Here is a 47,371-nt window from a genome sequence, read left to right as displayed (position 1 = left end):
GTTGTTCTGCAACTTCTGCCACTTTTACGAAACAGGCCACCTATGCAACTCCTCCGACTCCAACGGCACGAGTGATAGCCCCTGCAACCTGTACATCGGATTCGAAACATATTATTAACTTTTACAATCCTAATTATACTTATTCTTCAGTCCCTTCAGGTTTAACGTTTTCGGCAACAGGGGCAATTGAAAATGCGGTAAGTGGAACTTCTTATATTATCACTGCTACCTCAAGTATGGGATGTGCCTCTTTAGGTAATAATTTTATGCAGACACCTCAATTTAAAGGTACAGCAGGTACCACCACGCTTTCAACTAGCGGTTGCGTTCTACCGGGAGAATCTGTGCCTCTTACGACATCAGGAAACAGCACTGGATCAGATTTTGTGACAAAGTATGTGCTAGCTGATAATAATGACCAGATTATATCAGTATGGGATACTCCGAACGTGACAGCTCCTGCGAGTGTTGGTAATTATAATATTTACGCTGTTAATTATAATTCGGGATCAGGTCGCCCTTCACCTAATCTTACCATTGGGAATGATATAAGCACTATTGAGGATTCCGATGGCTCTTGCTCGATATTAGGTGCACCCACTGATTTATGTGTCGTCTCAACCTTGCCTGTAACTTTAAAAAGTTTTACAGTAACGACCGAAGCCAATTCGACCAATCTTGATTGGACTACTACTGAAGAAACGAATACAGATAGGTTCGAGATTCAGCGTAGTTTGGATGCTAAAGAGTGGAACAAAATAGCTACTCTTAAGGCGGGTGGCGAAAGCAAAGAATTGCTTCGTTATTCCTTTAAGGATGTGGCTCCCCTGAATGGCCAAAATTATTATAGGCTAAAAATGGTTGATTTGGATGAGACCTTTGCATACAGCCTCATTAGATCAATTAGGTTCGAAGGAGCCTTTGACAATAAAGTTGTAGTTTATCCAAATCCAGTGTCGGATGTAGTTTTTCTTAATAACGTTCAAGGAATCAATATTTCCCCTGAGAATGTGAAAGAAATATATATATTGAATAGTGGTGGAAGCCCTGTTTATAAGTCAGGTTCATTCCCTAAGGATGGACTCAATGTTCGTCACTTAAAAAATGGAAAGTATATTCTGAAAGTAATTTTGAAAAACGGAATATCAAGTTCACAACATCTTGTTATTGTCCATTAATCTTTATTAATTTTTAGTTCTAAACTGGCCGTCTCAATTTTTTGAGACGGCCTTTGCTTTTCCAACCTTAGGAGGTTTATTTAATACCTACACTAAAATCTTGTGGATAATCAGGAGACTTAAAAAAGAGCCAATTTAACCTGGATATTAGATTGTATTTAACGATTCGAAAAGAAGGCTGGTAAACAATGGATGCACCGCTGAAAGGTAAATATCTATAATCTCTTCCTACTAGAAACCTATACGCATCATGTCTCTGATTATATCTCCACGGGTAAAGTAGCTGGATTCGAATTAGTTGATCTGGAGAGGAGAGTGGGTATCCACAGATTTATTGGAATTTTATTTAAAAAAATGAGACTCACATTTATGGGTTAGGTTGTTAGTAAATAAGTAATTCTTTGTTCCAACCTTTTCTTTAAATTTAAGATCTATTATGCTTCGGTTAGATATCTTGGGGAAGTGATTTTATATTATGGGCTCCAAAAAGTTCTCTTTTGAGGCTTTTTTTGTGTCAAAATATATGATCCAATAGTCTGATTATAAGCTTTCTATCAGCAGGTTGAACAGAAAGACTTACTTTGGTTTTGCATAATGGGAGATTTCGGTGTCTTAATTAATCGGCCGCTATTGACATTCAAATAAATGTTGAATACCAAATCCAAACATCCATGATACAACATGATTTTGCAAATAAGGCTAAACAACAATTACTTCATGACCCAGGTATCCTCGGACTGGCGGCTGCGGGGTCTTGGTTGACTAACCAAATCGATGAATATTCTGATTTGGATTTGATTTTAGTAACCAAAGAAAAAATCTCAGATGATAAATCCAAGATGGTAGACTTGGCAAATCGGTTTGGTACACTTCTATCCTGCTTTACAGGGGAACATGTAGGTGAACCCAGACTTTTGATTTGTTTGTATGACGATCCATTGCTTCATGTTGATATAAAGTTTCTTACGCTCTCGGAGTTGAATCCGAGAATTGAGACCCCTTATATTCTACTCGATCGTGAAGGTCTATTGCAATTGGCTTTTGAGCACTCTGATCATCAATTTCCTTTACCCGACTTTCAGTGGATCGAAGATCGATTTTGGACCTGGATACATTACACCCTACTTAAAATTGGACGGGGAGAATATTTTGAAGCGTTTGATTTTTTTGGATTTATAAGAATGGTCGTTCTTGGGCCACTCTTACATATAAAGAATGGAAAGTTGCCCCGGGGTGTTCGGAAAGTAGAGAGGGAACTAAATGAAAATGACTTGATGATTTTGAAAACCACCCTAGCCAACTACGAACGACAATCACTTCTGGAAAGCTTGAAAAATACTGTACATCTTTATCGGAGCTTAAGGGAGTCACTTTTTGATGATAAGGTAATACTTCATGCCAGAACTGAATTAAGAGTAATGGAGTATTTGACAAAGATTGAACAAATGAAAAGTTAGGTGCTAACCAGTGCAAGTAGAAATGGCTGACGATAAAGGGGCCGTAGGAATTTTAAAATATAAATAAATGGGTTGCGACAGGGGCTAAATTATCTTTCATGAATACTGTGTATGGGGGAGGGATTTCATGGATATTAATCTAACCATAGGTTGTCAATTTACTATGGTATAGCTGGTGGCCACAAAAAAATAATTATGTTTTTCGTTAAATATTTGTGCAGTTAAATGATTGCATATATATTTGCAGTTAAATAACTGCATTATGAAATTAAGAAGAGATGTCTTTCAGGCCATTGCCGATCCGACTCGTAGGGCCATCATATCATTGCTTGCGATTCAAGCGCTGACACCCACAGCTATTGCCGATAATTTTGAATCTTCAAGGCAAACTATTTCGAAGCATATTCAGATTCTTGCTGAATGCGAAATATTATTTCAAGAGCAGAAGGGGAGGGAAATTTACTACCATCTCAATCCGAATGGAATGAAAGATATAGCAGAATTCATTGATCCTTTCAGGAAGTTTTGGGATGAACGATTTAATGAACTCGAAACCGTCATGAAAAATTACCAATCGAAAAGATAATTGTATGGAACCTAAAACGAGCATAGTAGCAGTAGATGGTAAGCAAGAAATCGTGATTACGCGCAATTTTGACCTGCCAGTCGACCTTCTTTTTAAAGCTTATTCGGAATCTGAACTCATCGAACAGTGGATGGGTACGAAAGTCCTAAAATACGATTTTCGTGTTCATGGTAGTTTTCGGCTCCAAACAACGGATCAAAAAGGTAAGCAGTATGGGTTCCACGGTGTCATACACGATTTTATTCCGAATCAGAAAATCATAAGAACTTTTGAAATGGAAGGCATGCCCTTCGGCGTTCAACTAGAAATTTATGAATTTAAGAAGCTGACAGAGTCAACTAGCCATCTCAGGCAGCTGATTATTTATCAGTCAGTAAGCCACAGAGACGAAAATCTTAAATTACCTTTTAGGCAAGGTATTACTTGGGCCCATAACAGAATAGAAGAAGTTTTATCCGTTTAAAATGATTGTAAAATGAATAAATCTAAAACGATTATCTATTGGATTACCACTATTTTTCTTTCAGTGGGAATGCTGGCTGGCGGGGTTCAACAGATGTTACAAATAGGAGGGTATAACGAAATTGTTTCAAAATTAGGTTATCCCCTTTATATGCTATCCATTCTGGGAACCTGGAAGATATTAGGTGTAATTACGATTCTTCTACCACGACTTACACTTCTGAAGGAATGGGCCTATGCAGGTTTCTGCTTTGCCATGTCGGGAGCGGCTATTTCCCATTTTGCTGCAGGGCAAGCATTAACGGATGCTTTGCCGTCACTCATATTATTATTCACCACCATATTATCCTGGTATTTAAGGCCAGAAGCCAGAAAAATCTATACCGGATATAATCCAATCTGAATATGGGAAAAGTTGATATTTACTTAAACAGAATTACAAACTGGAAGGAAGAATCCGTTATTTTAAGAAATATTTGTTTGGAAACGGAGCTTGTTGAAGATTTTAAATGGATGCATCCATGCTACACATATATGGGCAAGAACATAGTTCTGATTCACGGTTTCAGGGACTATTGTGCGCTACTTTTTCATAAAGGAGCTCTGTTGAAGGACAGCGAGAATATTTTGATACGGCAAACAGAAAATGTGCAAATGGCTCGACAGATAAGATTTACAAGCGCCGAGGAAATTTTGGGACTAAAATCAGTTATCAAAACCTATCTTTTAGAAGCTATTGAATTAGAAAAGGCCGGGACGAAAGTAGAATTGAAACCAACTTCAGAATATCATATGCCTGAAGAACTAAGCCAGGCATTTGAAAATAATAAAGCTTTGGAAATCGCATTTAACAATTTGACTCCTGGTAGGCAAAGGGGATATTTACTATATTTTTCCCAGGCCCAACAGTCTAAAACGCGTAGAGCCAGAATTGAAAAATCACAATCCAAAATTCTCGAAGGCAAGGGCCTAAATGATTGACCAATGCAGTTGCAGACAATATGAAACTTCACGAACATCAGCTTAATGGTTTAAAAATTGCAGAAATTGCTTCCGATGAGATATTAATTCATAATACGGAAGATGCGATACAGTTACTCGGGGTAAAATAATTAACCCGTTGTGCGGTTTAAACGAATAATACACTTATGTTAGGGATGTTTGGCATAAAGGCTTTCCTGCTACTGCTATTGCCCATAGGCTGGCTGATCATTTCGAAGTAAACCGGAATTTTCTGGTGGGCAATACGGTAGTTGAAATTGACACGACAATCCTGAATCACCTTAATAAAGTGAATTAATGCCCTCCGAAGAAAATAACAGTGCGCGGACATTTTTGTTACTTACTTGCATATTACAACTTTTTATCAACCTTCAGCAGCTTACTAAATTCAATTAAAAAGAAATTATGATTAGTATCCATTTATAAAGAATCCGCCGGCTTAGTTTCTATCTCCGTTTTCCAAATACTGGCCAGCAGAGCTCTCTGAAATTTCTTTGTAATTCTAAAACAAGATCGAGGGTCATGCAGTGTATTCTGGATAGCCCGCCGCCCTCTAATAAACTGATCTTTCGATTCAAGGTCACAGGCTCCATCGTCCAGGTAAGTATCTATCATGCTGATAAGGTTCAAAGCAATGGCCACGTTAAATAAGGACTTCGATTTTCTTAATCGAATAGGTTCCGGTAAGGTTCCTTTCATTGCTTCTCTGAAATAGTATCTATTCATTCCCTCTGGTCCCAGCCTCATTGTTTCGGGTAAGGCCAGACTTAATTCAATAAAATCTTTATCCAGGAATGGGTGGGCATATTCAATCCCAAATGCGGCGCCGGATAGGTTGAGAATTTCATTTATTTCTATCATACCACCAGAGTAAATGCGACTAAAATGATCTTGCACCGACTCTTCCAGGTTGTGCGGTATATATCGTTTATTTATCCTATTGATACGATTTGTATTTCTTCTGAAAAGTTTATTCTTTAAAGGGCCTTTTACATAAGAAAGGCCCAGAGTAATTAGCTCCTGGAAGGAAATGAATTGCTGAGAAGCAGCAGCAGTGAGCAATTTCAAAAAAGAAAATAAACCTTCCTGATTGTATTTTTTTTTCAATGCCAGTTTTAATAATACTGTTTTAATCGTTTGTAATGCTTCTGTGTTTTTACTGAAATATTCGTTGAACTTTCTGAATTTTGACTCAGTAATTAGTTTTATTAAATAGGATCCACCAGTATCTATTACGGTATCACCATCGTGTCCTGTCAGTATGACCGACACTCCTTTTCTTTTGAAATATTTTAATTCGGGTAGGACTTTTGTAGCAGTGGGTATAGTACTTGGGTCGGGCCTTTCTATATAACTTTGAACGTCCACAAAATCGCTAATCGGGGCCGTATTTCGTCTAATTTCATAATGGTTTTCCGGATTTTTCGGAACTGCATGCTCAGCGAATTCCCTTTCATCCGAATCTGGGTGGTCGGGAAAAAAATGAACTGTAAAAAGCTGTCTGTGCCTGGCCAATTTTTCCGCTACTTTATATACGGAACTTGAGTCCAAGCCTCCACTTACATGAACACCATTCAGGTTTTGAAGTCTTCTGTTAACTGCTTGCTCAAAAAGCTTCTGACATGCTTCGATAATCAGCGATGTATTTGTCAAATAAGCGAACCGGTTGGGGTCAATTCTCCAGTAAAAAATTTCTTCGCAGGTTGACAAATCGAGATCGAATGATAAGATTGTAGCGGGGATAACGGCACAAATGCCCTCATAATAGGTTTCCTTTCCATATGCTCTAAAGTCGGTGGGCCAGTGGAGGTACTCTTCTAGCTTGGCCCTATTTATGCCTTTTGATGCGATGCTAAGTGTCAGCAACGCTTTGGCCTCAGAAGCAAAGACTAGGAATTTGCCTTCCTCAAAAAAGTAATAAAGGGGGCGTACCCCCATATGATCCCGAATAAGAAAGACCTTTTTGATTCGCTCATCTACTATTGCTATGGTAAAGTCTCCAATCAGATGTTCAGCAAAAGCAATACCTAACTTTGAATAAGCAGTAAAGATGAGCTCATTGGCACTAATCTCTGTATATGGTGTGTTAATTCCCGCCATTTTACAGAGCTGGGATTTATTATCAATTCGGCTATCGGAAATGACAGTTATGTCTAATTTATGGAATGGGGATACTGTATGGCATGTGTCTAGCTGTCCAAGACTGTAATTTTCACAAGCTTGTATGCGTGGGCTTCCTCTATGTGCCAGACTTATGCCCATCTTCTGGAGCTCCGATACTTCAACAGCGCCAATGGTTCCTATTATACCTTTCATCAGTACAAATCAAAATTTCTTAATGAGCCTTCTGTAGGCGTAAAACCTTGCAGGTTATGCACAACAGAGAATAACCTGCCGGAGGCAAACCTTGCGTCCATATCCCTCATGCCGGGTACAATGGCTTTAACAACGGGCAATAGCACGTCCTTTCTACTTAAGTCTTTATAGAAGATAGTTAGCCCTTGCTTTTTGATTTCCGATTCTACCGTTTTTAATTCATCTTCCAGAGCCATATGCAGTGGGTCGATGTTCCAGGCGGGGGCCTTCGGTTGATGGTTTCTGAAAATATTAACGGTCTCTTGTATCTGATATTTGTTTAATTTACTTTTCTTATTCAATTGGTTCAAATACAGCTGATTGAGTTCATTGAAAGCTTTGATGCAAGCCTTATCGAAGTTGATATTGGAGCCACAGGCTAATATAAATTTACCCTCCAGATAATCAGAAATGACAGCAATTGTCGGAATTCGGATATCTTGGGTAATATCGAAAACGTACAGATTTTTACCCGCTTTTTGGTGTTCTTCTAAAGCGAGTCCGACGATGGGCAGGTGGCAGATGTAATTGATGTCTACAGCCTTTTTATCCAGTCTGTTATACCACCAAATGGCATAAGCATCCCTTTCAATGAGTTCGTACAGACCGTGAAGACGGGCCATATGCATGGTTGCACCGGCCGCAGTACCGTTGGTGATCCATTTAAAAAAAAATGCTGAAAGGGAATCATCCAGAGGCCCGCCCATGAATAGCATGGAGGTAGGGATCCATTTGGAAGAGTTATTTAGCGAATTTTCAATCCTAGACCAGGCAATAGGTGCTTTTTCATCGAAAGGTTGCAGTTTTTCTCCAATCTGATTCCTGGCACTTCCTTGAGAATATTGCTTGGAACTATACAGCAGAATTTCGTTAGGATGAATAGCTTCCTTGCGCAAATTCTCATAAGAATCAATCACATACTGATCTTCATGCTCTCGGAATATCTGAGAATATCTTTCCAATGTTTCGCAGAAGGCCTTTGCCTCGGACTCTTCCTGGATAAGTCCATTCCCAGATGCTGTCGTCTTTAAAAAATATACATCTGAACTTATCAGATTTGAACGAAAAATTGGTCCTCCTGACGTTACCCATCCACCAAATGGTGTAACATAGGAACTGAACGTATTTATTAATCCCGTTAATCCATGCACATGAAAGGATAACTGCCTATATACAGTATAAATATCAGCAGGCTTACCTTGTTTATCCAGAATATCTGAAACAGAAAAGGATGAAGAATTAACTAGTGGGAGGGGTAGCTCAATACGCTGAACTTCTAATTTTTTTCTGTTGAAAATAACCAGCGTATGCTTGGACTCACCAGATTGAATAAAATGTGGCAAATAATCGGCTACAAGTTTGACGGACTCCGTAATTTCAGAATGACGAATAGATTTTGAGTTACTCTTAAATATCAGTAAATCCTTGTAGTAGATGCGTTGTAACCGTTGAAGAAAGCTAAAAAAGGAAACTGTATCAGAAGTCTCAAATATAGGGAGTAGTTTAATTTCGTTACGGCAAGTCCATATAATAGCGAACAGTTTGGTTCGAACCTCCAATAATTTGTCTATGTTAATACTCAGTAAATCTGCTATGATAATAACGGTCAGGTCTGCCTGTTTAGGATCCACAGTAATATTGACAAAATCAACTAAATTGGTTTTGTCAATATTACATGATGTAGGGTCGGTACAAATCAAAGAGATTTTTAAAGGGGAGTCTGGTAATATTATCTCGTCCCTTATTAAACCATAGACCGCCTCAATGATTTCCTGTACCGGATAGCTATCAATATAGGCCTCCGTAATTTGATTGAGACTTAATTCTTGGGCCTCATAAAACGTGCTAAGTAGTTTACTTTGAAGGGTATTTTTATAAAATTTATCCGATCCACTATCAGAGAGACAGACCATTTTATTTCGAAAACTTAGCAAATTGTACGAATTATTCCATCTCATATTAACATGGATCCCAGTTTCCCATACCATCTGCGTCCAGACTTCCGTTGCTATGTGTAAGTCTAGAAATCTCACCTATTTTTTTCAATTTAGGCGAAGTATAAGTTCTTTTTCGTCCTGGGATATTGCTTTTTGTCCTTGTTTTCATAGAATTACTTTTGATTTAGACTCCTGAAGTTATGGAGAAGGTTATCCTTAATTTATTTTTAATTTATTATAGCTAGTATTTGACATGACAGGTACAAATATATTCGAAAGATAAATTATTTTTCTGGTGAATTTGTATCGTTTCGGTAAAAATTTACAATTTGTTATTAATGACAATTCATTGAACAGCTATATATCACTAGCTATAGTTTTGGAGAAAAGTTATGATAATATGGATTTAGATTATTATGATGTATGATAGATTCCTTGGCGAATTTATATTCAGGCTTCTCAGTAATTCCAACGAAGATTGCTTTTAATATGTAAATTGCAGATAGCGGAAATGTACTCCTAATATAGCCTATTCATTACTGGTAGGGTTATGTTGGCCCCAGCAACAAGCTTGGTGAAGATGAGGTCAGAACCAGAACTTCCACGCCAAGGCAGAAATCTGTGACTTTCTTAAGTTTAAAATCCTGATCTGATGAATATTCCGCTTCATTCCCAAGACCCGTTACAGCTTACAATGTCTTTTAAGCCGATAGAATTAGAGGCAATTTCTCTGTATGATGCTAACGATGATTAATCTGTATTAAATGGAATCCATGCTGTCACCAGGATCTAGTCTAGGCTTATTGGCTTTTGTTAAAAAGATAGCAGAGGCTGAAGTAGAATAAATTTTTGAATATTACAAATAAATTACACTACCCTTTTCTCCTATACACCAGCCCAATCACAAAACTCCCAAAGGCATTGTAGCGATGTGTTATGGCATATCCGTAACTGGTAAATATGGGATGCATGGGGACAAGGGTGGTGGCCTCTACCCGGCAGAGCAAACGAAAGAAAAGGAGCATGATTTGGTGCAGGTATTTCTGCCAGAAACGAGGATGGTTGCTACTGAGATGAAAATCGGCAAAAAGCCAGATACCCGCAGGCTGCAGACAGGCATCTAGGCGCTGCATGACCCTGTCGATACGCTCCTGAACGAAATTATCGAAGAGAAAGGCGGTGAAAATAACGTCGTAGGTATGGTGTAGCGGGTAATCCTCCAGCGCACTATGCACGAAGGTTACCTGATTCTGGCCATAATTTCGCTTACGGGATCGTTCCAGCATCTGTGCCGAAATTTCTATATAGGTGATCTGCAGCCCCGAAGGATGGAGGTTGCTAATGGTCTCCAATACCCAGCCCGTTCCACCTCCAACGATCAAAATACGGCTATTGGCAGGAATATGGGCCAAGAGTTTTTCCTGAACTTCAATAAGGGCGCGGCCGAATACCAATTGGCTCAGGCTATCGTAAAAGCTAGCGACTCGATCGTAATTATTAAGCATCTACCAAGCTAACTCTTTTTCTAGGAAAGCCCAATGAAATATTATGGGGCCGGGAAGAAGAATCTGGCTGTCTTCCGCCCGGTTCGGCCGTTACGGCCTGATGGTCTGTATGCTGCCGTCACTGTTGCGCTTCAACTCCCGAACCTTTATATTGCGGAGGTGGGTCTGACCGGATAACTCCACATCATGATAAAATATAAACCACTTGGAGCTCTGATCTTTTTGCTTTATCTCTACAATAGAATGATGGGTGGTCCAGCCCGTTACAGGTTCCATTATAACGCCCTGATAGGTGAATGGCCCATATGGAGATTTGCTAGTCGCATAGGTCAATAAATGCGTGTCCCCGGTGGAATAGCTGAAATAATATAGATCCTCGTATTTATGTACCCACGCTCCCTCGAAAAAGCGGCGGTCATGGTCTCCTCCCAATAAAGGTTTCCCTGCTTGGTCCAGGATTACAACTTCTTTGGGTATTTCCGCCATCTGTTTCATATCTTGGCTAAGCTTAGCTACCCGCGCTGAAATAGCAGGAGCCTTGTCATTTTGCAGGTCAGTTTTGGATCCGTTAGCATTATATTGGCCCTTATTCCATCTCTGTAATTGCCCACCCCAGATGCCTCCAAAATACAGATAGCTGGTTCCATCCGTATCGGTAAAAACGGCAGGATCGATGCTATAGCTTCCTTTCATAGGCTCGGGCTCCGCCTTGAAGGGCCCTGTGGGTGATGAGCTGGTAGCCACACCAATGCGGAATACGTCTTTTTTGTCCTTAACTGGAAAATAAAGGTAGTAAACGCCATTTTTGTAAGCCGCATCAGGCGCCCATAGCTGTCTTCCTGCCCAGGGAATGTCCTTAATGTCAAGGGCTACGCCATGATCAACAACTTTACCACCAATAGAATCCATCGATAATACATGGTAATCCCGCATATCGAAATGACTCCCATCGTCGTCCTGAGCGATATTCGCTTCAATATCATGGGAGGGATAAATGTAAATGCGACCATCGAAAACATGTGCCGAAGGATCTGCCGTATAAATATCCTTAATCAATGGTTTGGGGGCCTCCGTCTGGCTGTAACCGATATTGTACGCCGAAAGAAGGATTCCTAATCCGAAAAAGTGTTTTGAAAAAATCATATTAATTACCCTTTTAGTGAAGTTTGTATTCAAGGGTTGAAATTAAGTGTTTTATTGACAAATAAAAAATATGATACACCTCATACAATCTGAAAATGACCAGAAAATTCCATACTGTATTGTAAATTAAAGTGTTGTAATGGCTTGGTAGATTATTGCTGAAGAAGGACGATACCTAGTATTCCGCAAATAGCCTTAATAAGGAGTAGACCGTCTATCACAATCAAATAGAATAGTATCTTTCTGGGGGTATGCAGGGCGAAGGCCACCCATAGCAGGCACAGAAATGGGAGGGTATTGAGGGCTATGGTGAGGGGAGCGAAATGTTTATAGCCTGCAAAAAGTAGTAAAGCGATAAGACCCACTATGAGTAATGGGATGAGGATATAGGTAATGGTAGGGTAAAGCCCAAACCTTACCACGAAGGTTTTTAGCTGTCGGTTGCTGTCATCTTCATAGTCTTTAATGTCGAACATGATGGCATTGACGGTACAAAACATCCAGTTTTTTACGAAGAGCCAAAGCATAAATCCCGTTTCTGAGATGGGGGCTCCTTCTTCTATGCCGGCCATGATGATGGGAAGCAGATTGACAGTTCCAGCCCAGACAAAGCCGATTACAAAGGCTTTGAGCCACCCTGTATTGCGTAGATTAAGGTGGTACATGGTTTTAGGGAGTAAGCCATAGTAAAGGGCCGCGGCCATGGCTAACAGGCTTATCATTAGCCAGTAGGGCCAAGGTAGCCCCAACAGTGCCTGCCCGTATCGCAGAAGTAGCAAGGTCCCTAACCCCACAGATAACAGCAGGAGAACCCATTGACTGTGCCTAACAAAGCGACGGTGATGCTGGTACCACATCGTTCGCGGATTATCGCTGGGAACGCTGATAGGCCCGGTGTAGGCAAAGGTGTAATAAAGAACGGTTACACAGAATAGCAGAATATAATACGTAGGGGGAAGAAAGGGCAGATTGAGCTGGTAGGCAGTCTCTATAGACAAGGCTATGGCGAGAAAGCCGACAAAGTAATTGGCAAAAAAGATAAATTGAATTAGCCTTGCAAGCATGGACGGAGACAGGGTTAGACTGCAAAAATAGTGATTTCAATGGTAAAGCGTCGGCAGGTAGGGCATGCTTATTTTGAAGTATTGGCTAGAATGGCGTATTTACCATTCAGATAATAATCCGACATGCCCATGTGTTATCATATATCACTAGAGAACAAGAAACAAGTAGAGGCTATGCAAAAGCCTATACGCAGTCATATCCCATTCGTTCCTAAATATCATTTTAACGGCTTCGACAAGCCTATGATCCCGGTACTAAGTATATTGGACCCCGGGACTATCGAGCTTTTCCGCTGGAGGCTAGTACCCGAATGGGTGAAGAAGGAGTCTGAATGGAAAGCCAATACGCTCAATGCTCGAAACGACGAGTTATTTGAAAAATCAGCCTATCGCGATTATTGGCAAAATCGATGTTTAGTATTATGTACCGGTTTTTTCGAGCCCCATACGCCAGGGGGGACAACCCAGACCCACAGCTGGTATATTAAGCCTGCTCACGGAGGGCTATTTACGCTGGGCGGAATTTTCACTCGATGGAAAGATTTATTTACATTTTCGATCATTACCACTGACGCAGGCCCACATATGGCTGCCATTCATAATGAGGGAGAACGCATGCCCTTAATTCTGGAAGGGGAGGCTGCTGAGGCCTGGCTTTCACCGACGCTTACACAGTCCAGGATGAAGGAATTAATGGTTCCATACACTGATGAATCGCGCCTGACGACTTACCGGGTAATGGACGGCGTGTTCAATGCCCGCCTTGATACCAACTGCGCAGAGGTGTTGAAGGAGCACCCCACGGGCTCCAGACTCAATGAAGGTGGGACCTTGTCTTTGTTTTAAGGGGGCAATCGGCAATCTGCTTAAGACTTTTAGCCTGTAGCTTAAAGCTTAAAGCTTTAAGCGGCCGAAGGCCAACAAAGGCCTATAATCAAATAAACCCTTATATTTGATTTGCCGTCCGGGTTCGATTCGGCGAAAAAAACACCATTAACCATATTAGTCCCTTCAAGATGAAAAAAAAATTGCTTTGGTCTCTGGCTATTGCCTGGGCGATGACAGTACCCTCTATTGCTCAATCGTCCGATCCTGTTGTTAATGCCATTATTAAAGAGGCCAATGAAAACTCCCAATTAGAAAAGTTGGGACATGAATTGATGGATCTGGTAGGTCCTCGACTGGTGGGGACCCCCCAAATGAAACATGCTGCCGACTGGGCCATTAAACAATATCAATCTTGGGGCATTCCGGCCCATACCGAGAATTGGGGGGAATGGAAAGGCTGGGAGCGTGGAATTACCCATATAGATATGATATCTCCCCGGGTAAAATCATTACAGGGTATGCAGCTGGCATGGAGCCCTAATACGGGTGGGAAGACGATTGCTGCAGACGTGATAATTCTTCCAGATTTGTCCGATTCCCTGGCCTACGCCAAGTGGCTCCCCAGTGTAAAAGGGAAATTCGTATTGCTTTCGATGTTGCAACCTACTGGTCGTCCTGACTATAACTGGAAAGAACATGCGCAGGAGGCCAGTTTTGAAAAAATGAAAAAATTGCAGGAAGATCAAACCGTTTCATGGAACGAGAGAATACGCCGAACGGGCCATACCAGCCGGACCTTACCCCTGGCTCTGGAAAATGCAGGGGCTCTTGGGATTTTTACTTCATACTGGTCAAAAGGCTTTGGAGCTAACAAAATTTTTGGCGCTTACACCAAGAAGGTTCCTGCCATTGATATCAGTTTAGAGGATTATGGTATGCTGTACCGGCTGGCAGAGTCGGGGCATACCCCCAGGATCAGTCTGCGTGCCGATTCAAAACATACGGCACCAGTACCGGCTTTCAATACTATTGCTGAAATGAAGGGTTCGGAAAAGCCTGAAGAGTATATCATTTTATCGGCCCATTTCGACTCCTGGGATGGCGGTACCGGTGCCACCGATAACGGAACGGGTACACTTACCATGATGGAGGCTATTCGTATTCTGAAAAAGGTATATCCGAACCCTAAAAGGACCATTCTGGTAGGGCACTGGGGAAGTGAAGAGCAGGGATTAAATGGCTCCCGGGCTTTCGTAGAAGACCATCCCGAGATTGTTAAAAACGTACAAGTTGTACTCAACCAGGATAATGGTACTGGTCGGGTAGTAGGGCTGTCCGGACAGGGCTTTGTTGATTCTTATGATTATCTGGGGAGATGGTTGTCGAAAGTACCAGCAGGAATCCGGAATGAGGTGAAAACAAGTTTTCCGAGCGCTCCGGGAAGTGGTGGCTCTGATTATGCCTCATTTGTTGCCGCAGGAGTTCCGGCTTTTTCGTTGAGTTCTCTCAGCTGGTCCTATGGCCAATACACCTGGCATACCAACCTGGATACCTACGACAAGATCGTGTTCGACGAGGTGCGTAATAATGCCATATTGACTGCCATACTGGCCTATCAGGCAAGTGAAGATCCGGAAAGGGCTTCTCGGGCTAAACGTGTTATGCCGATAAATGAGAAAGGCCAACCCGAAGCCTGGCCAGCGCCCAAGAGTCCAAACCGGAAGGGTGGATTAGATTAGACCTGGAGTAGATAACCATATACTTATCTAAATATAGAAATAATAGCTATCCCCATTCGTAACGGATGGGGATAGGCTTAGCAAGGAAGTTAGGGCAGAGCATTGCGTTTAAGATTGATTATATTTGTTTATAATTCAGTAAACCAAGCTATCATGCGCACACTTCTCCTCTGTTTATGCTTATTCTTCTCGTTCAAGCTCTGTGCACAGACAGCATCAGGGAAAGAACTTACCGTGGAGGATATCTCCATTCTAGAAAAAAAGGGGAGAGGAAGCCAGTTGATGTTTGCAGACAGAAGAAATGTCATTCAATCTTCCGGGAATTTTGATGTCCGCTATATCCGTGCGGAATGGACGGTAGACCCTGGCGTCAGGTGGATTGACGGGAAAGTGACCATATATTATCGTATGCAGACCTCCGGGAGCAATATCGCCCTGGATTTAAGTCAGAGTCTGCAGGTGAATCTGGTAACGCAAAGGAATATTCAACTTTCCATACTACACCAAGATGATAATCTGCTCATCAGTATACCTCATACGGAAGTCGGCGTTTTAGATTCCCTAACAATCAACTACAGCGGTAATCCAGGCAATTCCGGAATAGGTAGTTTTAATGTGACGACCCATGGAAGTCCATCCATACCCGTGATGTGGACATTAAGTGAACCCTTTGGCAGCAAAGACTGGTGGCCCTGCAAAAATGGCCTAAACGACAAGGCAGATGAGGGGGTTGATCTCATCATTACCCACCCTGCTTCTTATGCTGGTAATACCTATCGCGCTGCGGCGAACGGAGTATTGATGGAAGAGACTAACTTGCCCAATGGTAAAGTGCGTACACATTGGAGGCATAGGTACCCTATTGCAAGTTATCTGGTTTGTTTCGCTATTACCAACTATACGCTTACCACCCGCCACGTACTAATCGATGGGGTAAGCCTGCCGGTTATCAATTACGCATATCCAGAAAGTAAGGTCAGCTTTGATGCCGGAATACAGCATGCGTTGGATGCCATGGAGTTCTTTAGCACCGAATTAGAACCTTATCCCTTTATAAGCGAAAAATATGGTCATGTACAGTTTGGATGGGGTGGCGGAATGGAACATCAAACGAACTCCTTTATGGTGAATATGGATGAAAATCTGGTAGCCCATGAGTTGGCACATCACTGGTTTGGAAATAAGATTACTTGTAACTCCTGGCACGATATATGGCTTAATGAGGGCTTTGCTACTTACCTGGCTAATATTTACAGGGAAAATAAATATCCTTCGCTCAAGAATAGTATCCGGGCCAGTGGAATAAATAATATCACTTCGGTGCCCAATGGATCGGTAAGGGTAGAAGATACTACAGACGTAAATCGGATTTTCAGTGGGCGGTTAAGCTATTACAAGGGGGCACATCTATTGTATATGTTACGCTGGATCATGGGGGATGCACCCTTTCTCCTGGCACTTCGTAATTACCTGTCCGACCCTCTACTTTCCTATTCATATGCCCGGACTTCGGATTTAAAGCGACATTTAGAAGCGGTAGCAGGGAAAGATCTTACCTATTTTTTCGATCAGTGGTATTCAGGTCAGGGCTATCCTAGTTACCAACTGGAATGGAGAAAAATTTCTTCGGGCGTGCAGTTTAGTCTTAAACAGACGACTTCTCATGCATCGGTCGATTTTTTTCAGCTTCCGGTCCCTATTATGTTTAGGAATAATACTACGAATCAGCAAAAGCTGGTGATAGCTGATCATACTTTCAGTGGTCAGAATTTTACGGAGCTGCTGGGTTTTGTTCCAGAAACGGCGCAGATAGATCCTGAATACTGGCTTATAAGTAAAAATAATACAGTTACTGAGCTTACCGACCCACTGCCAGTGTATTTTAGCAAGATTAGTATAGATTGCTCCGGAGCTAAAGCATCTCTTAATTGGCAGACCAGCTCCGAAGTCAATACCCATTTTTTTGAAATTCAAAAAAGCACAAATGCAGTTCAATGGGAGCAAATAGGTAAGTTGGACGCCGCTGGAAATTCAGGAATGGGGGCAGCGTATTCCTTTACTGACCCAATACCTTCATCTTCCGTGGTTTATTATCGAGTCATGGCCAGAGATTTAGATGGAAGCTTACAGCCGACCCGCATCCTTACCAATACTTGTCTTTTTTCAGAAAAATTACTGATCATTCCTAATCCAGTCAGCTCAACCCTTCGCCTTAATAACCTTCCTGCCTTTGACGGCTATGCCAAGCTCCAGATTTGGGATCAACAAGGTAGAAGAATCCGGACTCTGTCCCTGACCTATGCAGAAATGGTAGAGGGTGGTGTAGACCTAACTTTTCTAGCTGGAGGCTTATACCTTCTTCACCCTTCCATCCCGGGGCATAATTTCCCTGCTACGCTACCCTTCCTGAAAAAATAAGTCATGGGATAGCCGTTGGCTTCCAAAAATTCAAAATCTCTCTCTTGCTAAGCAGGTACTTTTTGCTAGATTTGGGAAAAGACCTTCGGGCCGTACTTCGGGGGGAGAAACACCAAAACAAGCATTTATGTCAGCACCCTACACATTCTTATGTATTTCAACGATTTTTAAAGGAAACGATTTCCTTCAGGCCTGTAAGGAATCGGGCAATACCGTATGGCTGATTACCGATAGTTTATTGGCTGAGAAGCCCTGGGTTCGAGAGAGCATCGATACCATTTTCTATGTCGATCAACTGCCATCTGGGGGGTACGATCTGGGGCAGATGGTAGAAAAACTTGCTATTGCCATGCGCAGTCAAAAGATAGATCGGGTGGTGGCGCTTGATGACCTAGACATGGAGCGTGCGGCTCAAATACGAGAATATTTCAGAATCCCTGGAATGGGCCAGACCACGGGTAGTTATTTTAGAGACAAATTAGCAATGCGCACCAAAGCCCTGGAGGCTGGAATTCGTGTTCCTGGTTTTTCTGCGTTGTTTAACGATGCAGAAATTGAAGCTTTTATCGCTGAATTTCCCGGTCCCTGGATGCTAAAGCCCCGGTCCGAAGCCAAGGTTACGGGCATTCAGAAGCTACATACCGCAGAGGCCTTATGGGCAGGCATCCAAAGCTTGGGTAGCGATCGCCATGCTTATCTGGTCGAAAAATATACCTCGGGCGACGTTTTTCATATTGATAGCATTACCTATAATGGAAGAGTGGTATTTCTTTGGAGCAGTCAATACCTTTCTCCGCCATTTGAAGTGGCCAGTATAGGAGGAATATTCAAATCCATAACGGTCCCTTTCGATTCGGCTGTTGCCCACAGTTTAGAGACTATGGCCGTAGATTTGTTAAAGGCTTTTGGTCTCACCCAGAGTGCTTCCCATACTGAAATCATACGTTCACATGACGATGGCCGTTATTATTTTCTGGAAACTTCTTCTCGGGTGGTTGGCGCCTATCTATCAGAAATGGTAGAGGCCTCGTCTGGGGTAAATCTTTGGAAGGAATGGGCCAAAATGGAAACAGCAGTAGTTGCCAATGAGGTATATAAGCTTCCTCCCTTGCGGCAGGATTACGCCGGAATTATTAAGGCTAGGGTTCCGCAGGAATGGGCAGACGATCGGATTTTTGATGACCCAGAGATCTTCTGGCGCATGAATGAGCCCTATCAGATAGGATTGGTCGTTAGAGCTTCAACTCAACAGAGGGTAATGGAGCTATTAGATAAATACACCTTGCTCATTCAAGAACAATTTTTAAAGAATACTCCGGATACTTCCTTGCCTGCCAATTCGGGTCAGTGAAGTATAAAGGCAATAATTCGACTAGGATTTAGTTACATAAAAATGATTGTATTTAGAAGAAAGAATTCTTTCGTATTTCCGGGAATGAAATTTTTACTTGGTCTTTTCTTAGCACTTACGATGGATCTGACTGTAAGGGTGGACTTGAGCGCTCAGGTCCTGCCCGATTTAGAAAGGACTATGATCGCCCGGGGCCTTGTAGATGTACAGAAGATAGATCCCAGCATTCTGGTAGAGCTTAAATATTCTACCACTGATAATTTTGTCAAGAAGGATGTATATGGAGCACTTACTAAAGCGTATTTACAGCCCGAAATGGCTAAACGACTAGCTAAGGCCAGTAAGATGCTTCAGGAGCAACATGCTGGCTATCGACTCCTTATTTACGACGCAGCCCGACCTAATTCGGTCCAGTATCAGCTCTGGGATGCCTTAGATGGACTTAAGATTCCGGAGGGGAGCAAATCGCAGTATGTGGCCAACCCTAAGTCGGGATCCAATCATAATTTTGGTTGTGCGGTAGATCTGACCGTAGTCGATGCAAAAGGCAAACCGCTAGATATGGGAACGGATTACGACTATTTTGGCCCCCTGGCTTATCCCCGTTCCGAGCAGGAGATGTTGCGCCAGGGGAAACTCAATAGCCAGCAGATTACTAATCGGAAAATTCTACGTGGGGTGATGACCAAATCCGGCTTTACGGTCAATACTACTGAATGGTGGCATTTCGATGGTATGTCCAAAAAGCAGGCACGAGCTACTTATGGGATGATCCCATGATCGGACATAGATAAGGCTAGTCTTTTTTAACTTGACTGCCTCCCGACAAGTCTTGGGTAACCTGAGGGGACCCCTTATATTTTACTGTACTCGCCCCACTGGCGCGCACCTTCAGACGATCGTAAACCCATACCTTGGCAGTGCTGGCGCCAGAGAGCTCTAGAATAGCCTCATCTACAGGATAGTTTTTCGAGTCAAGTTCCGAGGCGCCGGATAATTGGCCCTCTAACCGATCGCCTATCCCCTGCATTTCTAGTCTTGAAGCTCCATTGAGATCGAATGAAAGATTTTTGGTGCGGCCTGAAAACGCCGCCACTGACGCACCAGAAAGTCTGATGTCCAGTCCATATAGATGGTCAAATCCCTGTATGTCCCCTTTTACAGCCCCAGTAAAATCAACTGAAACTATCTCAGGAATCGTAATGAATACCGATACAGTCTCCCGAAGGTCAAACCAGTTCTTTTTATAGTCTACCAGGAGCTTATCGTTCTCTACTCTGATATTCAAATCATCCAGATCCTTTTGCTTTCCCCTGGCCTCCACATTCCGGGTAGGGCCTTGTCGAATATATATTTTTAGAGCATCAGAAGCACTCACCTGATTAAAGTTATTTACATTCCAAATTTGAGTATTGATGGGGCCGCGAGGACCCACTCCATCGGGATCGATGTATATACAGGATTGAAAGCAAAAAGTAAAGAAGAGCAATAGTGCTGCGGAAAGATTGTAATTTTTCATGGCTAATAGATTATACTTTTTTCGGAACTTACATTTTGTCCTTGCCTTTCTGACAACCCAAAAAGCCTTGGCCCCTATTTTCGAGAAAATATTTTTTTTAATAGGGGGAAAGTTCCCTTGGGTTGTCATCCTTAAAACCGACAGAAGAAGTGACCGTAACAAATAGTGCCCAATCGGAAGCCTTTAACCTGGGGGATTTTATAAATTTGACCCATCAACAAGGCAAAATTAAAGTGGAACCCACTGATCTGGAAACGGTGCAGGCTATCAGGAGAGGCGAAGAGGCTGCTTTCGAGCGTACTTTTCGTACCTATTATGAACGACTGTGCCAATATGCGGGCTCTATGCTCAAGGATGAAGCGGATGCAGAGGAAGTGGTACAAACCGTTTTTCTTAATATTTGGGAAAAACGTGAAGTCCTGGAAATAACCCTGTCATTAAAATCATACTTGTATCGAGCGGTGCATAATTACTGTTTAAATCGGTTTAAACACGAGGCCATTAAAAAGACCCATCAGGAGTACAGCAGGCATTTTCTGAGTGGGCATTCTGAATCTGTGGCGGAAGCCATACAGGCGCAGGAATTGCAGGAAAGAATAGATGCGGCCATTGAGAAACTTCCGGAACAATGTGGAATTGCCTTTCGTATGAGTCGGTTTGAGGAACTTAAGTATCAGGAAATTGCCAGTCGTCTGGGTATCTCCATTAAAACAGTGGAAAACCAGATTGGTAAGGCACTTAAAATACTTCGTCTGGAGTTAGCCGATTATTTGCCTTTGATGATGTGGTATGTGTATTTTTTGTGTGAACGGGTAAATGAATTAAGCATATGAGCAAATCTAATGAACAGCTCTCCGACGAGCTTCTGGCTCGCTACATCGCTCATTCGGCTACGGGAGAGGAGAAAGAAATAGTAGAAAACTGGCTGAGCCAGTTTCCAGAAAGAAAGCAAGAGCTCGAACAGGTTAAGCTGATTTGGAAGCATTCGGCGGCAATTGGTAAAAGCAAGGGGAAGGGGAGTAAGGTAGATAGGGCATGGATCCAGATGCAGGAAAAAATGCAGAAAAACGCTCAGGATGCCGACCAACCTGACGGTTCATCACAGGGAACGGCGGGGTTGAGGAATGGCTCCGGTCGGAAATGGTATCCCTTTATGGCGCTGGTGTTGGGCGTTGCCGCAGCCCTGATCATGATATTTCGGTTTAATTATGACCAATCTCAGGAGCCTGTTAAAATGCTTCGTTTGGCTACTGCCAATTCCTCCAAAATAGTTGAGCTACCCGATGGTAGCCAGGTTTTTCTGAATCATCACTCCAGCCTGGACTATCCTGAGGAATGGACGGAAGGGTTTAGAACGGTCAGCCTAAAGGGGGAGGCTTTCTTCGAGGTAGCATCAGACTCTAGCAGACCCTTTATCATTCAGACGGGTGAAGGGGAGATAAAAGTGTTGGGGACTTCTTTTAACGTACGGGCCCAAGAGGCGACTCCATTGAGGGTCGATGTGGTATCGGGTAAGGTTCAGCTTAAGACTTCCTCGACAAAAAAAGTACTCATCAAAGGGCAGGGGGCAGAAGTCCATGCAGATACCATTCAAAGCCTGGTAGCGAATGCCAATATGATAAGCTACAAAACACAGATCTATGACTTCAATGCCTCCCAGTTAGGTGAGGTGGTCGAGCAAATACGAAATGGATATCATGCCGATGTGAGACTCGCAAAATCGCAGCTTTCCAATTGCCGTCTTACCCTTCGGTTAGAAAAAGAACCTCTTGATACCACCTTGGCCGTCATTGCCGAAACACTCCAGCTGTCCCTTCGAAAAGAAGGCGAAACTTACTGGCTGGAAGGTCCAGGATGTAGGTAGCCAGGCCTGTTGCCTCAAATTAATTGCTTAGGAAAATTGAAAATGAAATCTTTAACTCTTTTAATAAACCTCCTGGGGCTGTGGGTGCTGTGTCATTTGGCGACACCTGCTTGGGCTCAGGGAGTATTGGACTCACGTATTTCATTTAGGAGTACTCAGGAGCCTGTTGATCAGGTTCTGGCCAAAATTGAGCAGTTGGGTGGGTTTTCGTTCTCATATAGTCCCGATGCTATCGACGTAAGGCGACGAATTACCATTACGGTAGAAAACCAAAGGGTTGCCGAAGTTCTGGATAGGATTTTTCTTCAGGAAGTGCAATATAAAGTGCGCCGACGGTATGTAATACTGCAAAAAAAAACGGAGAGCGTAAAATCCAAGCCGGTAGACTTTAATTACAGTGGATATATACTCGATGGTTCCACGGGAGAAAAGCTTGCCGAAGCCAGTATTTATGAGTCAAACACCCTTATTTCTACTATTAGCAATAAGTTTGGCTATTATAAATTACGCTTACCACTGGTTAGTTCCGGCTTGCAATTAGAGATCCGCAAGGAAGATTATATAGCCGTTTCTGTGCCCATTATGGAAAAACAGGACACCTATAAATCCATCCGGTTGCAACCCGATACACTTAAACCTCTGATAGGCCTTCCTCCGAAACTCACGGAGAGAAATGACAGTTTAAATCTGAAGGTCCAAGTTCCTCAATACGAGCCTGTAGCGAGCAATACCCCGGGACAGGGAATAGAACCAGTAATAGGTCGTACTCAAAAGATGATTCAAAATACCTATCGACAGGTACAAGGTCATTTTGTGACAGTATTTGCCTCTGCTCAACAACATGTGCATACCCGGAATATTGCCGATACTCTATACCGTCCATTTCAGGCTTCAATACTTCCCTTTTTGGGTACCAACCACCGCCTTAGCGGCAATATTGTTAACGATTTTTCCTTCAATCTTTTGGCTGGATATTCACTTGGGGTCAACAAACTCGAGATTGGCTGGGGTATCAACGCCGTTCGTGGCAATGTGACAGGATTTCAACTGGCCGGTTTGAGCAATTTAGTAGGCCACGACGTAGTCGGATTTCAATATGCAAATGCTTTGAATATTACGGTGGGCAATTTTAACGGTTTTCAAGGGTCGAATCTTCTCAATTATACGGGAAAAGACTTCCGAGGCTTTCAGGTTGCTGGAGTGGGCAACGTGATAGTGGGTAACTTATATGGGCATCAGATTTCCACGGTTTATAACTTTGCTAATACCGTACGCTCAGGAAGACAGATAGGGATTGTCAATTATGCCGATTCGTCTTCAACAGTACCCATAGGTCTGTTCAGCTGGGTGCATAGAAATGGCTACCGCCGTTATGAGATAGCTTCCGATGAATTCAATTATTTCAATACCAGTTTTAAAACAGGGATGAGTCGGTTTTATAATATTTTTACTTTGGGCTTTAACGGACTTCAAAATGATCGGCCACTGGGAAGTATCGGTTATGGCGTGGGAACGGCCCGCCTATTTGGGAGAGGATGGGGGGTAAATCTAGACTTTACGGGAAATCTGGTCTGGTTGGCAGATCCATTATATCTCGACTCCTTTGGGGGGTTATTTAGAGCTCAGTTAGGATTGGAAAAAAGATTGGGGAAAAGATTAGCACTTTCTGCAGGTCCCTCGATTAATATTTTTGTCAGCGATCACGCCGGAATTTTTTCAGAAAGCATGAAGGGCGTAAGACCCATATGGTTAGGAGGGAAACCTGGGGACGGATCTCATGAGCAGTCGTGGCTAGGATTTGTAGCAGCGCTACGATTCTGTAATCCCCGATAGGTTTTGGTGCAGAACGGGCAGATGTCCGGGCCGAATGTCATAAGTTTCCGGCCCGGCATTTTTATTAAAAACCAATTCGTTTACTTGGAGTCATGTTTTTTCCTGTTGCATAGGCCCGCAGCGCTTCTAATTCCTGTTCAAATCCTCCCGAAAGAATGGGGAATCTGCACCAGGATCGTGGATCGAGGTTGTAATCGTCCAAATGAAAGGAGGGGGCATAACGCTCGCGTTTCCATTGATTGCGGCTCCATAGCCTAAAAAAGCGTTCCGTCCATTGGAGTATTTGTTCCTTACTATATCGGTCCTGATAGGCCGCTACTAAATGTTGGAAGGAAGCCATAGGGGATTTTTTCTCATAGATAGCTAATCGCTCCAAATGGTTTAAAAAGTCATAGGGCATCAGGTCCACCTCATCGGTTTGCTTCTGGTCCTGAGGCCGTAGCTCAGCAGTGGGTTGAAGCAAGTTTACATTTTTTAGCCCTTCAATACGGATATGCTTACCTTTAACCTCGCAACCAGTCGTTTCCAACCAGCGTAGCCAATGCCGTAGGTAATGTTTGTCTATCCCCGCCAGGGGGCTTATGCTTCCCGCAGTATCTCCGTCCATGGTAGCATAGCCTACGGCGACTTCGGAGCGGTTAGATGTGGCCAATAACAGGTGATTATACAGATTAGTGAGAAGCCATACCCCTGGAGCCCGCACCCGGGCCTGAATATTCTGTAGAGCAATGTCGTCCCGATCCCAGGTGAGGGTACGGTCAATCTGCTCTTCTATCAACCCCTTATAACTTTCTACGAGGCCATTGATATTTATTTGATAAAACTTGGATCCGATAGATTCTGCTAAGGTCCTGGCCGATTCCAAGGTGTCCACCGAACTGTTCTCTGTTCCCTGGTAGATATTATGAATGAGGACTCGGGCAAGTTCTTCCTCTGTATTGGCTTCAGAAATGGCCTGGATATAACTTAGCTTATCTTTGAGTCGTTTGAAACCAATACTTTCCTCAGCAAGCCGTATCATGAGGCCGCAAAGTGCAGCACATGCCGAAGAGTCAGCACCTCCCGATAGGGATATAGTGAAGCCGTTCGACCGACTTTTGCGCAGATAATCGAAGAGACCTAGGCAGACCGCCCGTGCAAACTCCTCCTCTTTTAAGGCTCCTCCTTTTTCAAAGGCCTCCAGCATTGGTATCTGCGGCCCTACGGGTGCTATATCGGGGAAATCGTAGGGGGCTCTTACCAGCCATTTTTCATTATTGGAAAGCTCTACCCGATTTTGTAATTGGTTAAGGCGGGTAAGGTCCGTGTCGATTACCGCAGTGGTTAACAGATGGTTTTCGTAGCTAAAACGTGGGCTGGATACCAGCAGCTCACCATTCGATGCGATCATTGCATCTCCATCATAAATGGCTCGCCCCGTTTCATTTCCTAAGAGATTGGTATAAATATAGCTGCAACCATATGCCCTGGAGCCGTCGATTACCAGCCTTTCCCGTACTAAAAATTTATTAAAGGCAAAATGACTTGCACTGGGATTCAAAATGATGTCTACCCCTTTCTCATAATGGCTTTTTCCTGGACGGTTGGCCACCCAAGCGTCCTCGCATATTTCGAAGGCTAGCCTTACTCCGGCCCCAACCCGGTCCTGAAGCTCAAATACGAGGTCGCCTATGGGATACTGCATTTCCTGTACCCTGATGGTGCTGACTAAGCCTTTGGGCCAAGCATGAAACCATCGTTCTTCATAATGTATTCCGTTATTAGCAAGATTTTGTTTACAGTAAAATCCGATGATCTGCCGGTTGGCGATGAGGCAGGCAGCATTGTAGAGCCGGTTGTTCTGACGGACGGGCAAGCCTACCGATACCACCATTCCACTAGTAGCCCTAACGATGTCCTGGAGGCAACTTAAGGCCTGTTCCGCCAGTTCAGGAGCAAAAAAATAATCTTCGCATCCATATCCTGTGATGCATAACTCAGGAAGACATAGCACACTAACATCTTGCTCCCGGGCTTGTTCTATCACTTCGAGTATGTTTTTTCTGTTATTTTTCCAGTCCATGGCGGTTTGGTTAACTACCCCCGCGGCGACTTTAATTAATGGCATAGGCTTGTTTGGTATAATGTATCCTCAGCAGACAGGCTGCTAAAGGTTCAATTTTAATCAAAAAAAATAGAACGAACATCAGGATTCCTGCGAATCACAATGAAATTAGCGTTCTTTCAAATGAATTTGACTTATTTTTGCCTTAGTACCATTAAATTCCGATTCTTTTGCAATTTCCATCGTTCATCGCCAAACGTATACGTAATAATGAAGCAGGCTCGTTTTCTGCTACAGTGTCCCGAATAGGGGTGGCGAGCATTGCCATTGGCGTGGCCGTAGGCATACTCGCATTCGCCATACTTTTGGGCTTTAAGCAAACTATCCAGCAGAAGGTGTTTCTTTTTGGCGCCCATATCAATGTTAGCGCATATATACTTGGAAATACCTACGAAGAAGGTCCCCTCTCAACCAATAATGCTGTTGCCCGTGAACTACCGAATATCCCTCAGGTTGCTCATTGGCAGGTCGTGGCTCATAAATCAGGGATTTTGAAGACCAAAGAGGAAATTAAAGGGGTGGTGCTGAAGGGGGTGGGGGACGATTATAACTGGGATATGATTGAACAAACCTTGGTAAGTGGCAGATTGCCCGGTAAAAAAGACTCCTCCTCACTCAAGTATGGATATTCTTCTGAAATATTAGTGAGCAAAAAAATTGCCTCGCAACTCTTACTAAAGGCCGGAGATGGGGTGATCATGTATACCTTGCAAAATCCTCCCCGCCCCAGAAAACTTACGGTGGCTGGCATTTATGACACCCAGATGGAGGAGTTTGATAATACCCTTATTATAGGCGATTTGGCATTGGTTCAAAGACTGAATAACTGGGGCAGCGATTCAATTGGAACCTATGAAATATATCTGAAAAATTTCGCCGATCTGGACCTTGTCGCTGCTCGGTTAAGGGAAGTTGTCCCGAGCGGGGTGTACCTCTCCCGGGTAACCGACTCTTTCAGACCATTATTTGACTGGCTGGTACTGCTGGATAGGAATACAGCTGTTTTCCTAAGCCTAATTCTTTTTGTCGCTTGCTTTAACATGGTCTCGATATTGCTGGTGATGATCATGGAACGAACACCACTTATTGGCCTGCTGAAAACCTTAGGAAGCCCTAACCGGCAAATTCGCCGAGTTTTTTTTAGAGTGGGACTCTTTATGGTCCAAAAGGGTCTGCTTATAGGCAACGGAGTCGGGTTGTTTTTATGCTGGCTTCAGTACGAATTTCATCTCATCCCGCTGGATCCGGTTAATTATTATATGAATACAGTTCCCATTGTCTTCGACTGGTCGACTTTCTTGGTGATCAATGTCGTCACTATCATTGTCGCTTCCCTTATCCTGCTTATACCTACTTTAATTATCACCAGGATACAACCCATAAAAGCATTGCTGTTCAAAAAATAATCCGGGTTAAATATAGGAGGCTGACGATCTGCGAACTTGTAAATCTGATGGGAGGGAAATGTGTTGAAAACCTTTTATCTGGTCCGGTGATTCAATAAGTTGAATGAGCAATTCAGTGGCTCTCTTGCCCATGCCAGCAGCAGGTTGTACCACGGCTGTTAGGGGAGGGTCCAAGAGTCCGGCAACGGGCATATTGGTGAAGCCTACGATGGCAATTTCTTCGGGTATCCGTATATTGTTTTTGTGAAGATGTTCCAAGCATCCCATCGTCAACCTGTCGCTGGCGGCCAGGATGCCATCTGGAGGATGGGGTAAGCTTAAAAGATCTCTAATCGTCTGTTCGTTTTCCTGGGCGACAGCTCCCCCGTAATGGCAGAATTTTATCAAATTTTCGTCATATGGTATATCATGATCGATTAATGCTCTCCGATACCCTTCCAATCGCTCTGTAGTAATAGATAAATATCGGGGGCTCGTTAAATGGGCGATGCGTTTTTTGCCATTTATTAACAGATGCTTCGTGGCATTATAACTAGATTGGTAATTGTCGGAAGTTATGGTATGAACCTTCTCACTGGCGGGTACTCTGTCAAAAAAAACAAATGGCATCCCTTTTTCAATAAGTGAATGAAAGGGGTGAAGGTCTGTTGTGAGGCTGGAAAGTGATACCAACATCCCATCAACCCTTCTGCTAGCTAAATATTTCAGATTGGCAACCTCGCGCTCGTAGGATTCATGACTCTGAAAAATTACGACATGATAACCCTGTTCGTAGGCGACTTCTTCTACGCCATTAATCAGTTGGGAGAAGAAGGAATTAGCAATTTCTGGAAGAATTACCCCTATGGCTTTACTCTTGTTTTCCCTGAGGCTTACTGCCATTGGATTAGGGCTGTAGTTCATTTGACGGGCATATTCCAATACCATCTTCTTCGTTTCCAAATTCATTTCGGAACTGTCTCTTAAAGCTCTGGAGACGGTCGAAGTAGATAGGTTAAGTGCCTTAGCAATATCTTTGATGGTGATGGATTCCACGGTGTTTTTCCCCCTTTTAGTATGATCGAAATCTAATTTACGACGATATAGAAGAGAAATGAAACAATTACTGAGTTTTAGCATCCGAAAATGGCTCCATGTCGATTTCGTACATACATGTTGGCATTCATCCCGGATGAGGGTCGACTTAATTAATTCTCGTCTATGTATGTAGTCTTCAAACCTTAAATAAAATTTCTTATGCAATCTAGATATGAAAATAGCCCACGGGAAGTGTCTTCGATGGATGCCGGTACCCTGCGTGCTAACTTTTTGATAGATTCACTTTTTCAGGAAGATCGTATTCAATGGGTGTACTCGCATTACGACCGGATGATGATTGGAGGAGCAATTTCTGTTAAGGAAGCATTGGTTTTAACTACCTATGATGGGCTAAAGTCAGATTATTTTCTGGAAAGACGGGAGCTAGGAGCCATCAATATCGGTGGGCCAGGTAAGGTTACAGTAGATCAACAATCTTGGATAGTGCCCACAAGAGGCTGTATTTATTTGGGTATGGGGACACAAAGTGTTAGCCTCGAAAGTTTAGATTCTGAAAATCCTGCCACTTTTTATATGCTTTCGGCTCCCGCGCATGCTCCGCATCCTAACCGCATGATTTCCAAAGAAGAGGCTGCGCCAATGACTGTCGGGGGGGCAGAGACTTCTAATCATAGAACCATTTATAAGTATATTCATAACGAGGGAATTCAAAGCTGCCAGTTAGTTATGGGACTTACAGATTTGAGTACGGGAAGTGTGTGGAATACAATGCCATCGCATGTTCATGATAGGCGGATGGAGGTATATTGTTACTTTAACATACCTGATGGACAGCGGGTTTTGCATCTGATGGGTGAGCCTGAGGAAACAAGGCATATCTGGGTAGCAAATCGTCAGGCGCTTATCTCCCCTCCATGGTCTATTCATTCGGGTTGCGGTACTTCCAATTATTCTTTTATCTGGGGAATGGCCGGAGAGAACAAAGATTATACGGATATGGATATGATAGCCATTCCAGATTTACGTTAAGATCCGTATGATGCCTATTATTGATGCCCAGGTTTTTAGAGGAATACCTAAATAACCAGTGAATAAAATGCGTAATGGGTTGATATTAAGATTATAAAAGTTATGCATGTGGAAATATTACTACATATATTGCTATAATTCTGCCGAAAGCTTACTTTTGTATTCCATCATAAGAGATGAACACACATTGGAAACAATACGACCATGGATAATTTTTGGCTTGTTTGGGCTCATGCTGATTAAGGCATGTCTTATTCCTTTGTTGTATCTGGACTATGAAATTCGCTACGATTATATTGTAGTAAACCTCTGCGAGAATCGGGATAGGCCGCAGCTGGATTGTAAGGGCAAATGTTATCTGGCCAAGCGAGTCGCTCAGGCTCAAAAGCAGGAGCAAAAGCAGGCCGAACAAGGTTATATGTCCAAGCTGCTTCTCCAGCCAATGCTTATTCATTCGACACAGCTTCCTAGGCTTATCCCGGCAAATTCCCGTATTACAAAGGTTTTATTTAATTACCTATCTCCTGCTATAAAGTCTGTTTCATTACGGACCGTTTTCCATCCTCCACTCCTGGGGTGATGTGCCCTCCACTAGGATAGTTGTCCGACGTACTTACATTAATTTCCCCTGTTTTTCTTAATCGTTCATGGGGTAGTAGTGCTGTCATTTCTATCCAAAATAACACTGATATTTTCGACCTAAAATCAGCCATTTCTGTTTTGTTAGATGAATGTAGGAACACATCCTGCTTAGCCATTTCTCTAGGCTCCAAAGCTTCTTTACGCTATATGCATAGTTCGCTAAGAATCTCATAAAAATATACCTATAACATTGAGGCAGTATTACTTAGAAAGTAGTCCTAAGGGTCGATTTAAAAATATAGAATCCGGTATTACGCTATGACACGGCAATTCTCGATTCAAAAAAATTCATATGCAATGGGTTGCGTATTGAATATGGTAAACCTGTAATATATAAAGAAGTTGGGCCTATGTCCGGCTTCTTTTTTTTGTAATGCATGCCTTTTCGAGCCATTAATTTTACGCATCTAAAAGATGGCCTAGGATTTTGAAATGGTATCACCATTATTGTTTCAACCGGCCTTATTATTATTATTATTATTATGGTACCGACCCTGTTCTCTCTTTCCTGTCAAAATCAAATATATATTGAAGACAATAAGGATAGGAAAAGGATTGATATGGCTAGTCAAGCGGATTCTTATCATAGTATTGAGCCTAATGCTCAATATGATATAGTAACAGAATATTTTTCCACTTGGAATATTTATTAACCCTCCTTTGCTGGGGGTTATGCCGGATATTCATATGAATAGTCCGGTACTTCCAAATGAAGCATTATATTGGGTAGGTAATAGGCGTATTCGATTAATGGGAAAGGGCGGCTCGACAAGGGAATTTATATTTTAATATTTAAACTAGCGTAAGTTCAACGCCCTGATTTTCTATTGACTGGCTAATATTGGTACCGATCCCATGATCGGTTATAATATGGTTCACCTCCGAAAGTGGACAGATTTTGCCGAAACTGCGTTTGCCAAATTTTGATGAGTCGGCCAGTACAATTGTATCCTGTACCGCTCGCATCATCGCTCTGTTAAGTTGAGCTTCCATCATATTGGAAGTTGTACAACCCTGATCCAGGTCGATGCCATCTACCCCCATAAATAGCTTTGTGCAACTAAACTGTGCGAGCTGATCTTCGGCAAATGCTCCAATGGCCGATACCGAGGATTTCCTTACGATACCCCCCAATTGTACTATCTCCAGATTTGGTTTCTCAATAAGTGCCATGCAAACATTCATTGCGGAAGTTAGCACCGTCAACTGCATGTCTGTTGGTATGGCCTCGGCAAGTTTCAGTACTGTTGTACCTGAAGCAATAATGATTGCCTCTCCCGGGACCAGCAGGCTGGCGGCAAATTGCCCTATCCGACCCTTTTCATCGACTAAGATATTACCCTTTTCCTTTACATCTCGATCGGCCGTATAGGGATTTTGCAGGCTGATGCTTCCATGAGAACGGAATAACATGTTTTTGTCACTTAAGACCTTCAGGTCTTTTCGTATTGTTACGGCAGATACGTTCAATTCGGTGCACAGGTCGGCCACCCGGATATATCCTTCCTGGCGGAGCCGGTCTAAAATATATTGGTGGCGCTGTGCCATGGAGTCTATTTGCATATTTATTCGGGGATTCTCTGCAAACATAAGTGTAAATGAAAGTAAATGCAACTTTCTGCTACGAGATATTCGCTAAAATGATTTCGAAACTTGCAAATGAAATAAAAAGAAACCATATTTGTAATATGGAAGATATTAATTCGAAAGTGGACGAGGAGGTTAACGTGGTGACAAGGACGGAAATGCTCCGGCAATTGGACAGTTTGCAGGAGTGGGATGTGATTGTGATAGGAGGGGGAGCCACCGGTCTGGGAATCGCCATGGATGCCGCAAGCCGAAGATACCGGACCCTACTCGTCGAACAGGCAGATTTTGCCAAGGGTACATCAAGTAAAGCCACCAAGCTGGTTCACGGGGGCGTGCGCTACATGGCGCAGGGCGATCTGGGGCTGGTTCGGGAGGCATGTTATGAAAGAGGATTGTTATTGAAAAATGCCCCTCATATTACTAAAAACGAGCTTTTTGTCATTCCAAACTATACTTGGTTGGATCATATAAAATATACAATAGGTCTTAAATTTTATGATTTTTTAGCAGGACGTCTTAGTCTTGGTACTTCGAAATACATCAGCAAACAGGAAACCCTGGAGGCCCTTCCGACAATTAAGTCGGAGGGGTTGAAAGGGGGCGTTACTTACCATGACGGACAGTTTGATGATGCCCGTTTGGCACTGAATATTGCCCAGACCGCCATAGAACATGGAGCTTGTGTGCTCAATTATATGAAGGTGACAGGTTTTATTAAAAGTAATAACCAGAAAGTAGTTGGAGTAGAAATGAAAGATGTCGAAACCAATCGGATTTTCAGGGCTATGGGAAAGACAATTATTAATGCAACGGGTGTATATGTGGACTCCATCATTCAGATGGATCGCCCGGAAGCCTCCAATATGATCAGACCTAGTAAAGGAGTGCATATTACCATAGATCGATCCTTCCTGCCAGGAGAGCATGCGCTGATGATACCCCAAACATCAGATGGAAGAGTGCTTTTTGCCGTACCTTGGCACAACAAATTAATTGTAGGAACCACCGATACCCTCTATGACAAGGCGGAATTAGAGCCTGAAGCAGTGGAAGACGATATTGCATTTATTCTCGAAACTGCGGGTGCATATCTGACCCGCAAACCCAGGCGGTCCGATGTAGAAGCTGTTTTTGCAGGATTGCGCCCACTGGCAGCACCAAGAGGAGAAGGAGCAAAAACTAAGGAGATTTCCCGTAGTCATAAAATTATGGTAGCGAAGTCTGGGCTTATCACCATTACCGGCGGCAAATGGACGACATTTCGAAAAATGGCACAGGATACCCTCCAAAAAGCCATAGAAGTCGGTAGTATTCATTCTTCCAAATGCATTACTGCCCGTTTGCCCATTCATGGCTTTCAAGAGTCTGTCGATCGCCAAAATCCTTTACATTTTTATGGGTCAGATTTGGAGAAACTGAATCAATTAATAATGGCAAACCCCGAATGGGCTGAGCCGTTAGTGGAAGGCTATCCCTTTAATCGTGCTCAGGTCGTGTGGGCAGTACGCTTTGAGTACGCCAGAAAAGTTGAGGATGTTTTGGCTCGGCGCTTTCGTTTACTTCTTTTAAATGCCTCGGCCGCTATTGCGGTAGCACCTGAAATCGCCAGAATCATGGCTCAGGAACTGGGAAGAGATAGTTGGTGGGTACAGAAGGAGCTTGACGACTTTAGAGCCCTGGCCCAAGCTTATAGGGGTAATCCTATTCTAGAAACGGCTTAATAAAGATAAGATTATTACAGACTTCAGCAAATACATCCTCCCCTGATCGATAGTGGATCGAGGCAGTTTTCTGATGCTGAAAACGTCCGAACACGCACCATTTGTGTTGTTTCGGACGTTTTTTATGATTTATAACAATTTCGCTCAGGGAAGTATGGCCAGCACTGGATTCTGTCCCTGTCCGGATCCATAAGTCTATTACTATCCGGATATTTTCCGGTGCTTCTTCTTCTGTATCTCCATGTGCCATACAACCAGATAACTGAAATACCTGGGCAATAAATGCATGGTCTTGTTGACTGAAAGAGGTTATGATTTTATACTCTTTTCCCATTTGTTAGTTTGGTTAACAGCATGATTCTCATATAAGCCTAGACAACGAAGTCCGATTGGGATTACAAGCTGTCTTTAGCTACGAACCTGGAAGGGGCGGCAAGTATCCCACCACGATGCTCCAAAACTTCAATGGTTGTTTGCAAACCGACGGTTACACCGGATTCGAGAGCTTGGCCCACAGGAATGAAATTATCCATCTGGCTTGCTGGGCACAGGTCCGAAAAAACCGCTGCGGCGGACCGTAAAAATCTTGTCGAGAACCAAATTTGCCAATTCGCACTAGGTCGGAAGAAGCGAATCGTCATACCGTATTTATTCGCAGGTTCTCACGAAGGTGCAAGGTGTGCCGCGGGAATATACACATCGCTACTGGCGGCTCCTGAACCTCGTATCTCTCCTTTCTATATATACCATATAGGTACCCATATTGCTTTAAGTCACTGATTTTTTACAGATTACCAGCTAAATACGGAAGCTCTGCTGCAATTTTTGGCAAAAAATAAAGATTTTAGGTTAAAAATAGGCTAATTGCTACTTCATTATTAGTAGTAATAAATTTTTTTCCATGAAATCTAAGTTATTGTTGTTTCGAACTTATTCCAGAGTCTTTGTTTTACTAGGATTAGTAGCGGTTGCCGGAAGTTGCCAAAAACCAAATTACACCAGTATTGCCGAACCATGGACACCCGACTATGCCGTAGATCGTTCCGAAAAATCCATTCAAGCCTTTGAAGCACAGGACGCCAAGGATATGCCGGCACCTGGGGGGATCGTACTCACCGGAAGTTCTTCTTTTACCATGTGGAAGTCGGCAGCGGAAGATCTTGCCCCTTTGCCAATTATCAATCGTGGCTTTGGGGGATCGACCTTTCCTGAGGTAATTCATTATGCGGACCGGACTATTTTCAAGTATGATCCCAAAACTGTAGTGATCTACTGTGAAAACGATATGTTTGGAAGCAAGCCTAAAACACCCGAACAGGTCCGAGACGAGTATGTGAAATTGACCAAACTCATCCACCAAAAGGCCCCTAAGGCTCATATTTATGGGATATCCTTAAAGCCTTCTCCATCCAGATGGCATAAGCGAGAGGAAACCCAGAAGGCAAATCAGTTAATTCAGGACTTTATTGCTAAAGACAAGCATCATGAGTATATTGATATTTGGGATGTTATGTTAAAAGATGGCCGTCCAGACGGTTCCATATTCTTACGTGACAGCCTGCATATGAATGCTTCAGGATATGAGAGATGGATCAAGGTGATTAAGCCGGTTTTAGAAAAAGCTCCATATACGGCCAGGCAATAGACTATTTCCTGAAAGTTAACAGATCTGACTAAAAAAATAGACTAAGGGTAAGTCTTGTAAACTAAAGTCACTATATTAACAGAAAAATAAGTTTTAGCAATTACTGGTGAATAGCGAAGTCATATAATGAAAGTAACAGCCGTTTTTGATATTGGTCGTACCAATAAAAAGTATGTTCTTTTTGATGAGAACTATAATATCGTAGAGGAATTTTCGGAAAATCTACCAGAAACCGTTGATGAGGATGGGTTTCCTACGGAGAACATCGAACTACTCACCAAATGGGTTAAAGATCACTGGGCGGCGCTTTTGTCCAATGAGAAGTATGATGTCAAGGCGGTAAACGTGGCTGCCTATGGGGCCAGTTTGGTTCATTTGGATGCCAATAACAAGGTGCTAACCCCGTTATATTCCTATTTGAAGCCTTTTCCGCCCGCATTGCTAAACCAGTTTTATAGCACACATGGTGACCCGACGCGCATTGCGCTTCAAACAGGGTCGCCGGCCCTAGGGATGCTCAATTCTGGTATGCAGCTGTACTGGTTAAAATATACGCAGCCTGAGGTTTATAAAAACATTGCTACCACCCTGCATCTACCACAATATATTCTCTATCTTCTGACGAACCGTAAGGTAAGTGACTATACCTCCATGGGTTGTCATACCGGACTATGGAGTTTCGAAATGTGGGATTATCACGACTGGGTGAAATCGGAAGGGATCCATAAGAAGTTAGCCCCCTTATTGGCCTCATCATCATTTATTTATCGACACGACGATAAGGGAATTCAATCTGGATTTGGGATGCACGATAGCTCCGCCGCTTTAGTGCCTTACCGGATGGCTATGAAGCAGCCATTTGTATTGTTGTCTACTGGTACCTGGTGTATATCTTTCAATTCGTTCTCGTCCAAGCCTCTCACTTTTGATCAGCTCGAACGCGATTGCATGAACTTTCTAACGCCAGAAGGTAGCGGTGTAACGGCTTCTCGCCTTTTTATGGGAAGGGAGCACGATTATCAAACGGCACGTATTGCTGCATACTTCCGAGTGAAACCTGATTTCTATAAGTCTGTTACCTTGGATGAAGAAATCCTGAAAATGGATACCCCTCCATTCTATAGTGCCTGTATGACCGGGAATGGTCCGGAACCAGCGGCCAATACGCAGGAATGGCAGATTTCAGCATTTTCTTCAGCCGAATCGGCTTATCATCATTTAATGGTTGGTTTGGTAGGTCTGCTTCATAAGTCGCTGAATCTGATTGCGGTTAATGAAGTAAGTTCAATATTTGTGGATGGAGGGTTTGCTAAAAACCAGCTTTTTACCAAACTCGTTGCCCGCACTTTTCCTAACCACAAGGTTTATGCATCCGAGTTGCCCTATGCCACCTCCCTAGGAGCGGCCTTGCATGTGACTCGTCCCGAACGCTATGAATTTAAAGATGCAATAAAGGCTATAGAGCCTTAAAACTTAGCTAATTCTGCTCCAGTTCGATTCCTCTTTGCCAAGATTTTCCAGATGGAGGCGAATTGCACTGTTTTCGGGCTGGAGCAGGTCTTGATCACTTTCTAAAATGGCTTCCGCAGTGATCCGGGCTTCTTTTAATATGGCGCCATCTTGAGCTAGATTCGCTACCAACAAATCTGTAACTCCACTTTGCTGGGTGCCCGATAGGTCGCCCGGGCCTCGGAGTTGGAGATCTACTTCCGATATTTCAAAACCGTCATTCGTTCGGCACATGGTCTCGATTCGCAGTCTGGTATCAGCGCTAATTTTATAACTGGTCATCAATATGCAATAGGATTGGTCTGCACCTCTTCCTACACGGCCTCGTAGCTGGTGAAGCTGGGAAAGCCCAAATCGCTCCGCATTCTCAATAATCATTACAGAGGCATTCGGGACGTTGACGCCCACTTCAATTACCGTGGTGGCAACCATAATTTTGGTCTCCCGGTTTACAAAGCGCTGCATCTCGTAATCCTTATCTTTTGCCTTCATTTTTCCGTGGAGGATACTTAAAGGAACCCCGGGAAAAGACCGCGCCACACTTTCGTAACCGTCCATGAGGTCCTTTAAGTCCAGCTTCTCCGACTCTTCTATTAAGGGGTAAACCATATAGATTTGTCGTCCTTTGGCGATTTCATCTTTTACGAAACCAAAGACACTGGAACGGTGTGCATCGTAACGGTGTACCGTCTGTATGGGTTTCCGACCTGCTGGCAATTCGTCTATGGCCGAAATATCGAGGTCTCCGTAAAGGGTCATTGCCAAAGTCCGCGGAATAGGGGTGGCTGTCATAACGAGCATATGCGGATTGATGCGTTTGTTTTTCGCCCAGAGCTTGGCCCGCTGGGCCACTCCAAAGCGATGTTGCTCATCAATGATACATAAGCCCAGATTTCTGAATTGTACAATATCTTCAATTAAAGCATGTGTTCCAACTATGATTTGCATTTCTCCACCAAGGAGTTGGGCATGGATTCTTTCCCTTTCTTTTTTGCGTGTAGACCCCGTTAATTTACCAATATTCACACCGAGTGGTTCGGCAAATTTGCGAAGTCCCTGATAGTGCTGGTCTGCAAGGATTTCGGTTGGAGCCATTAAACAGGCCTGGGCATCGTTATCCAGGGCAAATAGCATACTAATGAAGGCAACGATGGTTTTGCCAGAGCCAACATCTCCTTGTAATAGCCGGTTCATTTGTTTTCCGGTCAAAAGATCACTGTGAATTTCTTTGAGCACCCGCGTTTGAGCTCCCGTCAGCTCGAAGGGAATATGCTCCTTGTAGAATCTATGAACCAAATCCGTTTTTTTGAATACCAGTCCGGGAAACTCCGTTTTGTGTAGCAGCTTATTTTTTATCAACCGAAACTGATTGTAGAAAAGCTCCTCAAATTTTAAACGTCGCTGTGCCTGTCTTAGCCAGGCAGCATTCTGAGGGTTATGAAACTGCCATAAAGCATCTCTTTTGCCAATGAGACGGTATTTCTCCATGACATATTCAGGTAAGGTTTCCTTAATATTGGGCCAGGCCATTTCCAGGAGCTGCTGTATGACTTTGCCAATCACCTTGCTGTCTATATTTTTTCTCCGGAGCTTTTCGGTTAGGGGGTAAATGGGCTGCCAGTAACCACCCGCCGTATTTTCTGGAGTGGCCAGATCCATTTCCGGGTGTGTAATACTCCAGCGACCTCCAAAGAACGCAGGCTTTCCATAAATAATGTACTCTCCATTAGGCCGGAGATATTTTTCAAAATAACTAATCCCCTGAAACCAAACCAGTTCCATGCTGCCGGTACTGTCGGAAAAGGTAGCTACCAGCCTTTTTTTACTACCTTCTCCCACAAGATGCCAGTCCCGTAACCTTCCCTTGATATGCACATTTGGAATGCGCTCGTCTATGTCTCTTATCTGCTGAAAAGTGGTGCGATCCTCATGACGGAACGGATAATGTTGTAATAAATCGCGAAAAGTGAATATGTTCAATTCTTTATTTAACAAGGCCGCACGTTGAGGGCCAATACCTTTGAGAAATTCTATTTTGGTGTCAAAAAAATTCAAGTTCACTCCGTTTGATGGTTTAGCGATTGATTCAAAATTACAAATTTTGAATCAATACTCCTTTATTACAACTTTCTGCCCGCAGTCAGCGTTACATGCATAATTAATAATCACCCAAACCAATTTAACAACTTTCTATGAAGACCTCATTTTTAGCATTATTGATGACCATCGTTGCTTTTTCATTAGCAACCGCACAGAGCAGCCCTCGGGTAACGGCCGACGGCAAGAATGTCAGTGTAGCCTATGGGCAGCCATCACAAAAGGGCCGTGTTTTATTTGGGCCAGAAGGGCTGGAGAAATATGATAAAGTATGGCGGACCGGTGCTAATAAATCAACAGAAATTACCTTTAAGAAGGATGGTAAATTCGCCGGAAAAAGTGTTAAGGCGGGTACTTATTCCTTGTTTACCATTCCTGGAGAAAAGGAATGGACTGTCATTTTGAATAGCGTATTAGGCCAATCGGGTGCTTTTGAATATGAAAAAAACAAATCTAGCGACGTGCTTTCTGTGAAAGTTCCAGCCAAGAAATACGATACCACTCAGGAAAAATTGACTTTTACCGTTCAGGACAAATCTCTTGACTTCCAGTGGGGGCAGGATGGGTTCTCTGTTCCTTTAAAATTCTAAGGATTACAAATCTCTCAAAAAAGCACTGTCATTGGTTGGCGGTGCTTTTTTGTTTTTAATCTATATATTTTGTCTGATCATCTTCTCCAAAACTAAGAGATGGTCCGTAAAGGCCTTATGGCCTCGTTCTGTGGCGGAATAGGTAGTGAGCGGCTTACGACCTAAAAACTGTTTCTGTACTGAAATGTACTCTAACTCTTCCAGGGCTCTTAAATGTGAAGCGAGGTTACCATCGGTTAGTTGTAAGAGTTCTTTAAGTTCATTGAAGCTCATGGCATCGTTGACCACCAGTACGGACATGATACCAAGGCGAACCTTACTCTCGAATACCTTATTAAATTTTTCTAACCATTCCATTATTTGGGGTCCTTTTGGGTAGCCTCGTATTGGCTTTGGTGGGCTTTCTGAATGCTAAGGGCGTCACGATTACGGATCCATACTGCTTGGTCGCGTTGATTGTTGGCTCTCATATTGAGAAGGGTAGCCCCTACACCGGTGCCCAAGGATACCCAAATGAATTTTTTCCAGTTGTCCCGATTATTACTAAAGAGGGAAACCACGGTTCCGGCCGAGCCGGCCAGGGTTAAAGCAAGACCAATATTTCTATTTCTCCTCGAACGAAAATACATATCCAGTCCCTGAGGAGAAATAGAGAATTCCTTCATCAGCGCTTTATGCCCCGTATAGAGCTTTTTCTGTTTTACAAAACTATTATTACCCTGCATATATATAGCATTTTCGTCGTACCAGCGAATGGGATTGTCGGCCGGAGGGTGGGTGGTGATGGATTGCCCCACGGCAAACCCGGCAGAAAGTATCAGAGCGATGGTTAAAGCATGCTTGTTGCCATTCGAACGGGTCCTTTCCAGGTCATACTTATTATGCATAGCGAGCCCATATATAATATGAAGTAATCCGAATCCAACCGACCAGAGCACAACCGCATAGCTGGTCATAAAAAGGGCTAGGCAGCCAATTATGATCTCGGAAACTCCCAGATAGAATACTTCAGAATAGGTAAAGCGAGAGGCTGTCACCAAGGCTAGACCGTAGAAAATAAGGCTGGTCGGGAATATCAGCCAAATGAGTCCGTAATAGAGCATGGCTATGCAAAAGATGCCTCCGGTGAGAAGTGGAACCATCATGGCGCGTAGTAGGCGTCGTGAGCTTCCGTTCCATACCTTTAGCCCGCGCTTACGTGCCTTCCTAATCGTAAGAATAATTCCAAAGGTTAAAGAGAAAGCTAAAACGAGTAGGCCGTCAAGAAAAAGGAATAGGATGATTTGACTTCGGCCCGTTTTATTGCTGAGCCCGGTTGGGGTAAGTATTTCGGCTAGCCAGTCAGTTTTGAAATGAATATAGGCAATTGCAGCGCCCATGAGCGCAAAAATGCCGGCAAATACTCCGCTTAATCCACTTAGGGATAGGAATTTGGAGGATTTTTCCATCAGTTCCCTAATCTCATTTAGGGTATGTAGGGACTCCTGCTCTGTTGACATATGGTATATAATTGAAAAAAATATATAGTTAAGTCGCCTCTTTATAACTTTGGCTCAGGTTTTTTGTGGGTCTGAACTAAGGGAATAATTCCATGAATTTTGGTACAAAAATGATGAGTCCGGTGATTACTGCAGCTGCTGCCATGATTAGAACCCCTGCTGCGGCTAAATCCTTTACCTGTTTGATAGCCGGATGGTACTGGGGCGAAACCACATCTGCTAATTTTTCCAGGGATGTGTTAAACGCTTCCGCCATCCATACCAGCCCTATTACCAGAATGATCATTATCCACTCTTGGGAGGATATATGGGTATAGAACCCCAATGTGACTACCACTGCCGCTGCAAACAAATGGATTTTTGCATTATTTTCATTGGCAAACAGACTCACGATGCCCATGGCGGCATATTTAAAACTTCGGAGGGCCTTTGGAATATCGATAGTACGACTCATGACTTTTAGTTTGGCTAGGTTGTTAAATGCAAAATACGATCTGACTGAATCATGTAGAAAAAGTATCTTGCCAGTATCTGAAGGAAACCTTCGCCATAACCTTAGTGCTGAAAGAATATAAGTATGAATGTGCGCTGTAGGTAGGTTCAGAAGAAAATATCGAATTCATATGATTAGAGATCAAATACCTGAATATGGTGTTTTAAATTACGCTCCCTTCTGCATTAACCTAAGGCATCCGAAACCCTAGGTATGCATCTAGCAATCGGATCACAGTAAATTTTGAAAATTTATAAGCATATGAACCAGAGTAATAGATAATATAATGCTTATTCATAATTTTCGCAAAGCGCTTAGGCCTAGTAGTGAATACCTCGGTCCAAAATAAAGTACTTTGCAAAGCAAAGTAAAGAAACAAAAATGAAATATATCCCATATGAGGGAATATATTTATGAGGTGAATCTTAGCTCCTCAGGGACGGTGTTTGTTAGGGTTCCGAATTATTTGGACTGGAAGTCTTTCATCATAGCCCACTCTCTCCCAGGGTGTTTTACTTTAAAGCGTTCCAGGTTGCCATGGTCCTGGAGGGTGATATAAGCGGTCTTGCCTTTTTTGCCACCAAAACAAATATTGGAAACCTTTTTGCCAATGGTAAGGATGTTTCCAATCTGTACGCCCGCTGGAGAGATAATTGCAACCTGTCCGAGACCATGACGCGTTACGTATAAATTGCCCATAATATCACAGCGCATTCCGTCCATACCTCCGTCATTAAATTCGTAGAAAAGCCGTTTATTGGATAAGTCTCCATTTTGATTCCGGTCGAAAACCCAGATCTTTCGCTGCACACTTTCGTTTACATATAGCTTCGATTCGTCAGGGCTTACCTCAATTCCATTAGTGGTTCCCATATCGGGGGCGGCGATACGCGTCTCTCCCTGAGGGGTAATATGCCAGACCCTTCCAGTATTTTCTTTCCAATTGGGGTCGGAACAATACACATGCCCGGATTTGGTCACCGCCAAATCGTTGGGCTGATACATGGTTGAGTCATGGGCCCATACTTGCACTTCCTGAGTATTTACATCGGCCTTTAAAAGATTATGGCCTGTAAAATCCGCGATCAGAAAGGTGTTTTTATCGATAAATCGGATTCCGTTACCGGTACTACCTTTGGGTAGGGTGATGAAGAAGCTCGTTTTTCCTTTTTTACTGATTTTGGCGACGGTGCCATCCCGTGCAAAATTAACGGCGTATACATTTCCTTTGGCATCTACAGCCGGCCCTTCGCAATTATTGGTAAATTCCCCGCCCGCTGTAAAGGGTCGGGTTTGTGCATGAGCAATGAAGGTAGTGGTCAACAGATACAATAAGATACTGAAGTGGGGGAGGTGCATATACTTTTAACTTTGAGGGTTTAGAATCGAATCCGACAGCCTTCTGCCTGGGTGCTGGTAGTAATGACAGGCTTACCTTCCAAAAGGTTGGACACAGCTTCCATAACATAGGACCGATTGACTGCCAAAGCATCCTGGGTGTTGTCGTCTATCAGGCCAATATATTTTACCTCAAATTGGTTGCCTACTCTCTGAAGCACATACGCGGTTGGTATACGCGTAGGGCCAAATATTTTGGTTACCGATTGGTTGCTGTCAATACCGTATAAAAAATTATAATTTTTGGAGGCAATCCTCGATTTTATCCTTTCCAAACCATCGTCCTGGTGCGTATTGGGATTACTGGGATTAATTGCCAAAACGGGGTAGCCCAATTTTCCAAACTTATTTTCCAAAGCCATCTGGCGGTCCTCGTAAGATCGGGAAAAGGGGCAGTGCATGCTTGTGAAAATCACTATAATTCCTTTTTTGCCAGAGAAATTTTGCAAACTTATCGTTTTACCGTCGGCACCGTTCAGGTTAAAGTTAGCTACTTTGTCTCCGATCTGATAGCCTGCCGACTGAGCCGGTAGGTACATGGGGTAGTGGCCATGACCCAGGTGCATTGTGAACGCCAAGGAACCTAGGGTTAACAATATTATAATGAATAGTAAACGATAGGTTTTCATATGATGTCGATCGATCTTGTACGTACAGGACGCATTTTATTACTAAGGTAACGAAACATAATGTTAAGGCCTGTTAACAGACCTTTAATAATTATTGATAACCTCTTCTGGGAATTTTTAAAACGCGTTAATACTACATTATTTTTGTCAGCATAAAAATTTTATAATCAAATTCTTCGTTAAAAAGGCAAGAGCTCTTGCAAATATGTTTGTTAATCAGTAGCTTTGCACCTCATTTTGAATACTAATATATATTATAATGTACGCAATCGTAGAAATCGCAGGTCAGCAATTTAAAGTTGAAAAGGGTCGCGCTATCTTCACGCACAGGCTTGAAGGAGACGTGAACGCTGAACTTGTATTTGACAAAGTCCTTCTTGTTGATACTGAAGGCACAGTACAAATTGGTCTTCCTACTGTAGCAGGTGCTTCAGTAAAAGCAACTGTACTTGAGCACCTTAAAGGTGACAAAGTAATCGTCTTCAAGAAGAAGAGACGTAAGGGTTACAGAGTTAAGAATGGTCACCGTCAGTACTTGACTAAGATCAGCATTGACGAGATCGTAGCTTAATTCAATTTTATTAGAACATTACATTAAAAGTTAAGATATCATGGCACATAAGAAAGGTGTAGGTAGCTCTAGAAACGGCCGGGAGTCAGAAAGTAAGCGTCTTGGCGTTAAAATATTTGGTGGTCAGATTGCTCAGGCTGGGAACATTATTGTTCGTCAGCGTGGCACGAAGCACAATCCAGGTGAAAATGTAGGTATTGGTCGTGATCATACTTTGTTTGCATTAGTACCGGGTAAAATTGTTTTTCGTAAAAAGCGTGACAACCGCTCATACGTAAGCGTTGAGCCTATCGCTGCTGAGGCATAAGCCTGAAACAAGATATTAAAAACGTCCATCGGCTAACTGATGGGCGTTTTTTTGTTTTAGTTCCTCAAATAATTCGCCCAAGCAAAACCAAAAACCGGAATGCTCTGTTATGGTAACGGAGCTTTTATTCAAGCGTCATTATTTTAAAAAATACCGAAAATGTTATCTCGCCCTATATTTGTATATACCGAATTGAGTCCGAATCCCAATTCCATGAAGTTTGTTTTGAACTTTGAACTGGTGCCTGATGGTCTTTCTTTCGATTACCCTTCATTGGAATCAGCCGTGGAACCTGGAAAAGTGTCGCCACTGGCGGCCGATTTATTCCAATTTCCTCATGTGAAACGGGTATTTATAGCCAGTAATTTTATTACCATTACCAAAGATGACAGTCAGGCTTGGGAGGAGGTATTGCGAGATACCAAACAGTTTATAAAGATATACTTCGAGGAGAATCATCCAGTTTTCGAACGGGAAACTATCGATAGCAACACTTTAATTGTGGATGCCAGTGATTCCGATTCTGTTCAGAAGATAAAGGCTGCTTTAGATCAGTATGTACGCCCTGCGGTAGAGTCGGATGGAGGGGCGATCAATTTCCACTCTTTCGATGAGCAAACTGGAGTAGTGAAAGTATTGCTTCAGGGATCATGCAGTGGTTGTCCATCCTCAGCTCTCACTCTTAAGGCGGGTATCGAAAACCTGCTTACCCGGATGGTTCCCGATGTTAAAGAAGTTGTCGCAGAGGGGGTATAACCTTTGTGAAACAATAAAATTCTAACCCTGTCAGTACTGGCAGGGTTTCTTTTTTGGAAGAATGTATTAGATTGCAAGGATGACACGCTTGCTAGAAAAAATAGTGGACAGACTGGAGGCCCTGCAGTGCCTGGATAATCCTTTCTTTGTAGATGGTACCTTTCCAGCTTATCGGATAAATAGACGCATCGGATACAATAGGCCAGATGCTACATTGTTTTTTTCTGCTATCATCTGTTTTTCCCTGCAGGAAATTACCTCGGCGACTTCGGGTGCTCTCCTGCTCCGTATTCAGAAAATATGTAAAAAAATTATTTCTGCCTATCCACATTTTAGCAATAAAGATGGTTTGCCTACCTATAATTTTTGGCAGACAAAACCCTCTCAGCACTTCCCGAATGGTTATCTGTTTCATCGGCATCACCATTTTAAGATTCCAGACGATATTGACGACACCGCTTTCGTATATATGACAACTCCCAGGACCGCTGAAGAGTACCGCTGGCTTAAATCTAAACTAGACCTCCATAGCAATGGGAGTAGGGGACAGGTGATTAATACTTTTCCTGAATGTCGATCCTTGGAGGCCTATTCTACTTGGTTTGGTGATAAAATGTACATAGAGTTTGACGCTTGTGCTTTAAGTAATATGCTATATTGCCTGTTTCGGGCTGGCATGCCTCCCGACCGCCGGACTAACGATAGCTTGGCCTATATCCGGATGATCATTGCTGAAAAATGGTATATTACCCGTCCTTTTCACTGTGCACACCACTATCCTCGAACAAGCCTGATCGTATACCATGTCAGTCGCCTGATAGGTACCTTCGACCCAATTGCTCTAAGGGCGGTCAGAAAAGATCTTTTGGATTCCTGTAAAGAACTTCTTCAAAGTGCCACCGATCCTATGGAACGGATTATTCTTTCTATATCCCTACTCCGATTGGGAGTGATGCCACCGGAAATAGATACTGGCACTTACGGTAAAGAAACGTTCAATGGATATTCATTTTTTATTGCCGGCCTACTTACGGCCTACGAACATAAGTGGCTGTACACTTTAGCCCCCTCGCCATGGGTTCATATGAATTGGGAATGTGAGGCTCATTGCTGGGTTCTTTTGGCTGAATACGAATACTTAAGAATTAGAGTTTCTGCTTAAACATCAATTTTCATGGATGCTACCAGCTTCGAAATAGTTATTACCAGGATTGTCATCGAAGACCGTTTAACCAAGACATTCTTTCTGAAACGAACAGATGGGAAGGGAATGAAGTACCGGGCCGGGCAATTTTTGACCTTTCTTTTTGATTTTCATGATCACCCCATTCGACGTTCCTATTCCTTTAGCTCTGCACCTAGTGTAGATGCTGAGCCTTCCATAACGGTAAGGAGAATAGACAATGGGCTGGTTTCGCGATACTGGCACGAACAAGTACAGGTGGGTGATATTTTTCCCGTTTTGGAACCCTCAGGGCGGTTCGTTTTGCCGCCGTCGGGAGAGGGTGATTCCTTCGATCTGGTGCTAATTGGAGCGGGAAGTGGTATCACTCCATTATATTCGCTGATAAAGGACAATTTGGCGACTCATTCTATGGGGAAAATACTATTGATATATGCCAGTAGAAATCAGGCATTATCCCTGTTCGCGGATAGCCTCCGGACGTTGGCAACGCAGTTTTCCAGCCGGTTTAAACTTATTGAGATACACAGTCAGCCTGACGATCATTGGGATGGACTTATAGGCCGGCTCAATAATGGAAGATTGCAGTATATTATTGAAAATCAATTGGCATTTAATATGGAACGGATCCGGGCCTTTATCTGTGGTCCACATTCATTTATGCGAACGGCTGATATCACCTTACGCTTTATGGGGGTTCGGAAAGAAAATATACGGTGGGAGCATTTTGTGGTAGAATCAATTTTACTTTCGAAGCCCACTCCCTTGACTCAAACCATCCAGATAGGTTATCGGGGGGCTATGCAACCTGTATTGGTCCGTTCCGGACAATCCATTCTGGAGGCGGGAATAGCGGCAGGATTGCCCCTACTGTACAGTTGTAAGAATGGAAGTTGTGGGATTTGTGCCGTGCGGCTGCGAAT

At 43.0% G+C, this 47,371-nt stretch carries 44 protein-coding genes (1 of these 44 running past the window's edge); 28 read left to right on the top strand and 16 right to left on the bottom strand.

Annotated elements, in window-relative coordinates:
* The 7 genes from X939_RS0106975 to X939_RS24005 form a co-directional block, all read left to right on the top strand.
* A partial coding sequence (locus X939_RS0106975; RefSeq protein ID WP_025762545.1) for a T9SS type A sorting domain-containing protein occupies window positions 1-1,178 on the top strand: 1,178 nt, incomplete at its 5' end.
* A gap of 671 nt (window positions 1,179-1,849) precedes the next feature.
* Window positions 1,850-2,635: a hypothetical protein gene (locus X939_RS0106970; protein WP_025762544.1), complete on the top strand. Its 786-nt coding sequence runs from the start codon at window positions 1,850-1,852 to the stop codon at window positions 2,633-2,635.
* Window positions 2,636-2,897: 262 nt separating this feature from the next.
* Window positions 2,898-3,221 (top strand): ArsR/SmtB family transcription factor, encoded by a 324-nt coding sequence (locus X939_RS0106965; protein ID WP_025762543.1) that lies wholly within the window; start codon window positions 2,898-2,900, stop codon window positions 3,219-3,221.
* Window positions 3,222-3,225: 4 nt separating this feature from the next.
* Window positions 3,226-3,684, top strand: coding sequence for an SRPBCC domain-containing protein (locus X939_RS0106960; protein ID WP_025762542.1), 459 nt, complete (start codon window positions 3,226-3,228; stop codon window positions 3,682-3,684).
* Window positions 3,685-3,696: 12 nt separating this feature from the next.
* Window positions 3,697-4,086, top strand: coding sequence for a DoxX family protein (locus X939_RS0106955; protein ID WP_025762541.1), 390 nt, complete (start codon window positions 3,697-3,699; stop codon window positions 4,084-4,086).
* Between the two features lie 2 nt (window positions 4,087-4,088).
* The gene (locus X939_RS0106950; protein ID WP_025762540.1) at window positions 4,089-4,664 is read left to right on the top strand and encodes a YdeI/OmpD-associated family protein; all 576 of its coding nucleotides are present in this window, start codon (window positions 4,089-4,091) and stop codon (window positions 4,662-4,664) included.
* Window positions 4,661-4,795, top strand: a complete 135-nt coding sequence (locus X939_RS24005; protein ID WP_262485429.1) for a hypothetical protein — start codon at window positions 4,661-4,663, stop codon at window positions 4,793-4,795. The genes X939_RS0106950 and X939_RS24005 overlap by 4 nt, the downstream gene beginning before the upstream one ends.
* A gap of 310 nt (window positions 4,796-5,105) precedes the next feature.
* Here the strand turns inward: X939_RS24005 and X939_RS0106940 are convergent, their stop codons facing one another.
* The 5 genes from X939_RS0106940 to X939_RS0106920 form a co-directional block, all read right to left on the bottom strand.
* Entirely contained in the window at window positions 5,106-7,001 is a 1,896-nt protein-coding gene (locus tag X939_RS0106940) for an asparagine synthase-related protein (RefSeq protein WP_025762539.1), read from the bottom strand.
* Window positions 7,001-9,073, bottom strand: a complete 2,073-nt coding sequence (locus X939_RS0106935; RefSeq protein ID WP_131694641.1) for a YcaO-like family protein — start codon at window positions 9,071-9,073, stop codon at window positions 7,001-7,003. Before X939_RS0106935 ends, X939_RS0106940 begins: the two co-directional genes overlap by 1 nt.
* 776 nt (window positions 9,074-9,849) lie before the next feature.
* Window positions 9,850-10,482: a class I SAM-dependent methyltransferase gene (locus X939_RS0106930; protein WP_025762537.1), complete on the bottom strand. Its 633-nt coding sequence runs from the start codon at window positions 10,480-10,482 to the stop codon at window positions 9,850-9,852.
* Between the two features lie 90 nt (window positions 10,483-10,572).
* Window positions 10,573-11,625 carry a glycoside hydrolase family 43 protein gene (locus X939_RS0106925; protein WP_025762536.1) on the bottom strand — a complete coding sequence of 351 codons (1,053 nt, stop codon included), beginning with the start codon at window positions 11,623-11,625 and terminating at the stop codon, window positions 10,573-10,575.
* 152 nt (window positions 11,626-11,777) lie between these two features.
* Entirely contained in the window at window positions 11,778-12,689 is a 912-nt protein-coding gene (locus X939_RS0106920) for a UbiA prenyltransferase family protein (RefSeq protein ID WP_025762535.1), read from the bottom strand.
* A 129-nt stretch (window positions 12,690-12,818) separates the two neighbouring features.
* Here X939_RS0106920 and X939_RS0106915 point away from each other — a divergent pair, with 129 nt between their 5' ends.
* The 5 genes from X939_RS0106915 to X939_RS0106895 all read left to right on the top strand — a co-directional run bounded on the left by X939_RS0106915 (window position 12,819) and on the right by X939_RS0106895 (window position 19,805).
* On the top strand, window positions 12,819-13,535 hold the full coding sequence (locus X939_RS0106915; RefSeq protein WP_025762534.1) for an SOS response-associated peptidase: 717 nt from the start codon (window positions 12,819-12,821) through the stop codon (window positions 13,533-13,535).
* Window positions 13,536-13,705: 170 nt separating this feature from the next.
* Complete coding sequence (locus tag X939_RS0106910) at window positions 13,706-15,256, top strand: M20/M25/M40 family metallo-hydrolase (protein ID WP_025762533.1); 1,551 nt, start codon at window positions 13,706-13,708, stop codon at window positions 15,254-15,256.
* A 153-nt stretch (window positions 15,257-15,409) separates the two neighbouring features.
* A complete protein-coding gene (locus X939_RS22125; protein WP_025762532.1) occupies window positions 15,410-17,674 on the top strand; it encodes a M1 family metallopeptidase in 2,265 nt (754 codons plus the stop codon).
* A 127-nt stretch (window positions 17,675-17,801) separates the two neighbouring features.
* A complete protein-coding gene (locus X939_RS0106900) occupies window positions 17,802-19,025 on the top strand; it encodes an ATP-grasp domain-containing protein (protein ID WP_025762531.1) in 1,224 nt (407 codons plus the stop codon).
* 84 nt (window positions 19,026-19,109) lie between these two features.
* Window positions 19,110-19,805 carry a M15 family metallopeptidase gene (locus tag X939_RS0106895; protein ID WP_229236017.1) on the top strand — a complete coding sequence of 232 codons (696 nt, stop codon included), beginning with the start codon at window positions 19,110-19,112 and terminating at the stop codon, window positions 19,803-19,805.
* A 16-nt stretch (window positions 19,806-19,821) separates the two neighbouring features.
* On the opposite strand, the gene X939_RS0106890 is transcribed toward X939_RS0106895, so the two are convergent.
* On the bottom strand, window positions 19,822-20,544 hold the full coding sequence (locus tag X939_RS0106890; protein WP_044198748.1) for a head GIN domain-containing protein: 723 nt from the start codon (window positions 20,542-20,544) through the stop codon (window positions 19,822-19,824).
* A gap of 149 nt (window positions 20,545-20,693) precedes the next feature.
* On the opposite strand from X939_RS0106890, the gene X939_RS0106885 reads away from it, so the two are divergent.
* The 3 genes from X939_RS0106885 to X939_RS0106875 are packed head-to-tail and all read left to right on the top strand — an operon-like array spanning window position 20,694 to window position 24,241.
* Window positions 20,694-21,377 carry an RNA polymerase sigma-70 factor gene (locus X939_RS0106885; protein WP_310588038.1) on the top strand — a complete coding sequence of 228 codons (684 nt, stop codon included), beginning with the start codon at window positions 20,694-20,696 and terminating at the stop codon, window positions 21,375-21,377.
* Window positions 21,374-22,408 carry a FecR family protein gene (locus X939_RS0106880; protein WP_025762527.1) on the top strand — a complete coding sequence of 345 codons (1,035 nt, stop codon included), beginning with the start codon at window positions 21,374-21,376 and terminating at the stop codon, window positions 22,406-22,408. The genes X939_RS0106885 and X939_RS0106880 overlap by 4 nt, the downstream gene beginning before the upstream one ends.
* Window positions 22,409-22,450: 42 nt before the next feature.
* Entirely contained in the window at window positions 22,451-24,241 is a 1,791-nt protein-coding gene (locus X939_RS0106875; RefSeq protein ID WP_025762526.1) for an STN and carboxypeptidase regulatory-like domain-containing protein, read from the top strand.
* Window positions 24,242-24,305: 64 nt separating this feature from the next.
* Here the strand turns inward: X939_RS0106875 and nadE are convergent, their stop codons facing one another.
* Window positions 24,306-26,348 carry an NAD(+) synthase gene (gene nadE, locus X939_RS0106870; protein WP_025762525.1) on the bottom strand — a complete coding sequence of 681 codons (2,043 nt, stop codon included), beginning with the start codon at window positions 26,346-26,348 and terminating at the stop codon, window positions 24,306-24,308.
* A gap of 167 nt (window positions 26,349-26,515) precedes the next feature.
* Between nadE and X939_RS0106860 the strand changes: the two genes are divergently transcribed.
* Window positions 26,516-27,751, top strand: coding sequence for an ABC transporter permease (locus X939_RS0106860; RefSeq protein ID WP_025762524.1), 1,236 nt, complete (start codon window positions 26,516-26,518; stop codon window positions 27,749-27,751).
* A gap of 6 nt (window positions 27,752-27,757) precedes the next feature.
* Here X939_RS0106860 and X939_RS0106855 read toward each other — a convergent pair whose 3' ends face one another.
* Window positions 27,758-28,786 (bottom strand): LacI family DNA-binding transcriptional regulator, encoded by a 1,029-nt coding sequence (locus X939_RS0106855; protein ID WP_025762523.1) that lies wholly within the window; start codon window positions 28,784-28,786, stop codon window positions 27,758-27,760.
* A 201-nt stretch (window positions 28,787-28,987) separates the two neighbouring features.
* On the opposite strand from X939_RS0106855, the gene kduI reads away from it, so the two are divergent.
* Window positions 28,988-29,818: a 5-dehydro-4-deoxy-D-glucuronate isomerase gene (gene kduI, locus X939_RS0106850; protein WP_025762522.1), complete on the top strand. Its 831-nt coding sequence runs from the start codon at window positions 28,988-28,990 to the stop codon at window positions 29,816-29,818.
* Between the two features lie 187 nt (window positions 29,819-30,005).
* The gene (locus X939_RS0106845; protein ID WP_131694642.1) at window positions 30,006-30,398 is read left to right on the top strand and encodes a hypothetical protein; all 393 of its coding nucleotides are present in this window, start codon (window positions 30,006-30,008) and stop codon (window positions 30,396-30,398) included.
* A gap of 854 nt (window positions 30,399-31,252) precedes the next feature.
* On the opposite strand, the gene X939_RS0106830 is transcribed toward X939_RS0106845, so the two are convergent.
* The gene (locus X939_RS0106830) at window positions 31,253-32,050 is read right to left on the bottom strand and encodes a DeoR/GlpR family DNA-binding transcription regulator (RefSeq protein ID WP_229236016.1); all 798 of its coding nucleotides are present in this window, start codon (window positions 32,048-32,050) and stop codon (window positions 31,253-31,255) included.
* Window positions 32,051-32,148: 98 nt separating this feature from the next.
* Between X939_RS0106830 and X939_RS0106825 the strand changes: the two genes are divergently transcribed.
* Window positions 32,149-33,771 carry a glycerol-3-phosphate dehydrogenase/oxidase gene (locus tag X939_RS0106825; RefSeq protein WP_229236015.1) on the top strand — a complete coding sequence of 541 codons (1,623 nt, stop codon included), beginning with the start codon at window positions 32,149-32,151 and terminating at the stop codon, window positions 33,769-33,771.
* Here the strand turns inward: X939_RS0106825 and X939_RS23760 are convergent.
* A complete protein-coding gene (locus X939_RS23760; RefSeq protein WP_025762518.1) occupies window positions 33,752-34,105 on the bottom strand; it encodes a type II toxin-antitoxin system HicB family antitoxin in 354 nt (117 codons plus the stop codon). The two genes, X939_RS0106825 and X939_RS23760, sit on opposite strands and share 20 nt — an antisense overlap.
* Window positions 34,106-34,160: 55 nt before the next feature.
* Here X939_RS23760 and X939_RS24110 point away from each other — a divergent pair, with 55 nt between their 5' ends.
* The 3 genes from X939_RS24110 to X939_RS0106805 all read left to right on the top strand — a co-directional run bounded on the left by X939_RS24110 (window position 34,161) and on the right by X939_RS0106805 (window position 36,886).
* Window positions 34,161-34,352 carry an IS66 family transposase gene (locus X939_RS24110; RefSeq protein WP_198034370.1) on the top strand — a complete coding sequence of 64 codons (192 nt, stop codon included), beginning with the start codon at window positions 34,161-34,163 and terminating at the stop codon, window positions 34,350-34,352.
* Between the two features lie 320 nt (window positions 34,353-34,672).
* Complete coding sequence (locus X939_RS0106810; protein ID WP_025762517.1) at window positions 34,673-35,416, top strand: GDSL-type esterase/lipase family protein; 744 nt, start codon at window positions 34,673-34,675, stop codon at window positions 35,414-35,416.
* 126 nt (window positions 35,417-35,542) lie between these two features.
* Window positions 35,543-36,886 (top strand): FGGY-family carbohydrate kinase, encoded by a 1,344-nt coding sequence (locus X939_RS0106805; RefSeq protein WP_025762516.1) that lies wholly within the window; start codon window positions 35,543-35,545, stop codon window positions 36,884-36,886.
* A 3-nt stretch (window positions 36,887-36,889) separates the two neighbouring features.
* Here X939_RS0106805 and recG read toward each other — a convergent pair whose 3' ends face one another.
* Window positions 36,890-38,986 (bottom strand): ATP-dependent DNA helicase RecG, encoded by a 2,097-nt coding sequence (gene recG, locus X939_RS0106800; RefSeq protein ID WP_044198565.1) that lies wholly within the window; start codon window positions 38,984-38,986, stop codon window positions 36,890-36,892.
* A gap of 131 nt (window positions 38,987-39,117) precedes the next feature.
* Between recG and X939_RS0106795 the strand changes: the two genes are divergently transcribed.
* Complete coding sequence (locus tag X939_RS0106795) at window positions 39,118-39,612, top strand: DUF2911 domain-containing protein (RefSeq protein WP_025762514.1); 495 nt, start codon at window positions 39,118-39,120, stop codon at window positions 39,610-39,612.
* Between the two features lie 60 nt (window positions 39,613-39,672).
* On the opposite strand, the gene X939_RS0106790 is transcribed toward X939_RS0106795, so the two are convergent.
* The 5 genes from X939_RS0106790 to X939_RS0106770 form a co-directional block, all read right to left on the bottom strand.
* Window positions 39,673-39,969 (bottom strand): winged helix-turn-helix domain-containing protein, encoded by a 297-nt coding sequence (locus tag X939_RS0106790; RefSeq protein ID WP_044198563.1) that lies wholly within the window; start codon window positions 39,967-39,969, stop codon window positions 39,673-39,675.
* The gene (locus X939_RS24070; protein WP_025762512.1) at window positions 39,969-41,111 is read right to left on the bottom strand and encodes a V-type ATP synthase subunit I domain-containing protein; all 1,143 of its coding nucleotides are present in this window, start codon (window positions 41,109-41,111) and stop codon (window positions 39,969-39,971) included. The genes X939_RS0106790 and X939_RS24070 overlap by 1 nt, the downstream gene beginning before the upstream one ends.
* 76 nt (window positions 41,112-41,187) lie before the next feature.
* A complete protein-coding gene (locus X939_RS0106780; RefSeq protein ID WP_044198561.1) occupies window positions 41,188-41,565 on the bottom strand; it encodes a diacylglycerol kinase family protein in 378 nt (125 codons plus the stop codon).
* A 501-nt stretch (window positions 41,566-42,066) separates the two neighbouring features.
* Window positions 42,067-42,963, bottom strand: coding sequence for an SMP-30/gluconolactonase/LRE family protein (locus tag X939_RS0106775; RefSeq protein ID WP_025762510.1), 897 nt, complete (start codon window positions 42,961-42,963; stop codon window positions 42,067-42,069).
* A 20-nt stretch (window positions 42,964-42,983) separates the two neighbouring features.
* Complete coding sequence (locus X939_RS0106770; RefSeq protein ID WP_025762509.1) at window positions 42,984-43,631, bottom strand: redoxin domain-containing protein; 648 nt, start codon at window positions 43,629-43,631, stop codon at window positions 42,984-42,986.
* 259 nt (window positions 43,632-43,890) lie between these two features.
* On the opposite strand from X939_RS0106770, the gene rplU reads away from it, so the two are divergent.
* The 5 genes from rplU to X939_RS0106745 form a co-directional block, all read left to right on the top strand.
* A complete protein-coding gene (gene rplU, locus X939_RS0106765; RefSeq protein ID WP_025762508.1) occupies window positions 43,891-44,202 on the top strand; it encodes a 50S ribosomal protein L21 in 312 nt (103 codons plus the stop codon).
* Between the two features lie 40 nt (window positions 44,203-44,242).
* Complete coding sequence (rpmA, locus tag X939_RS0106760) at window positions 44,243-44,509, top strand: 50S ribosomal protein L27 (RefSeq protein ID WP_025762507.1); 267 nt, start codon at window positions 44,243-44,245, stop codon at window positions 44,507-44,509.
* Between the two features lie 159 nt (window positions 44,510-44,668).
* The gene (locus X939_RS0106755; RefSeq protein WP_025762506.1) at window positions 44,669-45,265 is read left to right on the top strand and encodes a NifU family protein; all 597 of its coding nucleotides are present in this window, start codon (window positions 44,669-44,671) and stop codon (window positions 45,263-45,265) included.
* 79 nt (window positions 45,266-45,344) lie between these two features.
* Window positions 45,345-46,427: a hypothetical protein gene (locus tag X939_RS0106750; RefSeq protein WP_025762505.1), complete on the top strand. Its 1,083-nt coding sequence runs from the start codon at window positions 45,345-45,347 to the stop codon at window positions 46,425-46,427.
* A 12-nt stretch (window positions 46,428-46,439) separates the two neighbouring features.
* On the top strand, window positions 46,440-47,371 hold the 5' portion of the coding sequence (locus tag X939_RS0106745; protein WP_025762504.1) for a flavin reductase family protein. It continues 118 nt past the right edge of the window; 932 of the gene's 1,050 nt are visible here — the first part of the coding sequence; the start codon lies at window positions 46,440-46,442; the stop codon falls past the right edge of the window.

The organism is Dyadobacter tibetensis Y620-1, from assembly GCF_000566685.1.
Lineage (GTDB): Bacteria > Bacteroidota > Bacteroidia > Cytophagales > Spirosomataceae > Dyadobacter > Dyadobacter tibetensis.
This window is presented reverse-complemented; position numbering and strand designations above follow the sequence as displayed.

Excerpts from the sequence above, each read along its gene's own strand:
- X939_RS0106970 (WP_025762544.1), top strand. The coding sequence starts at position 1,850 with ATGATACAACATGATTTTGCAAATAAGGCTAAACAACAATTACTTCAT.
- X939_RS0106965 (WP_025762543.1), top strand. The coding sequence starts at position 2,898 with ATGAAATTAAGAAGAGATGTCTTTCAGGCCATTGCCGATCCGACTCGT.
- X939_RS0106960 (WP_025762542.1), top strand. The coding sequence starts at position 3,226 with ATGGAACCTAAAACGAGCATAGTAGCAGTAGATGGTAAGCAAGAAATC.
- X939_RS0106955 (WP_025762541.1), top strand. The coding sequence starts at position 3,697 with ATGAATAAATCTAAAACGATTATCTATTGGATTACCACTATTTTTCTT.
- X939_RS0106950 (WP_025762540.1), top strand. The coding sequence starts at position 4,089 with ATGGGAAAAGTTGATATTTACTTAAACAGAATTACAAACTGGAAGGAA.
- X939_RS0106940 (WP_025762539.1), bottom strand. The coding sequence starts at position 7,001 with ATGAAAGGTATAATAGGAACCATTGGCGCTGTTGAAGTATCGGAGCTC.
- X939_RS0106930 (WP_025762537.1), bottom strand. The coding sequence starts at position 10,482 with ATGCTTAATAATTACGATCGAGTCGCTAGCTTTTACGATAGCCTGAGC.
- X939_RS0106925 (WP_025762536.1), bottom strand. The coding sequence starts at position 11,625 with ATGATTTTTTCAAAACACTTTTTCGGATTAGGAATCCTTCTTTCGGCG.
- X939_RS0106920 (WP_025762535.1), bottom strand. The coding sequence starts at position 12,689 with ATGCTTGCAAGGCTAATTCAATTTATCTTTTTTGCCAATTACTTTGTC.
- X939_RS0106915 (WP_025762534.1), top strand. The coding sequence starts at position 12,819 with ATGTGTTATCATATATCACTAGAGAACAAGAAACAAGTAGAGGCTATG.
- X939_RS0106910 (WP_025762533.1), top strand. The coding sequence starts at position 13,706 with ATGAAAAAAAAATTGCTTTGGTCTCTGGCTATTGCCTGGGCGATGACA.
- X939_RS22125 (WP_025762532.1), top strand. The coding sequence starts at position 15,410 with ATGCGCACACTTCTCCTCTGTTTATGCTTATTCTTCTCGTTCAAGCTC.
- X939_RS0106900 (WP_025762531.1), top strand. The coding sequence starts at position 17,802 with ATGTCAGCACCCTACACATTCTTATGTATTTCAACGATTTTTAAAGGA.
- X939_RS0106895 (WP_229236017.1), top strand. The coding sequence starts at position 19,110 with ATGAAATTTTTACTTGGTCTTTTCTTAGCACTTACGATGGATCTGACT.
- X939_RS0106890 (WP_044198748.1), bottom strand. The coding sequence starts at position 20,544 with ATGAAAAATTACAATCTTTCCGCAGCACTATTGCTCTTCTTTACTTTT.
- X939_RS0106880 (WP_025762527.1), top strand. The coding sequence starts at position 21,374 with ATGAGCAAATCTAATGAACAGCTCTCCGACGAGCTTCTGGCTCGCTAC.
- X939_RS0106875 (WP_025762526.1), top strand. The coding sequence starts at position 22,451 with ATGAAATCTTTAACTCTTTTAATAAACCTCCTGGGGCTGTGGGTGCTG.
- nadE (WP_025762525.1), bottom strand. The coding sequence starts at position 26,348 with ATGCCATTAATTAAAGTCGCCGCGGGGGTAGTTAACCAAACCGCCATG.
- kduI (WP_025762522.1), top strand. The coding sequence starts at position 28,988 with ATGCAATCTAGATATGAAAATAGCCCACGGGAAGTGTCTTCGATGGAT.
- X939_RS0106830 (WP_229236016.1), bottom strand. The coding sequence starts at position 32,050 with ATGTTTGCAGAGAATCCCCGAATAAATATGCAAATAGACTCCATGGCA.
- X939_RS0106825 (WP_229236015.1), top strand. The coding sequence starts at position 32,149 with ATGGAAGATATTAATTCGAAAGTGGACGAGGAGGTTAACGTGGTGACA.
- X939_RS23760 (WP_025762518.1), bottom strand. The coding sequence starts at position 34,105 with ATGGGAAAAGAGTATAAAATCATAACCTCTTTCAGTCAACAAGACCAT.
- X939_RS0106810 (WP_025762517.1), top strand. The coding sequence starts at position 34,673 with ATGAAATCTAAGTTATTGTTGTTTCGAACTTATTCCAGAGTCTTTGTT.
- X939_RS0106805 (WP_025762516.1), top strand. The coding sequence starts at position 35,543 with ATGAAAGTAACAGCCGTTTTTGATATTGGTCGTACCAATAAAAAGTAT.
- X939_RS0106795 (WP_025762514.1), top strand. The coding sequence starts at position 39,118 with ATGAAGACCTCATTTTTAGCATTATTGATGACCATCGTTGCTTTTTCA.
- X939_RS0106790 (WP_044198563.1), bottom strand. The coding sequence starts at position 39,969 with ATGGAATGGTTAGAAAAATTTAATAAGGTATTCGAGAGTAAGGTTCGC.
- X939_RS24070 (WP_025762512.1), bottom strand. The coding sequence starts at position 41,111 with ATGTCAACAGAGCAGGAGTCCCTACATACCCTAAATGAGATTAGGGAA.
- X939_RS0106780 (WP_044198561.1), bottom strand. The coding sequence starts at position 41,565 with ATGAGTCGTACTATCGATATTCCAAAGGCCCTCCGAAGTTTTAAATAT.
- X939_RS0106775 (WP_025762510.1), bottom strand. The coding sequence starts at position 42,963 with ATGCACCTCCCCCACTTCAGTATCTTATTGTATCTGTTGACCACTACC.
- X939_RS0106770 (WP_025762509.1), bottom strand. The coding sequence starts at position 43,631 with ATGAAAACCTATCGTTTACTATTCATTATAATATTGTTAACCCTAGGT.
- rplU (WP_025762508.1), top strand. The coding sequence starts at position 43,891 with ATGTACGCAATCGTAGAAATCGCAGGTCAGCAATTTAAAGTTGAAAAG.
- rpmA (WP_025762507.1), top strand. The coding sequence starts at position 44,243 with ATGGCACATAAGAAAGGTGTAGGTAGCTCTAGAAACGGCCGGGAGTCA.
- X939_RS0106755 (WP_025762506.1), top strand. The coding sequence starts at position 44,669 with ATGTTATCTCGCCCTATATTTGTATATACCGAATTGAGTCCGAATCCC.
- X939_RS0106750 (WP_025762505.1), top strand. The coding sequence starts at position 45,345 with ATGACACGCTTGCTAGAAAAAATAGTGGACAGACTGGAGGCCCTGCAG.